Genomic DNA, 53,375 nt, shown 5'->3' with positions numbered 1-53,375 from the left:
GATCGTTGGCTGCAATATTGTCGCCAAACCTATAATTCTGCTCTTTTAGATAAACAACGTAAATATAATAGGTCAAATGAATCTTATACTCGTTACGATATGCAAACACAACTTAAATTGGATAAAAAGAAATATTCGTTCCTAAAAGAAGTACCATCTCAACCATTGCAGGAAGTCTTTCTGCGTCTAACAAAGGCTTTTGATAACTTCTTTCGAAAGGATGCAAAATATCGCAAACTGAAAAAATACAAGGATTATAATAGTATGACTTTTCCTCAGTTTGGCTTCAATAATAAAGGAAACCGGTATGCTATGTCTTTTTCCCAAAACAGAAAATTATTCAATAAGAACTTAGGAGAAATCGATATTAAGCTGCATCGTCCATTAGAAGGAACCATGAAACAACTGATCATCAAGCGTCAAGGTGAAAGGTGGTATGCTATTTTTTGTGTCGAAAGACAGGCGGTTCCACGAACGATTGATAGCCATAATGTGGTTGGTATAGATGTAGGACTGAATAAGTATGCCGTTCTTTCGAATGGAATGGAATATGAAAATCCAACATTTCTACGTGAAAAAGAAAAGCAATTAAAAAAGGCACAACGTAAACTATCTAAGAGGAAAAAAGGTTCTGCCAACTACATAAAACAAGTACATCGCGTTCGTCAACTTCATGAGAAAGTGGCAAACCAACGCCGTGATTTTCTCCATAAACTAAGTTATCGTTTATCAAAAGATTATGGCGTTATCGTTGTAGAAAAATTAAACATTCGTAACATGGTGAAAAACAGAAAGTTATCTAAATCGATCTCAGATGCTGGATGGGGAATGTTTCGAAATATGCTAGATTATAAGTGCGAGAAAAATGGTGACGCACTTATAAAGGTAGAACCACACTTTACCTCGCAAGATTGTTCTTCTTGCGGAGAACGTGTAAAAAAATCACTTTCGATTCGTACTCATCTCTGCACAAAGGATTAGAACAACTACTTGTGATGAACTAAATCACTCAAACTGTAGGGCAAGGTTATGTCCGAACAGTATAATCTTCGCCTGTGGAGACTGTGTAAGACGTAATGGGATCTCCTAGTATGCCGTAGTCGTGGAAGCAGGAAGCCCCTTCTTCAATCTAACCGCAAGGTTGATAAGGAGGGGTTATTCACGGAAAGCAAAGAAAATAGAGGAGAGAACTGCCCGTTAAGATTCATGTTAGTGCTAGTTGTCTCCTTACTATTTGTGTTTAGACGCTCATTTGTCGTAGGCTGTAACAAGTGCTTGCCCATTTCATATTGAAGTATGAGTGGTTGTTTCTTCCTCTTCATCAGGTCGCTTAGTTACGATTATGTATGAGATGACAAAGCAACAAAAACCGAGAATCCACCCTACTACAGAACTAAAATAAAAAGTATCGATTAATGACATTCCGACAAATGGGGCAAATACTCCAAGAACACAAAGAATTGATACCAAATGACGTTTTACCCATTGAAGCACGAATAACAACTCCTTAGATGGAAGAGTATTGAGTTTGTAAATACTTAGGTAAACACTTTTACGTGTTAATGCCTTTGGATGAAAGACATGCTTATTATTGAACGTAACTACATACTAAATATTATACAAGAAAAGAATCGTATCAAGTACTAATTAATATTAAATCAATGTTACAAATGCTTCGATTGAAATCTTATTCACTTTCTATAGAAAAAGGTACTTACTTATACGACCCCTTTATTTTGTTTAAGATCTTCCTCTAAGATTAGATTAGCGGTTATTTGTCCTGACAGGGTAACCAATGGGATACCACTGCCTGGGTGAGTAGAGCTACCAACGAAATATAAATTTTGTAATATGGTACTTTTACTAGGGATCTTATAGCCTCCATTTTTTTTTCGATCAGAGACAACTCCGTAAATGGAACCACTGTTCGCACCGTACTGCCATTGGATATCATTAGGGGTAATGATATGTTCATATTCAATCTGTTCGATTAATTGATCTAAGCCCATTCTTTCTAGCTTACTTAGAATGATTTTTCGATAGTCATTCTTCTTATCAATCCAAGATTCGCCTTTCTTTAATGGAGGTACATGAGTTAAAACAAAAAGATTTTCTTTTCCTTTAGGAGCTTGTGATGAATCGGATTTAGCAGATATCCCAACATAAATCGTTGGATCATCTGCTGGAACTCCATCATGAAAGATTTGTTGAAATTCCTTCTCAGGTGAATCGGAAAAGAAAAGATTGTGATGTGCTAAATTGGCAAATGATTTGTTAACACCTAATAATAAGATAAGTCCTGAAACAGTTGCTGGATATTTTTCAAGTTCTTTGTTAACTTGTGAAGTTAATGTAGAGTCATCGATAAATTTGTTATATGCAGGGGTCGGTGCCAAATTTGAAATGACAATATCTGCTTCAAAAACTTGTCCGTTTTCAAGTTTCACTCCTATAGCCCGATGCCCATCTCTGACAATCTGTTTTACTTCAGTATTTAATTGGATATTCACTTGTTGCTCGTGAAGTAAGTTTGACATAGCCTCAACTAATTTATACATTCCTCCCTCTACATAATAAATGCTTAGGCAAAGTTGTACATAGGGAAGTTGTGATAAATAAGCGGGTGCATGATATGGAGAGGAACCGGTAAACATACTATAGTAATTAAATAATTGTTGAATTTTTTTATGTTTAAAAAATTTTTTAGTGCCTTGATTCATTGTTCTCAAAAGATCCATTGAAAGCATTTCTTTTACACTAAGCATTGAACGAAGGTCTTGAATACTTGTAATTCCTTTTTTGTAAATACTTTTTGAACTATATTCATACATTTTACTACAATAATGTAAGTAATGAAAAAGTTCACTAGCATCTTCCTTTGAAACGGCCTCTAAATTACGAATTAAGTCTGGTAAATTTCCAGTTAATTGAATTGTTGATCCGTCTGCAAAAAATGTTTTCAACTGAGGCTCAATTCGTTTAATTGATATGTAATCAGATAGATTTCGATTCGCGTTTTGAAAAAGTTGTTCTAAAATCCATGGCATTGTTAGAATAGATGGACCTGTATCAAAGATAAAACCTTTTCCCTTTTTCGTATTAATTTTACCTCCAAGTCGATCCCCTTTTTCAATAATCGTGACAACATAGTTATCGGCAGCAAGACGAATGGCAGCTGACATTCCACCTAAACCACCTCCAATTATAACTACTTTCTTTTGCAAATTGAATTCCTCCCATTATATGAAATGAATGTATGATTAAATGATTAGATGAGGAAAGTTGTAAAAAGAATAATAGTAGAGTGTTTCTTTTTTCATCGATTCCGTTTTTCATTTTGCCCATGATTTCGTTATTCATAACCTTCATTAAGAAAATCTTTGAAATCGAATCAATGTAAGGAGATAATAAAGCAAGACTTATCGGATTTTACGAGCGTTTCTCTTTGTCTGAACTTGAAACTATTAAGAATGGAGAAACGTACACAACGATTATCTTTTACATAAATAGGTATGTTACATTATTGTAAAATAACTTGAAAGGTAGAGGGAAAATGGAAAAACGACTTCAGAAACTGATTAATTGGCAAAGAGAACATGAGATCGATCTGTGTTTTATTCAATCAAAGGAAAATATTTTTTATTTGACGAATTTTTATTCAGATCCACATGAAAGATTAATGGGACTCTTTTTGTTTAAAAATAGTGAGCCGTTGTTCGTCTGTCCAAAAATGGAAGCAGGACAAGCGAAGGAAGCGGGTTGGAACTTCGATATAATCTGTTATGGTGATCATGAAAATCCTTGGGATTTAATAAAGGAAGATTTGAACAAACGCAAGCTGCATTCTATTCAAAAAGTCGCAATCGAAAAAGAAATCACATCTTTTAGTAGAGTTGAAAGCCTTCAACAAGTCGTTAATCATGCCGAAATTGTATCCGTTGAAACTATTTTAAATGAACATCGACTGATCAAGGATGAAAATGAATTGACTAGTTTAAAACAAGCAGCTGAATTAGCAGACTTCGGGGTTCAAGTGGGGATGGAGGCTCTAAAGAATGGCGTAACTGAAATGGAAGTACTTGCGATGATTGAGTTTGAATTAAAGAAAAAGGGTATCCGTGAAATGTCCTTTTCGACGATGGTGTTGTTCGGTGAAAAATCAGGACAGCCCCATGGAAATCCTGGTCTGAAAAGGCTAAGTGAGGGTGACATCGTCTTATTTGATCTTGGGGTTGTCTTAGATGGTTATTGCTCTGATATTACACGAACATTTGTTTATAAAACATATAATGAAGAGCAAAAGAAAATCTATGACACTGTCTTACAGGCGAACTTGGCTGCATTAGCGGCAAGTAAAGCAGGAACTAGAATTGGAGATCTTGATCAGATAGCGAGAACAATCATTGCAGATGCTGGTTACGGAGACTATTTCCCCCATCGAATCGGACATGGCTTGGGGATCAGTGTTCATGAATACCCTTCAATGAGTCATAATAATGACGGACGATTAAAAGAAGGTATGGTTTATACAATTGAGCCAGGGATATATATTCCTAGCATCGGTGGTGTTAGAATTGAAGATGAAGTGCTAATCACTAGTACTGGATTTGAAACGTTAACAAAATTTTCCAAAGAGTTTACAGTTGTTAAATAAGCTTATTAGAAGAGGATTCGATAAAAATATTGCCCAAATAATTAATTAGAAAATGAAAGCAAAAATCGAAGTAGATATTGAAAGTCGAAGGGGAAATGAAAAGTTGAAAAAATGGATTATAGCAGTCATTATCCTGCTATTTACTGTTGGATGTGCACTAAATGAAGGAGATTCTAATCTCATTCCAGTAGAAGTAATAAGAGTTGTAGATGGCGATACGGTAAAAATAAAGGTTGATGGGAAAGAGGAAACAGTAAGGCTATTATTGATTGATACGCCGGAGACTGTCCATCCATCGAAATCAGTACAACCATTCGGTCCGGAGGCTAGTAGTTTTACAAAGGAATTGTTAACTGGAAAAGAAATTCAGTTAGAGATGGATATCGGAGAACGAGACAAATATGGTAGATTGTTAGCCTATATATATGTGGATGGACAAATGGTCAACGAACTGTTACTTAAAAAGGGCTTAGCAAGAGTAGCCTATGTGTATGAACCAAATACAAAATATGTCGACGATTTTTATGCGATTCAAAAGCAGGCACAACAAGAGGAAGTCGGCATTTGGAGCATTGAAAACTATGCAACAGATCAAGGCTATAAGGATGAGAAGGCGGTGATTCAGGAAAATCCCAAAAAGGATAATGAAGGAACTAGTAATGGTTGTACGATTAAAGGGAATATTAATTCAAAGGGAGAAAAAATCTTCCATACCGAAGCGTCACCATCTTATAAAGTAACAAAACCTGAGGCAATGTTTTGTACAGAATCGGAAGCAATTGAAGCAGGGTATCGAGCTGTGAATCGGTAGAATGAATCAGAATTTATACGACGAATGAAAGATCTATTTCTTGATTAAATCAATGGATTATCGATATACAAGGCTATATAATAGTATGATCTATTTTTCTATTAAAAGGGAAAATGGCGGTAATAGGTTTTGGTAATTGATAGAATAATACTAAACAGCCTTTTAACATGTCACTGGTTTTCTTAACGAACTACATAGGAAAAGAGATTGTTTAAAGTTAAACTTTTGTTCACTTAGGAGTTTCTTCAGATATGGTGACTTTACTGGCTAATTACGAGGAGGCTTTTCGATGAAAAAAATTGCAGTATTAACGAGTGGTGGAGATTCACCTGGTATGAACGCTGCGATACGTGCAGTTGTACGAAAAGGAATTTATTCTGGACTAGAGGTTTACGGTGTTTACCAAGGATATGCCGGCCTCATGGAAGGAAATTTAAAAAAGCTTGATTTAGGATCTGTCGGTGATATCATTCATCGTGGCGGAACAATCCTTTATTCAGCAAGATCAGAAGAATTTAAAAAAGACGAATCACAGGCTAAAGCGATTGAGCACCTTAGACATCTTGGAATTGAAGGACTTGTGGTGATCGGTGGAGATGGTTCTTATCGCGGGGCCGCAAAATTAACAGAAAAGGGTTTTCCATGCGTTTGTCTACCAGGAACAATCGACAATGATATCGCAGGAACAGATTACACGATTGGATTTGATACGGCTTTAAATACAGTGATTAGCAGTATAGATAAAATTCGTGATACTGCTACATCTCATGATCGAGCGTTCATTATTGAAGTAATGGGAAGACATGCTGGTGATATAGCACTTTTCTCAGGTCTGGCTGTTGGGGCTGAATCGATCATCATTCCTGAACGACCATTTGAAATTGAAGACATTGTCCAAAAGTTACATAAAGGTATCGAACGTGGTAAGAAGCATTCAATTATCGTCCTAGCGGAAGGTGTATGTACTGGAAATGAACTCTCAAAATTATTAGTGGACCAATATCAAATCGAAACACATGTTTCTGTGTTAGGTCATATGCAACGAGGCGGTTCACCAACAGGTTTGGATCGTATTCTGGCCTCCCGTTTAGGTGCTCGAGCAGTTGAATTATTAGTTGAGGGAAAAAGTGGTCGTGCGATTGGCATGCAAAAGCAAGAGATTGTTGACCATAGCATTAACAGAATATTAAATCAGAAAGACCCTCTTTCAGAAGGTGTTTATACACTATCACAACAACTATCTATTTGAAAATTGACAAAGGCTGACAAAGAATGTGATACATTCCATTATCTGTCAGCCTTTTTTATTTTTAAGAAGAACTGTGTGCAAATGAATAATTGGTTGGATGTCATTAGGGAGGTTGGTCTCCAATTGTTGTGATTTTACACTTCAGTGGATGGACTTGTTAAAAGTGGAAAGAGTAAATGCGATACGTAATTTTTGAGTTAAGAAAAGCTTCACTGAAGGAAACTGTTTTATTGATTGTTGTTATGAGATGTTTGATTCTTTACTCCAGCCTGCTGACAAAATTAGGTTTAAAGAAAAGGTGCGAATTTGGTTTCGTAAATAACAATATGCCGCAATATTTTCAGGATTTATCTTTTTTACCAGGATTTTTCGTTGTGTGATCTTACCATATCTTGAAAGGTAAATAATTTCGATAGGAACTTGATTTTCTAAGCTCAACTTAAGGTATAGGCTCAAAAGCGAGCTCACCTCTTTCCTTAGTCGTTTAGAAAATTATAAAATTCTTGTACGTGGATAAGTGCACGACATCCAGCTCCTAGCCCTCTTAGGTCTAAGCCAATCAGGAATTGAAGGTAAAAAAAACACCTTCAATTCCTGATTGGCTTATTTGCCCGAGGCTGATTAAGGCGCTTACGCTTTTGTTCATCCTTCATTATATGCAAACGTAGCTTCTTACATTTATCCCATTCATTACGGAAAATAAAGCGCTATCCCGAGATTTTAAGAGCAAAAAAGATGATATGTGTGGGGGGGGGGATGTCCGAAAAGATTATGATAAGTCTTACTTTTTCGAATTTGAACTTACTTTCATGTTATAAAATAAAAATAAGAAGCATATGTTAATTATTTCTTTCTTAATTTTTGCCATATTTTCTTATCTGAAAACGTATGATGGTAGTGAGAAATGATTTTTGCAGAGATAGGAATCAGGATTCCTTTAGTTTAAACTTTGAAAGGGGAGAATGAAGATGAATGAGCAAGAAAAAGTCAAGTTAATTCAAGAGATTTCAGAGGATATTATTCGAGTTTCAGTCAAAGATCATAAAGGTAAAACTATGAGCGAACAAGATAAAGCAGTCGAATTACTTGCTAGAGCATTGTATGATTTCTCAGTTATGTATTTATCACAACATTCTCATCATGAAGAAGCTTTAAAAGGAACTCTTGCCAAAGTAAAGATTGCTTATAATACATTGGATAGAATGAAAAAAACAAATATTGTGTTAACGAGAAAGCAGTAAATTCGAAAATTTCCCATTTGCTGTGCATTGGTAGACCATTAAACAAAAGTTTAGGATGAAATAATGCAATGTGAGCAAATGTCCCTGTATTGGTTTGTTTGATGATGCAAATAAGCAAGAATAATGAAAAGGCGGTTTTAAGCCGCCTCTGATTAGGAATTATTTTTTTGTTTTTTCTCTTTCTTCGGTGTCACTTCACTTGAAAATTCGGTTTCGAGACCTTGGTTTTGTTGTTGTTGAAGCTGTTGTGCTTTGCTATTATTGTTTTTCTTTGCCATAATTTTCACCTCCAATAGTAACCCGCTAACTAATGTTTACAAAAATTTTAAAGTATATACATAATTTATTTTTTAATATCGTATTAACGGGTAGTAATACCTTATCTCTAAGGTTTTAGTGATGGGGATAAAGAAAACCCCGTTCTATTCTTGTAAATTTATTTTTTTTAAAAGCGGAGAGAAATCATAGTCGATATCAAAAAATAATGGGGTATTCTCATCATTGTATAAAATGATCTTTCCTTGTCTTTTTGTTGATGGGTTGTATAAAAGTAAAACTTCGCTCACGATATCATCAAACCATTTATTCTTCACTTTTAGTGATTTAGTTAAAGGGATTTTTATTAAGTAACCTTTTTTAGGCACTGGTTTTGCTTGTACAGTCACTTGTGTAATTGATTTGATTGCTTCTTTCACATCCCCATCTATATCTGAAGATGTTGGAACCTCCTTTATAACTGTACTAGTTTCAATATCTAATACTTTAATCGTGTCATTTGCTGCCTCTATGTTTTGACTAATGAAAAATAAATTTATGCAGAAAAAAAGAAGAATACAGGTAAATGTTTTTCTCACACTTAATCACCTCTACCATACTTTTCCCTATACATATAACATTATTTGTGGAATTATTAACTAGTCGTGATGTCTTTGGATGATGTTCCAAAACCGGCATGATGATGAATGTCATTTTTATTCCTTTGTTTCCGTGTCTAAAATGACGTCTTCTTAAGGTTGGTTAAAGAAAAGTAGATTTCTTTATAAAGCTGTTCATAATTGTGTCTGAAAACGACAATAAGTTGGATAGTTATTTATGTAGCACTTGTCTTTTACTTTGTGCGACTGATAAAATAGTGTATTGTAGAAGTATGATATATATTAAAGGAGATTGATGAAAAATGGCAGAAAAAACATTTACAGTAATCGCAGAAACAGGAATTCATGCACGTCCAGCAACAGTATTAGTGCAATCAGCTAGCAAATATGACGCCGATATAAATTTAGAATACAACGGTAAAACGGTAAATCTTAAATCTATTATGGGTGTAATGTCTTTAGGTATACCACAAGGATCTCAAATAAAAATTATTGCTGCTGGCTCTGATGCAGATGAGGCACTTGCAGGTATTGAAGCAACATTGAAGAAGGAAGAGCTAGGCGAATAAAGAGCAATCAATTCATAGTAGCAATTTTAGCGACAGGTTCATACCTGTCGTTTTTTATCGTTTAGGAATTATAAAATTCATGCGTGGCTTATACCTGCCTTAGGTTGATCAAGGCGCTTGCGCTTTTGTTCTTGCTAAGAAAATTATAAAATTCTAGCTGCTAGTAGAGAACTGTTCTTGGATATGAATGAGAATGAAGGATTGCTATCAATGGAATCTTTTCTAATATCGTCATCGCAAGTTGTTTTCATAAATGATGATCCTTTTTTAGATTAATTATAATGGGATTTGTAAATATTAAGCGAGAACTAAACTGGAAAATCTAAGGGGGATTGTTTATCCTCAATCCAACTATTATGGAGGTAGGTCGAACAATGGAAACAGCTTATAAAGGGACAAATAAAATGATAACAGGTATCGTGTTCGGTGTTATTACGTTTTGGCTTTTTGCCCAGTCAATGGTCAATGTGATACCAGCCGTACAAGATGATTTAGGAATTTCGTTAGGTATGCTAAATGTAGCGATTAGTTTAACAGCATTGTTCTCTGGAATATTTATAGTTGCAGCTGGAGGGTTAGCTGATAAACTTGGACGTAAGAAATTCACAAATATAGGATTAGTTTTAAGTGTAATCGGTTCTTTGTGCCTCATATTTGCGCAGGGTTCATTGTTGCTAATTATCGGCCGGATTATTCAAGGGCTTTCTGCCGCATGTATCATGCCTGCTACGATTGCATTAATGAAGGAATATTTTGAAGGAGCAGATCGTCAACGTGCACTTAGTTTCTGGTCAATTGGATCATGGGGTGGTTCAGGTGTATGTTCATTTGCTGGGGGAGCGATTGCAACATATATGGGATGGAGATGGATTTTCATCTTTTCGATTGTATTTGCTATCCTTGCGATGCTTTTAATCAAAGATACACCTGAAAGTAGAGGGGAAACCGTTTCTGCCAAATTCGACATTAGTGGTTTTATTCTATTTATTATCACAATGGTTGCTTTAAACTTAGTGATTACACAAGGTGGGGATTTTGGCTGGACAAGCCCACTTTCATTGATCCTTATGGCAGTGACAATCATTGGAGCAGTAGTATTCATTATTATTGAAAAAAATAAAGCAGCAAGTTTTATTGATTTCTCGCTGTTTAAAAATAAACCATATACGGGAGCGACGATTTCAAACTTTTTATTAAATGCTGTAGCTGGGACACTTGTTATTGCGAATACGTATGTACAAGTGGGTAGGGGGTTTTCGGCTTTTCAATCCGGTATGTTATCTCTTGGGTATTTAGTTGCGGTTTTATCAATGATCCGCGTAGGTGAAAAAATATTGCAAAAAACTGGTGCGAAAAAGCCAATGATTTGGGGAACAATTATCACTGGTATAGGTGTAGGCGTCATGGGCTTAACGTTCTTACCAGGCTTCGTTTACACCGTTGTTGTGTTTATCGGGTTTGCATTATTCGGGTTAGGACTTGGAATTTATGCAACACCATCAACCGATACTGCTGTATCTAACGCACCTTCTAACAAGGTAGGGGAAGCTTCAGGGATTTACAAAATGGCAAGCTCACTTGGTGGATCATTCGGAGTTGCGATTTCTGCGGCGATCTATGCTACGATTGCTGAAGCTAGTAGTCTGGAAATGGCTGCGACAGCAGGAATTATTACAAACGTTGTGTTTGCAGTCCTTGCATTAATTTCAATTATCGTCATGCTACCAAGAACTGAAGGAAGAACATCAGATTCAGGAAAACCTGTACGATTAAAAGAAGTAACTGAGTAAAAATTTCAGAAGATGAACAATCATAAGTTCATATGAAGGAATTATGAATGAACTGGCTACGAAAACTCCTAATTCCTTCATAATAAAAGAGGGGGATATATTTGAAAGCTCAATTGATGAAAATGTTAGAAGAACGAAAAGAAGAAATGATTAAAATTCGTCGTTTTTTACACGAAAACCCCGAGTTGTCTTTTAAGGAAGAAAAAACGGCTCAATACATTATTGATTTTTATAAAGGGAAAGATGTAGAAGTCAAAACAGAGGTAGGCAATGGACAGGGGATCATCGTCACTATAAAAGGCGGAAAACCAGGGAAAACAATTGGTTTACGTGCGGATTTTGACGCGCTCCCAATTGTTGAGGAAACGGATCTCCCTTTTAAATCAAAAAACGAAGGTGTCATGCATGCTTGCGGTCATGATGCTCATACTGCATATTTACTAGTGCTAGCAGATTGTCTCATTCAATTAAAAGAGTCCCTATCAGGTACGATTAAAATTATTCACCAGCATGCCGAGGAGGTACCACCAGGTGGAGCAAAAAGTATTGTTGAGTCAGGTGAGCTTAATGATTTAGATAATATTTTTGGTATCCATGTACTGCCAATGGGGCCAGCAGGTCAAGTTGGCTATCGTGGTGGATATGTGATGGCTGGAAGATCCTTTTTTAAATTAGGGATTCAAGGAACAGGCGGACATGGTTCTTCTCCACATCTGGCAAACGATGCGGTTGTCGCCGGGGCGCATTTCGTCACAGCGGTCCAAACAGTCATTAGTCGTCGCTTAAATCCATTCGATATGGGGGTTATTACAATCGGCTCATTCGATGGGAAGGGTACGTTTAATGTGATTAGAGATCGTGTCGAGCTTGAAGGTGATATACGCTACATGACTGTTGAAACACAAAAGTTAATTGATGAGGAAGTACATCGGGTAGCTAGTGGAATTGAAGTTGAATTTGGTGTGAAGTGTGAATTAACATATACAGCAGATTATCCGCCATTGTACAATGATCCAGAAGTGACCGAAATGGTTAAAGCAAGTCTTGAAAGTATGAATGAACCTGAAATTAAGGAAGTCAAAGAATACCCAATGATGTCAAGCTCAGAAGACTTTAGTTACTATGCAGAAAAAATTCCTGGTTTTTTCTTTTATATTGGTTGTACTCCAAAAGGGGTTGAAAAACCTTACTTTAATCATCATCCGAAGTTTGATATTGATGAAGATGCACTGCTTGTTGCAGCGAAATCAGTTGCGCAAGTGGTTTGCAGTTATTATGAAATAGACTAAATTAAGCATTTCTCTAAAATGGGCACGCGAGCAAAGATAAGCTCTCAGCCCTATTTTTATTCAAAAAGGAGAGATTAAAGTCGATGAGAGAGCGTTTGATGGAACTGTTAGAAGAACGTAAAGAAGAAATAGTTCAAATTCGTCGTTATTTACATGAAAATCCTGAACTGTCTTTTAAAGAAGAAAAAACAGCACAATATATTATCGATTTTTACAAAGGAAAAGACGTAGAAATTCAAACAGATGTCGGAAATGGACATGGAATCATCGTAACAATCAAAGGAGGGAAACACGGAAAAACAATTGGTTTACGGGCAGATTTTGATGCCTTGCCAATCGTCGAAGAAACAGATGTTCCGTTTAAATCGAAAAATGAGGGCGTTATGCATGCGTGCGGACATGATGGTCACACCGCATACTTATTAGTTCTTGCTGATTGCTTCATACAATTAAAGGAATCTCTTGCTGGTACGATTAAAATCATTCATCAACATGCCGAAGAGGTGCCTCCAGGTGGAGCAAAAAGCATTGTTGAATCTGGTGTTCTTGATGATGTAGACAATGTCTTTGGCATTCATTTGTTCCCAACACATCCTGCAGGTTATGTCGGTTATCGTAGCGGTTATTCATTGGCTGGAAGAACGTTTTTTAAATTGGCAATCCAAGGTATTGGAGGACATGGTTCTTCCCCACATCTAGCAAATGATGCGATTGTTGCCGGTGCTCATTTTGTTACTGCAGTTCAAACTGTCATTAGCCGTCGTTTAAATCCATTTGATATGGGTGTCATTACAATTGGCTCATTCGATGGAAAAGGTACATTCAACGTAATTAAAGACCGTGTAGAACTTGATGGTGATGTTCGCTATATGACAGTCGAGAATCAAGCATTAATCGACAATGAGATTCATCGCATTGTTCACGGAATTGAAGTTGAATTTGGTGTGGAATGTGAACTTACGTATACAGCAGATTATCCACCACTATATAATGATCCCGAAATAACTAAGAATGTTGTGGCAAGTCTTGAAGCGATAAATGATTCAGATATTAAGGAAGTCTTTGAATATCCAATGCTTTCTGGCTCAGAAGACTTTGCTTATTACCTAGAAAAAATCCCTGGTTGTTTCTTCTATATTGGTTGTAAACCAAAAGGAGTAGATAAAGCTTTTTTCAATCATCATCCGAAATTCGATATCGATGAAGATGCTTTACTCGTTGCAGCAAAATCAGTTGCTCAAGTTGTTTGTAGCTATTATGAAAAAGCATAATTTAAAATTTTTCGAAAAAACAGGATAATTTAATAAGATTAGCTTATTTTGTAGTTTTTTGTATTATAATATGAGCGAAGCGATGAAAAATGTACTAAATAAACGAGGAGTTTTGAACATGAAACTTACATACACTGGAAAAACAAAAGATGTTTATGCTTTAGAAGATGGGAATTACCTACTTAAATTTAAAGATGATGTAACAGGAGAAAATGGCGTTTTTGACCCAGGAGCGAACACTGTTGGCCTGACATTAGAAGGCGCAGGACGCGCGGGTTTAAAATTAACGAAGTTCTTTTTTGAAAGACTAAAGGAAAAGGGAATCCCGACACATTATGTCGACGCAAATATCGAGGAAGCAACGATGACCGTTAAGCCTGCAGAAGTATTTGGTCAAGGACTTGAAGTTATTTGTAGATATCGGGCGGTAGGAAGTTTTCTACGTAGGTATGGCATGTATGCAGAAGAAGGACAAGCATTGGACGCATTCGTGGAAGTGACATTGAAAGATGACGAACGTCAGGATCCACCAATTAGTGAAGATGGTCTCGATATGCTTGGCATCCTCTCGAAAGATGAATACAAAGTGCTAAAAGAACTTACTCAGCAAATTGGCCATGTTGTAAAAGAAGAGCTTGCCAAAAAAGGAATCGATTTGTACGATATCAAATTTGAATTTGGTCGTGTCGGAGAAGATAAGCAAATCGTTCTAATCGATGAAATTTCAGGTGGAAATATGCGTGCATACAAAGACGGCGAATACATCGAACCACTAGAATTAGAAAAAATGTTTCTGTCATAAAATTGTGAAAAAAGCACAGGAGGCGCCTGATACCGGTCAGCATCTGTGCTTTTTTGTGTTATAGGAAACTATAAAATACTTGTACTGTGGATAAGCGCACGACATCCAGGCCCCTCTTGGGTTATTTGCCCGAGGCTGATCAAGGAGCTTGCGCTTTCGTTCTGAGTGAAAAGCTAAAATTTAGTCAAATTTACTAGCGAAAAGATATAAAATATTAGCCAATTCCATAAAAATCCCCTCAATAAAGGTAAGCAGGTTTAACCACATTTCAGGATGCTTTGCTTTAGTATCAAAAAAGGTCGTGTTAAAATAAGTATATCAAATACAATTGGGGTGTAGGAAAATGAAAGATGGATTCCAAGGGAAAAATGCACTTATTATCGCATCAAGCCAAGGCTTAGGAAAAGCAATTGCCAATAAGCTTGCTGAACAAGGCGTAAATGTGATGATATCAAGTCGTGAACAAGAAAAGTTACATAACGTAAAAAAAGAACTAGAGCTTACGAGTATAGGCAGAATTGAATATAAAGCTTGTAATATTAAGGATAAGAACGAGATTCAAGACCTTGTGGCAGCTACAATAAGTGAATTTGGTTCAATAGATTTACTTGTTAACAATGCTGGAGGGCCACCTGCAGGCACATTTGAAGAGATGACAGATGAGGATTGGCAGCATGCATTTGAGTTGAATCTTTTGAGTTATATTAGAATAACGAGAGAAGTTTTACCTTATATGAAGAAAAATGGTGGGAAGATCGTGAATATTGCCTCATCGTCAGTAAAAGAGCCGATTCCAGGTCTTATTTTATCAAATACGTTTCGAACAGGAATTGTTGGATTAACCAAAACACTAGCGCGCGAATTTGCCCCATATAATATTTTGATCAACACAGTTGCACCAGGTAGATTTGCAACCGAACGATTAGCATTTTTAGAGGAAATTGCAGCAAAAAAACAAGGTATGACAAAAATAGAAGTCGAAGAAACGATGAAGCAAACAATTCCGTTAGGTCGATATGGCGAGCCTGAGGAATTTGCTAACTATGTAAGCTTTCTACTTTCAGATACCAATAGCTATATGACGGGACAAACTCTTTTAATTGATGGGGGCATGTTGAAATCGATTTAATCTACAGGGGATTGAAATCGTTTTGTTTAGCGGGTTTCGGAAGTTACTGGATGAGGAGGAAATCGAAAATGAAACAAACGGTTGGATTTATTGGACTTGGAGTTATGGGAAATAGTATGGCAAAGCATATAATACAAGCAGGTTATCCTTTAAATGTTTATACAAGAACGAAGGAAAAGGCGGATGAACTAATTCAATTAGGAGCGGAATGGAAGGAAACGGTTAGTGAACTGACAAAAGATAGTGAAATCATCATTACAATGATTGGATTTCCAAAGGATGTAGAGGAGGTTTATTTGGGCAAGGATGGAATTTTGCAAAGTGCAAAACCAGGTACATATGTGATTGATATGACCACCTCACAGCCAACTTTAGCCAAAAAAATCTTTGAACAAGCTCGCGTTAAAGGTATTTACGCGCTTGATGCACCAGTTTCAGGTGGAGATGTTGGTGCAAAAGAAGCAAGACTTGCGATCATGGTTGGCGGAGCAAAAGAAGCGTTTGAGCAATGCAAGCCATTATTTGAAGTTATGGGACAAAATATTGTGTATCAAGGTGAAGCGGGTGCAGGCCAGCACACGAAAATGTGTAATCAAATTGCCATCGCATCTGGAATGATCGGTGTTTGTGAAGCGATCGCCTATGCTGAAAAATCAGGTTTAGATGCGACCAATGTATTAAAAAGTATCTCGACTGGAGCTGCAGGTAGTTGGTCTCTTAGTAATCTGGCGCCACGGATGCTAGCAGATGATTTTGAACCAGGATTTTTTGTCAAACATTTTATAAAAGATATGGGAATAGCTCTTGAGGAATCGACTAATATGAGCGTAAAAACACCTGGGTTAAAGCTTGCCCATCAGCTTTATGAACAACTGGCAGAATCAGGTGAAGAAAACAGCGGCACCCAAGCATTACTAAAGCTATGGCAATCATCATAAGAGGACTTTTTCAACAAGAGCCGGTACCATATGGGCTATTGTTAGAAGCTGATCCTTCTCGTGAAAAGATAGATGGATATATTGATAAAGGTATATGCTTTGTAGCTGAGAAGAATCATGAGGTTGTTGGGATTATTATCATTGTTTCTTTAGAAGAGACTGTAGATGAAATTTTGAATCTTGCTGTTAGAAAAGAGTACCGAGGAAAAGGGATTGCAAAGAAGTTGATAGAATTCGCTGTCAATAGTAGTGTAAGTCGAGGAAAATTAGAACTGTTAGTAGGTACTGGAAATTCCAGCTTAGATCAACTAGCCTTTTATCAAAAATGTGGATTCCGCATCGATACAATAAAAAAGAACTACTTTATTGAAAACTATCGTGAAGTGATTATCGAAAATGGGATTCGTTGCATGGATATGATAATGTTAAAAAGAAGAATATCACCAAAAAAATATTGATTTTTGAAACATTTTAGCCTAAGATACGTCTAATATAGATTGAAAAGGACAATATGAGTTTCCATATTGTCCTTTTCAATGCTTGCTTTTTTATATCAGAATTTATAAGTATTGGCTTCGAAAATTGTCCAGCGGAAGCGCCTAGCCCCTCTTGGGTCTACAGCCACTCAGGAATAGAAGGCAGAGAACACCTTCTATTCCTGAGCGTCTTATTTGCCCGAGGCTGAACAAGGCGCTTCCGCTTTTTTATATTCACATTAATTTCAAATCTACTGCTATTACTTCACAATTGTAAGTGATAAAATAAAAGGTGGACTAAAAAATGATAAATAGACTCTTTTTACGATAGAGATTTAGTACCACCATAGCAAAGGAGGAAACCAACTTTGGCAGAACAAAGCGCAAATGCCTCTGAGCAGCGTAAACTAAGAAAATCAAGGTATATCCGCATAAATGTATTCTTTTTTCTTGTCTTTATTCTGTTTGTTGCCCTAGTCGTTCGCTTGGGAATTGTTCAGATTGTACAAGGCGAAGAGTTTACAAAAGAAGTATCGCGAACAGAATCAGATTATGCAAGGCTCCCTGCTCCACGAGGGAAAATGTATGATCGCTACAACAGAGTGGTTGTTGATAACGAAAGTGTACCAGCAATTACATACACTGTTGACAAAACAACAAAAACATCGGATAAAATCAAGACTGCAAAAAAACTTTCAGAGTATATTAATTTTAAGTCCGATTTTTTAAAGGAAGAGTTAAAAGAACGGGATCTCCGTGACTATTGGCTAGCTGCACATCCAGATGAAGCAGAGGAACTGCTGACCGAAAAAGAATTGACGTTAAAACCATCCGAAACATATAAATTACAAGTTGAGCGTGTTCCTGAAAAAGAAGTCTTAGCGATTCAAAACAATCTAAAGGAGCAAAAACTTGCCTATATTTATAAACGGTTCTCCTCTGGCTATCAATATGAGCCACAGGTCGTAAAATCAACGGATTTGTCGGAAAATGAAGTTTCAATTGTTGCTGAAAATTTAGAAAGCCTCCCAGGTGTAGACGTTATTACAGATTGGGGGAGAGATTATCCGTATGATGATTCCCTAAGACCAATTTTTGGCGGAATTACGACACCGGAACAAGGGATTCCTTCAGATCGACAAGACTACTTCACAGTGAGGGGTTATCCACGTAACGAACGTGTTGGGAAAAGTTTCTTAGAACAGCAATATGAAGATTACTTAAATCCGCGAAAAGCAAAGGTTGAGTATATCTCTGATAATAGTGGAAGAATTGTTTCTGAGAAAGTTGTTGATGAAGGGCAAAGAGGGTATGACCTCAAGCTTTCATTTGATATCGAATTACAAATGAAGGTCGATAAAATTGTTGAAGAAGAATTACAAGCAGCTAGAAGAGCGTCAGGGAACTTTTTAATGGACCGTGCTTTTGTTGTGATGATGGATCCATTTCAAGGTGATGTGCTAGCAATGACAGGTAAGCAAATCGTCGATGGCAAAATGCAAGACTATGCAATTGGCGCATTTTCTTCACAATATGAGGCCGGTTCGATTGTAAAAGGAGCGACTGTTCTTGCGGGCTACCAAGATGGTATGCCAATGGGTGAGCGTTATTATGATACAAGGATGTACTTTGCAGGTATGCCGAAAGGAAAAGGATCGTATAGAGATCTTGGCATGGTGAGTGATTTAACTGCTTTACAAAAATCATCAAACGTGTATATGTTTTATATAGCATTAAGAATTGCTGACGAAACGTATGTGAGAAATGGATCGTTAAATATAACATCAAAGGATTATCAAACGCTTCGAAATTATTTTGCGCAATTTGGTTTAGGAGTACAAACTGGTATTGATTTACCTCAAGAATCAGCTGGTTTAATTAGTAAGCCCGCAGCGGGTGAAGCTGGTAAAATTTTAGATATTGCAATCGGGCAATTTGACACCTATACACCTCTTCAAATGGCACAATATGTATCAGTGATTGCAAATGGTGGATTACGTGTTCAACCACGACTTGTCACTAGTATCCATGCCCCGATTGAAGAGCCTGGCCTAGGTCCGGTCGCTGTTGATAAAGAGCCTAAGGTGTTAAATAGAATTAACAACAGTGCGGCAGAAATTGAACGTGTGCAACAAGGATTTAAACTTGTAACGTCGGCGGGGACTGCCAAGGGGAGCGTTCCAACGAGTGTTGCAGGTAAAACAGGTACGTCGGAAACTCTATATTATGGCCCTAATCGTAATTATTGGGGGAAAAAGACAAATAACCATAATTTTGTCGGATATTATCCTGCTGATAATCCAGAAGTAGCCTTCAGTATTGTTGTGCCATGGACTGTAACTGACACGGGTACAAATAAAACAATCGCTAAACGAATAGTCGAAGCATATGCCGAATTACAAGAGAAATATGTAACAACCACAGAAATAGAGCCGAACAATAAAGCTAAAGAAGGGGAGTAATTCCTCTTCTTTTTTCTTGATCTTTTTATAGACATTATCTGTGTTTTTTATAACCTAACCCAATTCACATAATTCCTTTTTATTTTCACATACTAAGCTTGTGAAAATAAAAGGAGTGAAAAAATGGCGAAGCGCACAAAGAAAAATGATCCACAGCAAAAGAATAAAAAAGGATTTGACTCAAGTGTGATTGACTCAGAATTTAGTCATGAGCTTGGTAGTGCAGCAACAAATAAAATCCATAAAGACAAAGCGAAAAAAGAAAAAGCATCGAAAAATAATGGAAAGTTTAAAGGGTAAATAAAAAGAGGCATTTTGTCTCTTTTTATTTACGTTATTTTTGCAACGAAAGTCTTGGTTGATAAGTAAGAGTATAATAGATTACAAGTAGTACGATTAGATGAAATAATCCGTTATATATTGACAAAATATAATAACACCGTAGACTTAGTTATAATATAGGGTTTTATGCAAATTTCCAAACAATATTCTCCCGTTGACGGAAGTCTTGCCTTATGATTCAAATGAAAAATTTATAATTCCCTAAAAAAGGATTTCTATTAGTAGAAATAGAATAACATAGTAACATAACTCTATTATTTATTCTTCCAACGGGCAAAATAGTAGTGGTGACTGAATCATTGCCATTGATAAATAGCTACACATTCACACCTTTAAAAAATTCGTTGCATACTACGGTAATCACTAGTAAAAATATAACGAAATGGAGGTTAAGCCATGGATCGTACGACAACAAACGGCAATCAAATTGTACAAAATGTACAGATATATGCTGTAGTTTCTTCAAACGGACGCTTTCAATACGTTTCTTCAAATTCAATTGAACTGATGGGGTACGCTAACAGCGAATTGATTGGGAAGTATATAAAGGAATTTATACATAGTGAAGACTTATTTTTAATTGAAAGTTATTTTTATAATGAGCATCATTTGCACCCTAGTACATTCCGGTTTTTAAACGGGATGGGACGGTATATATGGTTTGAGGCTACTGTAGAATTTATTCAAAGTACAGTTATGAAAAAAGACAAAGAGATTGTTCTAAAAATGAGCACATTAAATACAAATTCTGCTCTTAATGAACAATCTAGCGAGCGTCATGATGAGGGCGTAGAAAATTATGAAATTGGTTATATAGATGGTGATCTCATGTTAGAGGATGTTCCTAGTCCGTTATATATTTCTGTTTGTGGTAAGATTCGACATGTGAATAAGATGTTTCAAGATTTACTTGGAGCAAGTTCTAAGGATCAATTAATTGGAAGACAGATTGTTGATTTTATTGATGAAAGCTTTCATGGTGTTGTTAAAAATAGAATTCATAGAATGCAAAATGGTGAAAGAGTAGGTATCATTGAACAAACATGGAAAAGAATTGATGGGACGTCAATTCATGTTGAAGTTACATCTAATCCTACCATTTTAAAAGGGCAAAAAGCTGAAGTAATCGCATTGACGGATATTTCCTCTAGAAGAAACTTCCAGAAAATTCTTCAAGCAAGTAGAGAACGATATCAACGATTGATCGACAATTCCATTGATACGATTGCGGTTATCCACCAAGATAAATGGGTATTTGTTAATGATTCAGGTGTAAAACTTTTCGATGCCTTGGATTATGCAGAAATGCTAGGAAAAAACATATTTGACAATCTACATCCTAATGATCATCAACAGGTGAGGGAATCATTTGAAAGCATTTTATATGGTGCAACAGATGTTCAGATTACGCATCAATCTTGGAATGTGTCAAAAAATAAAACGATTTACACAGAAATGGTTTGTATTCCAACAACATATTTTGGCGAGCGGGCCGTTCAAGTGATTTTACGAGATATTTCAGATCGTAAAAAAACAGAAGAATTGATGCTTCGTTCGGAAAAGCTCTCCGTTGCTGGTCAACTTGCAGCAGGAATTGCTCATGAAATACGTAATCCATTAACAGCAATAAAAGGTTTCTTGCAAATTATGTCTCCAGATTTGGAAAACTTCCATCAATATTTTCAAATCATTTTTTCCGAATTAAATCGCATTGAATTGATTTTAAGCGAACTACTAATGCTAGCAAAGCCGCAGGAGGCAAATATAAAAAAAATAAACTTAGTATCATTGCTACAAGATGTTTCCTTGCTTCTCGAAACACAGGCTAATTTGAATGGTGTCTTTTTCGAGCAAAAACATGAGGATCTAAATTTATTTATTCATTGTGACCAGAATCAATTAAAACAAGTGTTTATTAATTTATTAAAAAATGCAATTGATGCGATGCCTAAGGGTGGGAAAGTATTAGTCCATACAAAAAGAGAGGATAATAGTGCAAGAATAATTGTTAAGGATGAAGGAGTGGGAATCCCCATTGAATTATTAGATCGCATTGGCGAGCCATTTTTTACGACAAAGGAAACAGGAAATGGTTTAGGTTTAATGATTACGTATAAAATTATCGAAGAGCACAATGGAACGATTTTTGTTGAAAGCAAACAAGGGGAAGGCAGTATGTTCACAGTTGAAATACCATGCAGCTGATTTGAAATGACGGTAAGCCGGTTGAAACTAAAACAACGGCTTAATCCCCGCTGTTTTAGTTAGAACATTATTTTGTGTTTAAAAAATTTTCAATCCGATCCATTGCCTCAATTAATTGATTCATGGAGTATGCATATGAAAGTCGCACATATCCTTCTCCGAATTCTGAAAAAGCACTACCAGGAACTAAAGCAACTCCCGCATCCCGTACAAGTGATAAGGCAAAATCAAAAGAAGTTTGATTGAATTTCTTGATCGATGGAAATAAATAAAAAGCCCCATTGGGTTTAACGACATCAAATCCCATCTTAACTAGACGATTGTATACATATTCTAACCGTTCTTCATAGGCATGTTTCATAGGAATAGCGTCATCTATACCTGAAGTTAGTGCCTCAATTGCCGCTTTTTGCGAAATAGACGAAGCACATGACACGTTGTATTGATGTACTTTTAATAAATGTTGTGAAACCGCTTGTGGAGCAAATAATAAACCAACTCTCCACCCAGTCATACTATGTGATTTTGAAAGGCCGTTTATCACAATCGTTTGATCACGTAAATAAGTTGCAATTGATTGATGATGTTTTCCATAAACGAGCTCACTATAAATTTCATCAGATAAGATAAAAATGTTTTTATCTCTTACTAATTCAGCAATCTCCTTTAATTCATCTTCCTCAAGAGTAACCCCAGTAGGATTTGATGGGTATGGAAGAACGATGCATCTTGTCTTTTCATTTAAGTAAGGAGCAAGTAAATCTGCAGTTAATTTAAACTGATTATGAGTCGTGTCCACATAGATAGGTTTCCCGCCAGCAAGTTTTATTAGTGGTTCATAACCAGGATAAACTGGACTTGGTAAAATAACTTCACAACCCTCTTCCAATAAAGTGCGAAATGTACAATCAATTGCTTGACTAGCTCCCACTGTCACAATAACTTCATTTTCAGGCGAGTATGTAAGACCATATTTCCTTTTTAAAAATTGGCACGCTGCTTCGCGGAGTTCAAGAAAACCAGCATTATGAGTATATGTCGTATAATTTTGCTGAATCGCTTCTATTCCAGAAACTTTCACATGTTGTGGAGTTTCAAAATCAGGTTGTCCGATTGTAAGGGAAATGACATTATCATAATCGGCAACCATATTAAAAAACTTTCTAATCCCTGAAAGCTCAATTTGTTTTACTCTTGAATTTACTAAATGTTCCATCGCTAACCTCCGATATGAAATCCATGATTTTCAACTTTTAATTGAAACGATTGCTTGTCTTCAACTGTGAAAGAATGTAGGTATGGTGTTATTTTACCATCTTTTATGTCGATGTCATCTTTTTTTGTAAAAAGCGTGGGGAAATGACCTGTTGAAATTTTCGTTTAGTCCGTAAGTATTGAGGGCATAGTGATAAAGAAACAGATACAAAGGGTAGTGAGGCGTTTGATTCGTACTTTAGCAATTACGGTAGAGAAAGAGGTTATTTATGATCTTCCACTTAATTCATTAAAAAACTACGATATAGGGTGGTATTGGGTAGATTTTCAGGAACCTACAGAAGATGAAATAATGCTCCTCTCCAGCTTTTTTCATTTCCATCCTTTAGCAATTGAAGATTGTCTTGAGTTTGTGCAGCGACCAAAAATGGATTTTTATCATCATTATTTTTTTGTTGTTGTTCACTCAATTAATCAACAAACAAATGAGGCTGATGAGGTAGATTTATTCGTTTCAGATCACTTTGTCGTAACGTTTCATAAAAAACCTGTCCGTGATGTAAATAATATTTGGCATCGTGTTAAAAAAGAGCCAGGTCTCCAAAATCATCCAATGCAAATTATGTATCATCTAATAGATCATCTTGTAGATGAATATTTTCCACCAGTGTATAAATTAGAGGATCTAATTAATCAGGTTGAGGACAATACAAGTGATCGGACAATTAGTGAATTAATGGAGCAGGTGTTCGATGTTCGTTCCGAGTTAAATAAGCTCCGGAGAACGATTATTCCAATGCGAGATTTGTTGTATCGGATTATTTCATCATCTAGACTCAATTCGTTGATGGAGAAACATATTTATTTTCAAGACATTTATGATCATTTGTTAAAACTAGTAGAAATGATTGATGCAAATCGTGAATTGTCTGCAGATATAAGGGATAGTTACTTATCAATTAGTTCTGATCGAATGAACCGAGTCATGATGACGTTAACAGTCATGTCATCAATTTTTCTACCGTTAACATTTATTGCTGGACTTTATGGAATGAATTTTGAATACATGCCTGAGTTAGCGGGGAAGTACAGTTATTTTATTGTCCTGGCAATTATGCTACTTATTAGTGTAGTTATGATTTTGTTTTTTCACAAAATGGGTTGGTTTCGTTTCCATAAGGGGACAAAGTTATAGCATGCAACATACAGGATTGGAAGCTACTAGTTGAGAGTGGGCATCCAATAATTACCGAAAGCATTTATTATAGAATACATTATATTGTGAAAAAAGGGGCAGATTCCTACTGCCCCTATTAATACTTGCTAACATATAATAAAATCGATGAAGATAATAAGGCTCGAGCCATTGGCATAACAATTATAAGGGGGCTCAAAGCGCTTTATTATTGTTCTTAACTACAACTGAATGAACGAATTTGATTTAAATCTATTCCGAAGTATTGCCAACGAAATTGATTTCTTCTCCAACGGTAACCAGCTACTGAGTTTCTTCCTACAAACGTTGGGTAGTACCAAAATGAACGGCCATTATTCAAACGAATAAACGTAAAACGGTATAGACATCCTCGAATACCGCCTGGATCGACAGCAAAAACCCCAAATTGACCTTGACCTTGCTCAGGAGGAATTGTACTTGGTGGTGGGCCTAATGGTGGACCTGCTTGGCCGGGGCCACCACCAAAGCCACCTCCTTGCCCGGAACCGGGAGGACCAAATGGCGGTTGCTGTTGCTGTTGACCAGGACCAAATGGTGGAAAACCAGGCATAGGTATCATAAATTGACGATAGTATGGATACATATTCATTTCTCTCCTTTCTCACATGAACCTTCAAGGTTACGATATGCAAAAGGAGATTAATAGGTGATAGTCCTTTATGAACGAATGCAATCGTTATAGGTGGTCTCAGGTGTACATAAAAATAGTGAAATTAAAGAAGTAAAGCTGATTTACAACCAGCTTTACTTTTTTAATGTTATAGAAAAATATAACATTCTTGTATTGTGGATAAGCGCAAGACATCCAGCGCAAGCGTTCGGCCACTCTAAGGTCTAGCCACGTATGAATATTGAAGGCAAAGTACGCCCTCTATTCATGCGCGTCTTATGCCTGCTTTAGGCTGATCAAGGCGCTTGCGCTTTTGTTCTTTACTTAAATGAATGAAAAATAAAATTAAGTAAAAATAACATTGCAATAAAATAAAGAGGTGGCTTAATTTCATCACGTCTTTTTAATACGATCTTTAGAAATGGATACATAATAAAGCCAAATGCCATTCCGTCTACAATACTATACGTAAATGGAATTAACGCGATAATCAAAAAAGAGGGAAAACTCTCACTAAAATCATCCAAATCAATATTTTTTATGTTTTGTATCATTAAGCCACCAATTAAAATTAAAATGGGAGCAATGGCACTATCAGGAATCATTTTAATGAAAGGTAAAAAGAGTAAAGAACTCAAGAATAAAATCCCTGTTGTGACAGATGTTAATCCAGTCCGTCCACCTGCCGTAATTCCAGCAGCTGTCTCGACCGTACTTACAGTAGGGCTTGAACCGAATAAAGCAGATGTAAGTGTTGATAATGCATTTGCTTGAAATGATCGTTTAAAGGTCTGTGGTCGATCAATCATATGGACCTGTCCAAACACCAGTCCAATATTTTCAAAAACAATGACCATTGTTAAGGAAAAAGTTGCTGTCCAAAATGTAAGATCAGCAATTCGGGCAAAGGACATAGCGGCAAAAACATCTTGATAAGCAAAGATTGCACTTTTAGATGGTAATGTAAAATCAAAAGTTAGTTGACCAAAAACTCCTGCAATAAGTGTTCCAAACAGGATACTAATTAGGAAATTACCTGGAATCTGCCTGGCAAACAATGCAATAGTTATTAGCAATGAGATAAAAGTTAGCACAACGGTAGGATGACTAATGTCTCCTAAAGTTACATACGTTTCTTCATTTAAAACAACAATACCACCCTTTTGTAATCCAATAAATGTTAAAAAGAAACCAATTCCAACTGTAATTGCTTCTTTTAAAGAGTGTGGTATGGATTCCGAAATGATCCTTGCTAACTTTGTAAATGCAATAACTGTAAATAATAGGCCGGAAACAAAGACAACGGCTAGCCCTTCCTGCCAGGATAATCCCATACCTAAAACAATTGTATAGGTGAATAACGCATTGACACCCATTCCTGGTACAAGAATGATTGGGGTATTTCCATACAGTCCCATAATGAAACAGCCTGCAATTGAAGTCAATACAGTCGCAATAATGCCAGCTTCTAATGGAATCCCAGCGTCAGATAAGATTGATGCATTAACGACGACGATGTAAACGATTGTAAAAAATGAAACTGTACCTGCAAGTAATTCTTTTTTTATTGTTGTCTTGTTATCTTTTATTTGAAAAAATTTATTCAATGATATCCTTCCTTAAAAGTAACCCTCAGCCCATCCCGTTGAATCGTTTATCCCATTCTTAACGGCAGAAAAACCTTATCTCAAATTGAAGCGAAACAATAATATTAGGTGAGAGATAACTGACCGTAAAGATTAAGGGAAGTACCGCATTATACGATTTACAAATGGATTATATCAAGAGAGCAACCAAAATGCATTTCTTTTCGTGAATTTAGAGATTTACCGTAGATTAATGGTGATTAATCCCATTTGCTGAGTTCTTGCATATGTCGTTATTATCTTGGCATACCCAGCTTTTATTCATACAAGATAAAGATGAGATATTCTGATCATCATGAAACGTATAGTTTCTACTAGTCAAACGTCATGAAAAGTTCAAACTTATTCAGGTTGTATGCTTGAGACAACCTTATAGCTCATATATATAGGTAGAGGATAGAGAGAAAGGGTGTGAGGTCTCTGGCACGCAAAGTTTGGGGTGTAGATTCAGCTAATCCGGTTGATCAAGAGTTATATGACTGTGTAAAAAATACATTTGGTATACCTAAATATTGGGGAAGATACTTAACTGAAAGACCAAATGTTTCAAGTGGGCTTACGAAAGAGGAAATTGACTTTCTTAGGAGTCGTGGAATAAAAATATTACCGATTTACAATGTGATAACAGAGGCAGTTGGCTATGAAGAAGCGAGAATTGCTGCGAGAAATGCAGTTTTCCATGCTAGAAGATTAGGTCTTCCGAAAAGCATAGTATTATTTGCAAACATTGAGCATTTTTTTCAGGTGGATGCTGCTTGGGTTAGGGGCTGGGTTGAAACTCTTATTCCATCGGGCTATCGCTCAGGATTTTATCATGATCCTGTAAAAGGAGCCTTTTCACAAGCATACTGCCAAGCCGTTCAACAAAATAATGAAGTTGCTGTTCAAGCAATTCTCTGGAGTGCTGAACCTGAAACAGGAGTAACATCTGAACGAAAGGCACCGCGATATAATCCAGCAACACCGAATTGTAAAGCAAATGTCTGGCTGTGGCAATATGGAAGGGATTCACAAAAATGTCCAATTGGCACAAATCTTGCAGATGATCGAGTATTGAATTATTCGCACTAGTAAAGCTTGGATTAAACTCCAAGCTTTGTTTTATGTAGAATTTTTACAAAATAACGGATAATTGATTAAAAAGTAAGATTTCATATGAAAGGGGGATACAGAAAATAATTCAATATAAGATTTCTACTTGAATTTCCAAAATATTCACCGATATAAATAGTATATAAGCTTGTTTAGATGGAAGGAAGAAAATAATGGATCAACAAAAAGGAATCTTACTTGAAAGTGGAACAAATGAACTTGAAATCGTTGAATTTGGAGTTGGAAATAATAAGTTTGGTATAAATGTTATAAAAGTAAAAGAAATTATTCAACCTGTTAAAGTAACTAAAATTCCCCATTCTCATCCGAATGTAGAGGGAATAGTTGAGATTCGTGACGAAATTTTACCTGTTGTAAATATTGCAAAAGTGCTTGGATTTGAACCTAGTGAGGATCTTAAAAGTGAGAAATTTATCATAACGGAGTTTAATAAAACAAAGGTTGTTTTTCACGTCCATTCTGTTACACAAATTCATCGCATATCTTGGGAAGATATCGAAAAACCATCTGGTATGTATCAGGGCTTAGAAAGCCAAATTACAGGTGTAGTAAAAATAAATGAAGAAATGGTATTGTTATTAGATTTTGAGAAAATTGTCGTTGATATCAATCCAGAATCAGGTATTAATAGGAATCAACTGAAAAAATTAGGGACAAGAGAGCGGTCAATGAAAAAGCTTGTCGTAGCAGAGGATTCTCCATTATTGCGTAAATTATTACAAGAAACGTTAAATGAAGCAGGCTTCCAACAGATTGAGTTCTTTGAGAATGGAAAAGATGCGTTGGCGTTCTTACATTCGATCGTTGAAGCAAAAAAGGCAATTGAAGACGAGGTCCAGCTTGTTATTACTGATGTTGAAATGCCGCAAATGGATGGGCATCATCTCACAAAACGAATAAAAGAGGATCAAGCTTTATCAATCCTCCCTGTCGTTATTTTTTCATCGCTTATCACAGCAGATTTGCAGCATAAAGGTCAAATGGTAGAGGCAAGTGCACAAATAAGTAAACCAGAAATAAGCGAACTGGTCCAGAAAATAGATGAATTAATCTTATAGAGAAAATACATAGAGATCTTACGGAAGTATCATCCATGTGATCTTTTTTGGAGTGATGAACAGCAATGATCGATTTAGCAAAAAGTTTTGCTGAGAACGCACATCAGGGGCAACTTAGAAAAATTAGTGGTGCCTCTTATTTTACACATTTGGAGAACGTTGCTTTCATACTAGGGAATGCAGGCTTTTCAAATGAGGTAATAGCTGCTGGTTATTTGCACGATATTATTGAGGATACGAATGTAACGGAAACACAGCTCTTAGGGTTATTTGGTCATGAAATTGTGCAGCTTGTCATAGCCAATTCAGAAGATAAATCATTGGAATGGGAAGTACGAAAAGGTAAAACGATTGTAAAGACTAAGACAGCATCAATACAGATAAAAGCATTAATTGCTGCGGATAAACTAGATAATAGTCATGATTTACTGCAACAATATCAAAAACATGGAGACAAGGTATGGAGTTATTTTAACCGTGGCTATGAAAAACAAGCATGGTACTATCATCATCTTGTTGATGCCCTGTATGATGGATTAACTGATACAGAAATTCCAAGCTTTTTTCATGACTTAAGGTGGAATGTTGAAGAGCTGTTTGGTGGTTAAAAAAAACATTTACTAAAAGGTAATAATGGGATTTCCTCGTTTTTAAATGATAGATATGAAGTAATAAAGTCTTTAGACAAGGTGTTGGTGTCCAGCTGCAGCGCCTAGGTCCTCGAGTCATAAGACGTTCCTGAATTGAAGGTAAAGAACACCTTCTATTCAGGAACGTCTTATGCTGTCGGACCTGGTCAAGGCGCTTCCGCATTTCGTTTTACCTATAACTTTCTCCAAGTTTTTTAAACACTGGCTTTTCGTATGTATGTGTTCTTTTAGATTGATTTGTTTTAGGTGGGTGTTTGTCTTCTTTCATCCCTACGTAACTTTGTAAAAGGATTTTTGCCTTTGATAAGGGCATATGAGCTTTAGGATTACGATATGTTTGATTCAATGATCCTAAATGTGGAAGTTGATTGAAGTCATCTTTCGTAGGAGGCATATGAAAGTAATAGTCTCCAGCTGATACAAGCACATCTGATTGCTGCTTGCTAAATTTTGGATTGTTTGAAAAATGTAAACCTTCTTTTTTTGCCTTACCTTCAAATACAAGCTTTATTAAGGCTTTCTTTTTTAAGGTATATAAAAATTTTGGATTTGGTGCAGTTTTTGCATGGCGGTTAATGGTATAAATAGCCTGTGCGAGGTTTTCGGTTGATTGTTTAGTTGCTGGATCGAGTCGATTATGATCGTCCATTGTTTCGCTCCTTTTCTAAAGCACTTTCATTTTGAACATTTCCTAATTAAATTATACTTAGGGACCAGTAAATTGCAACTAGTATTTGGATATTTCATCGCAAAGATTCATGAAAATCCCCTTTTTCTTATTTAGCAATCTCAAATTGTACCTAATTCTGTTCATCGGTGAAAAAGTAACATTCGTATATCCCCTTCTTAGCGGACAGAAAAACCCCCATCTCATGATTTAAGAGAAGTCTAGAAGATAGCTTGAAATATCTGCCTGTCAAAATTAAGGTAGGTTTCTTTAGTTAACTGTTGGAGATAAAAAAGTAAAAAGTGTTCTTCCTCCAAATTAACTTTCGAGGAAGGACACTTAGGCCATGCTTTCTAGATAGAATTAATTTTTGGGCTAGCTTTTGTAGTCCTTTGCTTTCGTTGCCTTCTTTTTTCCTTTTCTTCAAATGCGTTGCTTAATTTGGGTAGTGTAAAAGCATAAAAAAGAGATACGAGCAGAATGATTATGGCCATTCCATAATATAAGTAGTCTACGGTTTCAATTATTTTTGGAAATAAAAAAGCAATAATCCCTAATGTAATCGACTGTGCGAACATCATAAGAGGGTCGATCCATCCGCTTACCCGTCCCATTAATTTGGGATGAACTATTTTTGGAATCCACCCTCCGATAGCTACATTGATTGGACCTAGGCATGTACCAATGAAGAATACAATGATTAAAAATAGTGAGACTTTATTTGTGAAGCCTAAAAAGAATATCAGTAAACTTGTCATAAAAATGGGATAGACCATTAATTGATGTGGTTTGAATTTTGAAGCGATAACCGTACTAATACCACTTCCAACCAATAGACCTAATCCTAGTGAAATAGCAAAAAATGATGCATACCATTCATAATTATCTGGCGTTAATTCATATTTCATTTTAAACATCGGCAAGATAGCAAAGGCACCATTTACAATGCCGAAGATGAAAAATCCGAAAACTAATACAGTTAACAGACGATTTTTTATTATATAAGTAATACCACCTTTAAAGTCTGATAGTGTTGAGTTTATATTAATATTCTTCCATTCAAGCTTCCCATTTGGGAGTCGTGCTGAAATCGGGATGTTACAGAAACGAATTAATAATCCAGAAATCACAAAACTTATTAAATCTACGAATACCGCTCCATAAATACCAATTGTATTATAGATCGCCGCACCAATACCAACGCCAAAAACTAAAAAAATACTAAAGAGCATTTGGTTTAATCCTGCTGCTTGTGCATATTGTTCCCGATTCAAAATTCCTTGGACAAGACTGTTTTCAGCAGGAAAAAAGAATTTCGTCACAGCACTTCGTATAAATAATACAAGGAAAACGAGTGGAATTGAGTTTAGGAAGAGTGCAACGAATAAAAAACAGGTTAATCCAGCTCGAATCCAATCACAGTTCTCGGCTACCTTTTTACGATCAAAACGATCTGCAACAACACCAACAAGAAAAAACACCAAAATAGTTGGTAAGGAATACATTAGCTCAGCTAAAGTTGCATAGTAAGGCTGGTGGCTAAAATGATCCAAAAGATAGAATGCAAAAGCCATATTGCCGATTGTTGTCCCCATTTGTGAAAATAGTGCCGCATAAAATAATTTTACGAAGTTCCGATTGCGAAAAATTTCCATACGTTTGCTCCTTAAATTTCTAGATCTACAAGTTCCAATGTTTAGCATAAGAAGCATTGGAACTTGTAAGTGCGGTTTTAAGAAAAATAATTGGATTGATAGTAATTCTTTTTACCCCGTAATGAATAGCAGTGATATCCCATCTCTCCCAGTTAGTGAATCAAGGTCGGGATGGAAGGAAAGCTGCTTGTAAATGCGAAGATAAGTCTGGTTTTATGGGAATTTCCTGATTATTAGAACATACAAATGTAATTATAAGGGATTTTCTATTGTTTGAATACTACTCTCAAACATTCTTAATAAAATCTTAAGGTCTAATTGATACTCTAGTCCCATTTGGAACAAGTGATGCTAATTCTAGAACATCATGATTGTACATCCTTATACAGCCAAGTGAGACTGATTTTCCAATTGAGGAGGGATTATTTGTACCATGAATCCCGTAATGAATCTTAGATAAACTTAACCACATTGCTCCGAATGGCCCACCTGGGTTCGGTTCTCGATTGACAATTACAAAATCACCAACAGGTGTTGCGGTAACTATTTTTCCAACAGCAATAGGATACGCCTTAACAACTTGTCCGTTTCTATTTAGAATTAAACGTTTAGTAGAAATGGAAATATGAATAGAATAGGGGATGGAATTAGGATCTGGTAGGTTTGGAATGGTAATTTTCTGCCCTATATAGATGTGAGCTGGATCGCTAATGTTATTAACAGCAAGTATTTGCTTTAACGATATCCGATAATTTAAGGCGATCAATCCAAGTGTTTCACCTTGCTTAACAATGTGTTGCATTCAAACCCTCCTCTTCTCATTTAAATCAAACAATAAATACTTAGACAGTATTACCATATGTTCAAATATGTTATAATGTACCTTATTTTAAACGAGATAGGGTGTTGATAGTGAATCAAGAAAAGTATGCTATTGTTGATATCGGTTCAAATACAATGAGACTTGTTATTTATTTTCGTGAGAAAAGTGGTAGATTAAAAGAAATTGAAAATGTTAAATCGGTTGCACGCCTTCGAAATTATTTATCAGATGATGGAATTTTGGTGGAAGAAGGTATTTGTAAATTAATAAATACACTTCGAAGTTTTCAAGAAATTACAAGGCATCACAAACTAGAAGAAGTTAGGTGTGTAGCTACTGCAACAATTCGCCATGCCAAAAATCAACAAGAAGTTCTTCAAAGAGTTAGTGAAGAAACCGATTACTCAATGCGGATTTTATCTGATTATGAAGAGGCATACTTCGGCTACTTAGCAGTCGTCAATACAACCCCGTTTGAAAGCGGAATCACGATAGATATCGGTGGTGGAAGTACCGAACTTACATATTTTGTGAATCGGAAGTTAATTAATTATCATAGCTTTCCTTTCGGTGCATTATCACTAAAAAAGCAATTTGTGAAAGGGAACGTACCTACTGTAGATGAATTGAATGAACTTCGGTCTTATTTAGTTGATCAACTTTCATCCCTTGAATGGCTTTCTGATAGGAAGTTACCGATTATCGGAATAGGTGGTAGTGCACGAAATATGGTCCAAGTTCATCAAGAACGAATTGGCTACCCACTTGCAGGAGTCCATCAATATTTAATGAGTTATCAAGAAATTGATGAGGTAAATACCTTTTTGCAATCTCTTCCATTTTCTGAATTGCAACGAGTTGATGGTTTGGCAAAGGATCGTGCAGACATCATCATACCAGCAATCGAAACGTTTAAAGGATTAATGGATATTGTAAAGACTGATCGTTTTACTTTAAGTAGAAAAGGGTTACGTGATGGGGTTTTCTTTGAAGAAATTACAAAGGATTTTGGGCTGTCTGTCTTTCCAAATGTTATCGAAGAAAGTTTTTTTGAATTAGCAACAGATTATAATATCGATACTGATCATGTGTTTTACGTGACGAATAGCACGATGGAGATCGCTCACTTATTAAACAAAGTTGGACTTACTACCATAGACAAAAATGAATCACTTCTATTAAAACGTGGTGCATTTGTTTACAATATCGGAACATATATTGATTCCGAATCTAGTAGTCAGCATACCTTTTATTTATTAGCTAACCGAACAATTGATGGGCTGTTACATAAAGAGCGGTTGGTTTTAGCTTTAATTGCTTCATTTACGAGTAAGGCAGAATTCAATCGAAATGTAGGACAATTTAGTGAATGGTTTTCAAAAGAGGAGTTATATAAATACAGGTTACTAGGAGCAATCATAAAGTTTGCCTATAGCTTAAATGCAACAAAACGAAATATTGTTGAACACATCGATTTAAAAGAAAAGGGTAATGGACTTCTATTCATTATTAAATGTAACAAGGATTGGGGACCAGAACAGTATCAAGTAGAAAAACAGAAGAAACATTTGGAGAAGGTGTTAAAGAAATCAATTGATGTACAATTTTCAGTTTAATAACTGGGTATATTCCCTACGTAATGCTTTAATGAAATCGATAGATGGAGCGCTACAAGGACTTTCGTGTTTATCCCTAATGAATGTGCAGTAAGATACTTACACTATATAGAAGGCACGTATCATATTTAACGGACGACCAATCGAGGTACAAAGATTTGATAGAATTGCTATTAAACCTTGAATAAGAATGAAAGGTTGGGTGAATATATTCGTGGTGCGGATATATTATATGATGAAGTAATTGGTTAATATTGTGGATGTTACATTCATTCATCTTTTATGTTTGATTTTATTTTTACAAAAAAATAACATAAAATTTACGTTAAATTTACAATTGAATTAAATGTTAATGATATTATAAAAAACGTAAGATATTGTCGAATAAAAGGGTGACCTAGAGAATGAATACATTAAATAAAAATACTATTGAACTTCAAAGTCCCAAGTATTATAACAACAGAGAACTAAGTTGGCTTGCTTTTAATAAACGTGTAGTTGAAGAAGCATTCGATGTACGTAATCCTTTATTAGAGAGGTTGAAATTTTTAGCAATATTTAGTTCAAATCTTGATGAGTTTTTTATGGTCCGTGTTGCAGGACTGAAGGATCAAGTTAAAGCAGATTTTAATAAACCTGAAAACAAAGCTGGGATGACTCCTAAACAGCAATTAAATCATATTGGTCTAAAAACGCATGAGTTAGTTAAACTACAATATGAAGTATATAATGAAGTTCTTTTACCGAAGCTTAATGAAGAAAATATTGAGTTTCTTAAAATGGAAGATTTAACGAAGGATCAATTAATTAAAATAGAAGATTATTTTGACGAACATATTTTTCCTGTCTTAACACCGATGGCTGTTGATGCATATCGTCCTTTTCCGATGCTATTAAATAAAAGTTTAAACTTAGCGATTGTTATTGAAGATGAGGATGAGATTGAAGAAAACCGAATGAAGACAGCTATTGTCCAAGTCCCATCTGTAATTAAGCGCTTTGTTCGTCTTGATTCTATCGATGAGAGAGTACAATTTATCCTATTGGAGGATATTATTAGCTATTTTATAAATAAATTATTCAAAGGATACAAAGTTGTTTCAGTTTCTGTTTTTCGAATTACGAGAAATGCCGACATGACAATTCATGAAGAAGGGGCAAGGGATTTACTCAAAGAGATTGAAAAGGAATTGAAGAAACGTAAATGGGGTGCGGCGGTTCGCCTCGAAATTCAACATAAAGGTTTTGATCAAAATATATTGCGGTATCTAACTGAAGAACTTGAAATTCATGGAAAAGATGTTTATGAAATTGACGGTCCTTTAGATTTAACATTATTATTCGGATTTTATAAGGAATTAGCTGGAATTAGAGAGAATCTAGTCTATGAAACCTTAATACCCCAACCTCCGCGCGACCTTGCTTCAGATGAGGATATTTTCGAAAAGGTTTCTGAGCGGGATGTGTTTTTACATCATCCATATGAATCGTTTGAACCTGTTGTAGAATTTATTTCAGATGCAGCTAATGATCCGGACGTACTAGCAATCAAACAAACTCTCTATCGAGTAAGTGGTGATTCGCCGATTATTGATGCGTTAAAACGAGCAGCCGAAAATGGTAAACAAGTAACTGTTTTAGTAGAGCTTAAAGCTCGATTTGATGAAGAAAATAACGTTCAATGGGCCAAAGAGCTTGAAAAAGCAGGATGCCACGTAATCTATGGTATGACTCATTTAAAAACTCATAGCAAAATTACACTCGTTGTTAGAAGAAAGAATAATCGCATTGAGCGCTTTGTTCATTTAGGTACTGGGAATTACAATGATCAAACTGCGAAAATTTATACGGATATGGGATTACTTACTTCAAAAAGAAAATTCGGCATCGATGCTACAAACTTTTTTAATTATTTAAGCGGATATACAGAAAAACCGGAATTTCATCACTTATCCGTTGCACCTTTTGATATCAGAATAGACTTTATCCGATTGATTGATGAAGAAATTAATTTTCATAAAAGATTTGGTAATGGCCGCATCATTGCAAAAATGAATTCGTTAACAGATAAAGTAATTATTACCAAGTTTTATGAAGCATCAAATGTAGGTGTTAAAATCGATTTAATTGTTCGTGGAACATGTTGCTTACGACCAGGTATTAAGGGTGTGAGTGAAAACATAAAAGTGCGAAGTATCGTTGGAAGATTTTTGGAACATAGTAGAATCTACTTTTTCCACCATAATGGTGAGGAAAAAACCTATCTTTCATCAGCTGATATGATGACTCGGAATATGGAAAAACGAGTAGAAATTTTATTTCCAATTTATGATGGAGAAATTAAGAAACGAGTGAATCAAATCTTGGCATCTGAATTAGCTGATAATTGTAAAACACGTGAGCAGGATGCGAATGGTGATTATCATTATGTAGTAAGAGGTACCGATGATCCTATTATCGATAGCCAATTATTATTATTTGAAAAGGCGTATCGCGTCATGGAAGATGAAGAATAAGATTATTTGAAATGAAGCAGACTCCATTTACAGGATGTCTGCTTTTTTTGTTGGATAGAAATAGAATTGTTTCGTTAGGTATTTATCTTGAATATAAAGTAAATATCGTAATTTCAGGGGGGGATAAAAATCTAAACGGGAGTCTCGTTGTTCCTAGACCACGATTCACATATAGCTTCATTTTTCCGACATCGTACATCCCTTCAGAATAGACGGTGGAATATGGAGGTGTAATGAGAGGACCGTAGAATGGAACCTGTATTTGACCACCATGACTATGTCCTGATACTTGGAAATTAACGTTGTATGCTTTTGCCTTAAGGGCTGCGTCAGGCTCATGGGCTAATAGGATATTAAAACGATCTTCCTTTAAATTACCAAGAGTACTCTCAAAGTTTGGTTTCCCTAACATTAAATCATCTAGGCCTGCAATTCCTATTTTGTTACCATCAAGCATAGAGACATTTGTGACTTCGTTTTGTAAAAGTGTAAAACCAGACATTGTTATAACGTTTCGATAAATGTCTGTTCCATAACCGCCATGATCATGATTTCCATAAACTGCATATTTGCCAAATGGAGCTTTTAATTTTTGAAGAATAGGCGCAATATTATTAATTTGCTTATATTGATTTGGTTCATCCATTAAATCCCCTGTAAAAATGATGAGATCAGGAGTAAGTTGGTTTATCTTTGTAACAATTTTATTTAATTTATTTAAAGTGAAGAATTCACTTAAATGTGTGTCGCTAAATTGTACAATTTTAAAGCCATCAAATGCTAAAGGGATTTTTGGATGTGTTATTGATTTTTTCGTAATATCTAATAATGCTGGTTCAATATGCCGTGCATATGTATAGCCCCCGGCAACTGTTAACATGCTAGTAAGGGAAAAGGTAAAAAGACCTTTTAAAAACGATCTTCTTGAATATAGTTTTGTCATGTTTTCCAACCATTCTCCATTAATTTATTCCAGAAATCCCTTTATTCCATTCATAACAGGCAATAAATCTCCCATCTCATGATTCAGAAGGAACATAGAAGATAGATGGGATAACTACACGTAAAGTTAAAGGTAAGTCTCGTATTATCATAATTACGTGTAGAATAACCCAAACATAGGATGTCAATGATATAATCCGTTTTTTGATAAACTGCCTCTACTGGCTAAGGGAAGTCTTACTTTAGTTTTGAATTGATGATTCGATACCGTACGAATTTGGATATGAGATTAATAGAAAATCAGAATATTACCTTATATAGTAGTATATCATGGTTTAAATTATGACTTCTATTGAAAATCAAAGATGTCATCTAATTGACTTTTTATAATAATGTCTCAATAATAGCCCTCGGTAAGTTTGCTATGTAATCGTTCAAATTCAATTTCTAATCGCTTTGTTCACCTGACTTTCATTCGAATATGGTATAATCATACAAATGGCGTTTTATTGTCTTATTGTACTTTGAAGGGGAAATTGTATTGCATAAATACAATTTCAATCCTGTGATATGACAGCAGCAAAATAATAAAGGTTGCTGATATTATTGGATTTTTTATCTAAATTGATTTAGATTAATCGAAGTTAAGACGTTTCGTCCATATTTCCTTTCATGCAAGCAATAGAAAGATAATAAGAAGGAGATTGCAATGGATCCACTTGATATAATGACAAACTTGGATAAGGTATTTCCATATTACCAAGCAATTTTTAGCGCGGATGAGCAATTGGTAATCGGCTATGAGGTTTTAGGTAGAATTCAACTAAATGATGTTATTCAAAGTTTAGGGCCATTTTTTCAAGATGAAAATGTTCCAGACGAGTATCGGATTGAAGTGGATGATTATCTTTTACATTATGCCATCGAAGAATTTTTGCAGTTGCAGGATTCTGAACTTTATCTTTTTATCAATCGAAATGCGAATTTATTAATGATTGATCATGGGGAGAGCTTTCTTCAATTGTTAATAGAAAAGCAGAAAACTGGGTTAAAACTCGAGCAAGTTGTGTTGGAGATTACTGAGCATGATTTTAAGGGAGATGTAGATCAACTCTATCATCTTTTAACATATTATCGAACATATGGCATAAAAATTGCGATTGATAATATTGGTAAGGCTAGTAGTAATTTAGATCGAATTGGAATACTATCACCTGATATTTTAAAAATTGATTTACATCCATTACGCCTATCATCACCGCTTCAATCTTATTATGATGTATTATATTCAATTTCATTGTTAGCGAGGAAAATAGGTGCCACTCTTTTATATGAAGATATTGAAGTCGATTTTCAGCTTCAATACGCATGGAAAAACGGTGGTAGATACTATCAGGGCTATTTATTAGCTAAGCCAAAGCGACAATTTGTTAGCCGGGATGATCGTAAAGACATGTTAAAGGAAGAGTTTCAGCATTATATTTCAACAGAAAAAAGGAAACTTGAAAGACTCTATCGTTTTACAGAAAATTTTCATCAACGAATTCATTATCTTATAACGAAAATTGGTAAGCAATATGTTGATTACAATCAATTATTAGAGGAGCTTTCTATTCAATTAGATGACTGTTGCTTTAGAATTTATATTTGTGATGAAGATGGTTTTCAACAATCGGTGAACATCTTTAAGCGTGAAAAGTGGGAAATACAGCCACAATACTTTTTGAGGAATTGGAGTTGGCGTCCGTATTTCTTGGCAAATATCTTCAAAATGCGTACCGATAAAAAAGGATTTCTAAGTGATGTTTATAGTGATATTGAAAAAGGTGATTTGATCAGAACATTTTCATATCCTTTAAACCAGAATCACTATCTATTTATAGATTTATCGTATGAGTTTTTATATGAACAAGAAGGATTATTATAAAGTGACCCTTTATGTAAGGGGGAAAAGAAAATCCCTACTGGTGGTAGTCTCATTTTACTTAATCGCTTCGAAATCTACGTAGCAGCGGTATTTGATCCGCTGCTTTTTGTCGTAAATAAATGTAGATTGAATAAACATACTGTCGCTTTATTAGATAATTTTACGAACTATTGTTGAATATTTGTAATGAAAAAATTGGTAAAATAAAATAGAATACTTGTCCATAATATCGGAAAGAGAAGAAAGGATGAGTTATATGGTACGAAAAAGTTTGCTTATTAGTCTATTCCTGTGTATTACGTCCTTATTATTTTCTATGCAAGCATTTGCGGATGAACTTGAGGGATCTTCCCGAGAAACAGTTTTGAGGCATATACAGAATGCATTTGATTCACAAGTTTCATTGACGGAGACAGCAAGATCAAAGGAGGAGATTAAGCGAATTTTATCAACTTATTTCGAGAATGATTTTATTGAAAAGTATATGAAAGAAAATGTTCATGCTCTTGATGATCAATTCATTGTGTATGGTACGGACTTTCCGATGTATACGATTCCATTTTTTACGTACGATGAAAATACGAAAGTGTTTGAACATGGAAGCGAACGCATAGTCTCTGAATTCTTTCCTGCTTCTTCAGAAGGGCCCGTAACTTATAGTGATCATTATGAAGTGGTGAAAATGCATAATACATCAAAAGGCTGGAAGATTTACTCGATTGAAAATGAAGTAAAACATCAAGATTTCGTTAGAGAAAAAACAATATTACTAGAAGAATTTAAGTTACAAATAGGGGGGAATGAGTTTTATCAAACGGGACTTTTAAATACAGAAAATACCTCAAAAGATTATGCGCCATTTAAGCAAGTGCTAGGTCTTAATCATGCCTCATTAGAAGGTAATCAGTCCTTTAAAGATTTATATAAAGTGTTTTTTGTTCGTACATATGGAATGCAATCAAAAAGCATTTTTAATGATTACTATCTAGCAAAAAGAGTAGCCATTCATTGAATGATTTCGAAAGTGAGAGAAACGTTACTCGATTTTATCACAAAAAGTAAGAAAAGTATTGACAACGAAATTGATAATCATTATCATTATAAATGAGAAAGATAATCAATTGATTTCTTGTCCCATACTATTCATATGTATGTAGACACGTAACGTTAGGAATTTGATTGGTCTTAAACTCATGTTTTCCCAAACCCCCTTTTAATAGAAACAAAAAAAGCTTGGCTGGTCACTAAGCTTTTTTTGTTTTTAGTCGATAACTAGGCAGGCTGTAAATCTTTTCGACTTTTTTCAAAAAGTAATTTTACACTACATGCATGAAACAAATGAATATGTGTTACAATAGTAAGGGCTATTTTCACAATTGAATGGTTGGTTCTTTTATTTTCGAGGGTCAAGGTGACATCGGAATTTTATTTGGTAATCTTTTTATACATAGTGTAAAATTGAAAAAGCACAAAGTAAAGATACTGATTATTGAATCGTTGTTTAGTGGATAGAATGTATGGTAGAGTAAAATATATTAATTCTAAGGAATCAGTTATTACGTTAACTCTTCCGGTAGGGGGAAATAAAAATGTCACAGCTTTTAGGTATCATTACAAGATTACAAAATTTGCAAGAAAATGCAGAATCAGGTGAGCCTTTTCAACGTTTTTTTGAGGTAGAAGGAGAAAAGCGTTGTAGTGTAAAATACTTTGATAAGAGTAACACATATGAGTTAGAGGTTTATCAAAAGGGAGAAAAACCACAGTCATATCAATTTGATAATATTGATATGATAGCAATGGAAATCTTTGATCTTCTCCAATAATGTTCAACTAATCATCAGTGGATTTTCATTGATGATTAGTTGAACTTATCGGAGACACCCTAGTCGCACAAGACTTCTTTCTATACACTTAGAATTGAAGTAAGAGAATTACTTACAGATAATTCAAGACAATTAGGGAGGCAAAATGAGAAAAGACCTAAAGGTAATTTGTCCGTTTTGTCAAGTACAGCAACCACTGACTAAATCATTAACAGCACAATCTAATCAAAATGTTATCTTTACCTGTGCTCATTGCCATGAATCCATTCGAAATATTGAGACGAGTAAAGGAGAATAGTCATGCCTATTAGGCATGGCTATTTTTTTAGTCGTTTAGGAAATTATAAAATTCTTGTACTGTGGATAAGTGCACGACATCCAGCGCAAGCGTCCGGCCCCTCTAGGTTCTATAGCTAATCAGGAATTGAAGGTGAAAAACATCTTCTATTCCTGATTGTCTTATTTGCCCGAGGTTGATCAAGGCGCTTGCGCTTTTGTTCCTTACATAATAAGAATTTTAAGTGAGTATCGCTTTTGCTCAAGAAAATGTTTAATTCGAACGAATGTGTGTCAATAATAGGTAACATTGATCTTGAATAGGTGCTTTACTGAGATAGTAGCGAAACAAATAAGACTAATCGGTGCGTACCAAATTTGAACGAAATAAATTGTTCATAATTTGGCTTGCATAAGACATATATTTAATAAGGGGGATTTTACTATGTTAAATGAAAGTGAATAGAAATTACTGAGAAGGAGTTGTGATATGACCGAATCTTTTACCTTTTATAATCTCTCTGAAAAACAAATTTCTTTTCAAGCAGTCATTGAGCATATAAAAGGCTTTATTCAAAAAGATCCACGATCAGAGTATGTATTATCAATTGGATCGGATTCTCATGTTCATCAAAATGAGACGAAATTTATAACTGCCATTCATCTTCATCGGAAGGGGAAAGGCGCATGGGGATGCTTAAAGTGCCATAGTGTGAAACGACCTATCTTTAGTGTGCGAGAAAAGATTTCAATGGAAACGGCGCTTAGTCAAGAAGTGGCTTATTATTTTATTACAAAATATTTAGTTGAAATTTCTGATTTATTAATACCATTTGCAGATGAAGGAGCAGATCTACTTTTTGAAATCCATCTGGATATTGGCAGAAAGGGCATGACAAAGGAATTAATTCAGGAAATGACGGGTAGGATTGAAGCTATGGGAATCGAGGCTAAAATTAAACCAGAGTCTTATACTGCTTTCAGCTATGCCAATCGATATACAAAGTAATATTTTCTTGAATTAGGTACATGAGGTTAAGCAGGAGGGTTCGTATGGAAAATGAAATTGAGAAATTAACATCTGATGATCAAAAAATACTACTTGAAGTTTTGTTTAATCAACATTATGAAATCGAAATTATTAGTAGTGAATTAAATGATATTGAATCAGGTGAAAAAAGTGTGGATAAAGATACTTATCGTCAGTTGGTTTCGTTATATGATCGATTCAGGCAAAAATAAAAGATTACATATTAGAAGATAGATGTAAAATATAGTTAATTAAAATTGGTCATAATGATTGTTAAATGAGATACTCAACAGGGTATCATTTTTTTATTTCAAAATTGTAATTTATAGGAATAGCAGCTAAAAAAAATGGAGAATTTGGCATTTTAATAAAAAATTAAGCGTTTTCATATAATAACTGATTGGCTTTATGTTATGATAGAATAGGATAATTTACCACTGATTCTAAGAAAGTTGGGGAGTATTGATCCGATAAGTCTTGCTAAATAACCTCTTTATCAGCTTAAGTGGTTTAGACAATGTTTTTTTAGAGAGGAAGAACAACTATGCATAGTTTCGAAGACGGTGATTTAATGAATATTCCGATACAAGAATTAATGATACCAGGGGATAAGGTTGCACACGTGCAAGTTGGTAACAATTTAGAGCATGCTTTGCTTGTACTAACAAAAACAGGGTATACTGCTATCCCTGTATTAGATCCAACATTCAAGCTCCATGGATTAATAAGTATGACGGTAATCATGGAAAATATTTTTGGACTAGAACGGATTGAATTTGAAAAATTGGAAAATATTAAAGTAGAAGAAGTGATGAATACAAGTATTCCTAGATTGAATTTACATGATAAGTTGGAAAAAGGACTTGATCTTGTTGTGAATCATTCTTTTGTATGTGTTCAAAATGCCGAGAATGTTTTTGAAGGAATATTTACAAGAAGAGCAATATTAAAACAATTAAAAAAACGGATGGAACAATAATCAATTGTGGTGGCGGATAAATTGTACTGAAACGATGTTAATGAGGTGGAATCTTCATTAATATCGTTTTTTTATGTTATAGCGTACTGTAAAATTATTGTACTGTGGATAAGTGCACGACATCTAGCTCCAGCGCTTTTGTTCCTTAGTTTTGTTGACTAGTGAAAGTGTCTTTGCCTTCCGCAAACTATCCTGGAATGGATTATCTCGTTTACAAAACGCTAATACATCCTTATCATATCATTTAAAAGGGAAAATCAAATGATCGAATTGTATAAGGATAAACTTATTAAGAAGCAGGTGTTTTGTCATGCAAACGTCAGAACTACGTATCCTAGTCGTTTTATCAGAGGAGAAGAATATGAGGAAAGCATCGGAACGATTGTTTGTTTCACAACCGGCGCTCTCGCAAAGACTGCAATCAATAGAAAAATCATGGGGATTTCAGATTTTTATTCGATCACAAAAGGGCCTATCTTTAACTCCCGCTGGAGAAAAGGTAATTTCCTTTGCTCGAGAAGTTGTTTTAAAAGAAGAAAAGGTCAGAGAACAAATTTTAGAATTAGAAGGAGAGGTACATGGAACGTTAAAGCTTGCAGTAGCGTCAATCGTAGGTCAGAATTGGCTTCCAGAGGTTTTAAAAATATATGTTAGAAAGTACCCACATGCGAAAATCTCGCTTATTACTGGCTGGAGTAGTGAAATTCTAAAAAGTATGTATGAAGATCATGTCCATATTGGAATTATTCGAGGAGATCCCGAGTGGAAAGGGATTAAAGAGCACCTCCTTACGGATACTCTTTATCTAGTGGACACAGAAATAAGAAAAATAGAAGATGTTTTACATACAGAAAGACCATTTATACAATTTAAGAGCGACTCAACATATTATCAAGAAATTCAAGAGTGGTGGCACCGTAAATTCCACACAACTCCTAAACGAACAATTATTGTAGATCAGATCGAAACATGTAAACAGATGGTATACAATGGTATTGGTTATGCAATATTACCATCTGTTACTTTAAAGGAAGAGGAGCGAGATATTTACAAAATTCCACTGCTCGATGAAAATGGCAAACCGCTTGAAAGGGACACTTGGCTATTGGGGTTTGAATCCTCGTTTAAATTAAAACAGGTGAAAGCCTTTTTAGATATTGCAAAGGAATTTAGTCAAAGTATGAATACTCCCGCCACTTAATTTTCTAACGTATCGAACATTTTTGAACGCTTAACGCTAGTGGAGTTGACACAATGGTGTGCGATAAACACCCCCCTCTATCCCATTGGTCTTGCCGTTGGGACTTCTTTTACAGCTTATTGGGGTTCACACAATTGTGTGCCTCGGCTGTTGTAGTTGGCTTGAACATTTTACATGGAAGAGCTTCTTTTCTTTCCGCAACCTTCTATGTTCAGTTGTCAATGAACAATATGTTCAGGAATATTGCGCTGTAGAAACAAGTGTTTTGCTGTGCGAAAAGGCAATTCCCCCCCTCCCTACTCATTGGGCTGCGCCCTTTACAGTACTTAAGGAAAGGTTACTCTTGCCTGAGATGATAGATTTTAAAAAAAAATAAAAACATTTCTTGTCAAGTGTTTGCTCGTTTGATACATTAATGAATGAAAAAAAACTCGTCTAAGGAGGAAAAATATATATGAAAATGATGGATGCAAATGAGATTATTTCATTTATACAAAATAGTACAAAATCTACACCTGTAAAGGTTTATGTAAAAGGAAATCTCGAAGGTGTTAATTTTGGAGAGTCGGCACAAACTTTCTTAACTGGTAATACTGGTGTAGTGTTTGGTGAATGGGCTGAAATTCAAGAAACAATTGAGAACAATAAAGATAAAATTGAAGATTATGTAATTGAAAATGATCGTCGTAATTCTGCAATTCCTTTACTTGATCTTAAAGGTGTGAAAGCACGTATTGAGCCAGGGGCAATCATTCGTGATCAAGTTGAAATTGGAGATAACGCAGTGATTATGATGGGGGCTTCAATCAACATTGGTAGTGTCATCGGTGAAGGCTCTATGATCGATATGAACGTTGTTATGGGCGGGCGCGCAACTGTAGGTAAAAACTGTCATATTGGTGCTGGTTCAGTCTTAGCAGGTGTTATCGAACCGCCTTCTGCACAACCAGTTATCATTGAAGACGACGTTGTGATCGGGGCAAACGCAGTAGTTTTAGAAGGTGTGAGAGTTGGTAAAGGTGCAGTTGTAGCAGCAGGAGCCATTGTTATCGATGACGTAGCACCATATACCGTTGTAGCTGGTACTCCAGCTCGCAAAATTAAAGATATCGATGAAAAAACAAAATCTAAAACAGAAATTAAGCAAGAATTAAGACAATTATAAGTAAAAAAGTGGTTTCGAAATCAATCAGTAGTAAACGAAGAGATGTTTAGTACCATTGACCTTGAGATTTGATTTCGGAACAAATTATTAAAGAAGGCGTGGATGTAAATCCACGCCTTAAGTATAGGTAGGTGTTGTAAGTTGGATAGAGAAAAACTAGTGGAAATTCGTCGGGATCTTCATCGAATTCCAGAGATTGGATTCCAAGAATTTAAAACTCAAGCGTATTTATTGACCGTAATTAGTCAGTACCCGAAAGATCGAATCGAAGTGAAAATGTGGGAAACAGGGATTTTTGTTTTAGTGAAAGGGACAAATCCTACAAAAACGATTGGCTATCGTGCGGATATTGATGGATTACCAATTCTTGAAGAAACGGATTATGATTTCGAATCAGAACATATTGGCTATATGCATGCGTGTGGCCATGATTTTCATATGACAATTGCGCTAGGGATTCTTTCGCATTTTGTGGAAAATCCAATTGCGGATCATGTTTTGTTTTTATTTCAGCCAGCTGAAGAAGGACCGGGTGGTGCTGAACCGATGTTAAATAGTAACATTGCAAAAGAATGGCGACCGGATATTATTACAGCGTTACATATTGCACCAGAGCTTCCAGTTGGAACAATTTCCACTAAGTCAGGGCTCCTTTTTGCGAATACATCTGAATTGTTTATAGATTTGAAAGGTAAGGGTGGACATGCTGCCTATCCCCACACTACAAATGATATGGTTGTTGCCGCATGTTCGCTTGTAACGCAGCTTCAAACGGTTGTTGCGAGAAATGTAGATCCGCTTGATAGTGCTGTTATTACAATCGGGAAAATCACAAGCGGTACTGTTCAGAATATTATCGCTGAAAATGCTAGACTTGAAGGCACAATTCGCACGCTTTCTGTTGAATCGATGGATAAGGTGAAAGAGCGAATTGAAGCTCTTGTAAAAGGTGTGGAAATAGGATACACATGTAAAGCAACTATTGATTATGGTTCAATGTATCATCAAGTTTATAATGATGAAAAGTTAACAACTGAATTTATGGAGTTTATTTCAGCTAACTCAGATTTCACTGTCCAAGAAGCAACGGAAGCAATGACGGGAGAAGACTTTGGTTATATGATTGATCAAATTCCAGGCTTTATGTTTTGGCTTGGAGTTGATTCTCCATACGGGTTGCATCATGCAAAGCTTACACCTAATGAAGAGGCGATTAGCGTAGCAGTTGAGCTGATGAGTAAGTATATTACGTTTAAGGCAAATCAGGAATAACAAAAGCGGAAGCGCCTTGATCAGCCTCAGGCATAGCGTAAGACGATCAGGAATAGAAGGTGTTTTACCTTCAATTCCTGATCGTCTGTAGACCATAGAGGGGCCGGACGCTTGCGCTGGATGTCGTGCGCTTAGCCATAGTACAAGAATTTTATAGTTTCGCTATAACATAAAAATGTATATTTTACCCATCTCTGTACACAATACTTGTAGGAGGTGGATAAACAATGCCAAAAATTGGTGTGGAAGATTCATTATCAGATGTAACTGCTGCTTTACAACAAAAAGGCTATGATGTTGTCCAATTAAAAAACGAAAGTGATGCACAAGGCTGTGATTGTTGTGTGATTACAGGTCAGGATGCAAATGTAATGGGGATAAGCAATGCGGTGACAGCTGGGTCTGTTGTTCAAGCAAGTGGTTTAACAGCTGATGAAATTTGCCAGCAAGTTGAAAGCAAAATAAATCGATAAGATAAAAAAGGAAAGAGCACCTAAAATTGTGTTCTTTCCTTTTTTAGCAGATAGAAAGCATTAGATTAGGCATCGGTGAAATATGAACTAACCACTCAAGGGTTTTGCTCCATGTAAAATGATTCTAGTTACTCTTTTTTTCAATTGATACTTGATGAGGGAACGGTACTTCAATCCGATTAGCCTCTAACTGTTCCTTTATTGTTTTACGAAGCTTTCGTTCAACTGCCGATTGCTGACCGTTCTCTGTTTTTGCGATTATACGAATGATGATATCTGATGCACCGAGTGCTTGTACACCAAGTACATTTGGACCATCAACGATGCTAACATCTTCAGCAGCAATCCGTTCACAAACCTCTTGTAAAATTGCAATTGTCTGATCAATATCGTCATCATATGAAATCCCGATATCAACAAGGGCCCGCATATTTCCTCGGGAATGATTACTCACATTGATAATTTGTCTATTGGGTAAATAATGGAGAGTGCCATCGAATCCTCTAATCTGTGTCGTACGAAGACCGACTTGTTCAACGATTCCTTCAAATCCTGCAATTGTAACATAATCCTCTACATCGATTTGTTTTTCTAAGAGAAGGAAAAAACCAGTTACAACATCACTCACTAATCCTTGTGCGCCAAAACCAATTGCAAGCCCAACAACTCCTGCACCTGCTAATAAAGCCGTAGCATTATAACCAAATACTTCAAATACCATCACAATGAATATGAAAATGAGCGTATAGGATAAAACGTTTAATGATAGGCTTTGTAGTGTTAATGCTCGACCAGTTGATATACTATGACGTGCTTGTAAACGTTGAAACATCTTCTTTATGACTCTACGACCGATTGCTTTGACAATCAAGAAAGCAGCGATAATTCCGATGAGCTTCAAAAGAATAATTCCCGTATCTTTTAGAATTGATGACCAATCTACGTTTTGAAAAAAATCCATTCAAACAACATCCTTTCATAGTAAAGTTCTTTCATCCTTTTTAGAATTAACACATCGTTTTGGAAAGAAAGAATAGTTCATTCCCTATTATGTTAAACAGAAATTGTTGAAAAATGAAGAAGTTTAGCTAAAGTCGTCAAAAAAGTACGAAAACAAAGCGATAAATAAAGAGAAAGTTGGATAAAGTAAGTAGTATTTCCGTGCGTAAATGACGATCGTATACGGTTTTTTATAGATAAGTGTAAGGATAAAAAGTGGAGTTTCTAAAAGGGGTACAAAGGCAAAAAAGTTGAATTTTACTTTGCGATTAGGGGATAATGAAATTGTTAAGTAGATAGTAAATATATCTATCTTAAAATTATTATTATCTAATATTGACTAAAAAGGAAGCTTGTCCTATAATAAACACTGTATAGAGGACAAGTTATTAATTGAGAAGATTGTTTTTTTATTCTCAATTAAAAAAGCCAAATAAATTGGCAAACTATTTTTGGAGGGATTACATAATGGCAGAACGTATGGTAGGAAAACAAGCTCCACGATTTGAAATGGAGGCAGTATTAGCAAACAAAGAATTTGGTAAAGTAAGCTTAGAAGAGAATATGAAAAACGACAAATGGACAGTTCTTTTCTTCTATCCAATGGATTTCACATTTGTTTGTCCAACAGAAATCACTGCAATGAGCGATCGTTTCGACGAATTTGAAGATTTAGATGCAGAAGTAATCGGTGTTTCTACTGATACAATCCACACTCATTTAGCATGGATTAATACTGATCGTAAAAACAATGGCTTAGGGGATTTAAAATATACTCTAGCTGCTGATACTAACCATGTTGTTTCACGTGAATATGGTGTGTTAATCGAAGAAGAAGGTATTGCTCTTCGTGGATTATTCATCATTAACCCAGAAGGTGAACTACAATACTCTGTAGTTAACCACAACAACATCGGACGTGACGTAGACGAAACACTACGTGTGCTTCAAGCGCTTCAAACTGGTGGACTTTGCCCAGCAAACTGGAAGCCAGGTCAAGCTACTCTATAAGCTGTAAATAGGCAAGGTTGAAAAAGAGGCTGACGATGGAATAATGTCAGCCCTTTTTTAACAAGAAAGTGATAGTCTTATAAGCTGTGATAAGCGTCTAATTTTGATCTGCGGGATAAAATTAAGCCTTCGCTTTTCATACCTTAAAGAATAACTTGTTGTGTCGATCTCTGGTGCCTAAACCTACTGGGGTCTAGACATTCATGAAATGAAGATAAAAACATTTTTATTTCATGAGTGTCTTAATTGTTTGAGTTGAATAAGGCGCTGGTACATTTTTATTTACGGAGGGGAAAATAATGAAATTACGTGAGCCAATGCCAGAATTAACTGGTGCAACGGAATGGTTAAATGGCGAAGTTACAAAAGATCAATTAATTGGCGAGAAGCCAACACTAATTCATTTCTGGTCTATAAGCTGTCATTTATGTAAAGAAGCAATGCCACAAGTAAATGAATTTCGTGATCAATATAAAGATAAATTAAATGTTGTTGCTGTTCATATGCCTCGTTCAGAAGACGATTTGAACATTGAAGAAATTAAAAAAGTTGCAGCAGAACACGATATTAACCAACCAATCTTTGTTGATAGTGAACATAAATTCACTGAGAAATTAGAAAACCAATATGTTCCTGCATACTATGTTTTTGATAAAGAAGGCAAGCTTCGTCACTTCCAAGCAGGTGGAAGCGGAATGAAAATGCTAGAGAAGCGTGTGAATCGTGTTCTAGCAGAAAATGAAAATGCAGAATAAGTAATGTTCGAAAAGAAGTCGGTTACCCATCTTGTGGTAACTGACTTTTTTTGCACGTGAAGATTAAGGGAAATCTCGCTTTATGGTTGTTAAATTGAAAATTAATAGGTGAGGGAGTGTACAGAATTTTGCATGAAACAGTCGGTGTGTTATTAGCGGGTGGTGAATCTAGACGGTTCGGTGGAAAGAAAGCATTCGCAAAATTTAAAGGTCGATTCTTTTGGGAACATTCCTATTTTGCTCTAAAAGAAGTATCCAACCAGCAAGTGATTATCAGTCATCAGGACTTGATAGATCAATTTAAAGAAATGGCGTCGTGTCAGGTGCTAGTTGATGATGAAAAAGTAAAAGGGAAAGGGCCGTTAGCTGGAATTTATACGGCGATGAAAAATATCGAGGCAGAATGGTATGTCGTCGTTTCATGTGACATCCCGTTCATCTCTAAACGCACCTTGCATAGTTTGCTAGATATGAGAAGCTCTAGTGTAACGGCGATTATCCCGAGGGTTAATGGAAAGCACCATCCGTTGATTGGGGTATATCACCAATCTATTTTTGCAAAGCTTGAAAAGCAACTGTTGAAACATGAGTATAAAATGATGTCATTCCTTAAAAAAATAGACGTCATCTATGCTTCTGAACAAGAGCTGGCTGTAGATGCGAAGGTTTTTAGTAACATAAATTCACAAGAAGATTACACAAAGCTACTTTCTAATGGTAAAATATCAGAATCTTATAACAGACCGGAGTGAATTTGATGGTAGAGAGAAGAAGGCCATTAGCCGTAAAGGAAGCAATTGAAAGAGTGATGAGATATTCGGTACTAGGTGAAAAGGAACAAGTTTCTTTGCGAGAAAGTTATGGAAGGTTTTTAGCAGAAGATTTAATCGCAGACCACCCTGTACCTCCATTTGATCGCTCGCCATATGATGGGTTTGCAATCCGTTCAATCGATTCGAAGCTTGCGAGTACTGATCAACCAGTCGAATTTGAAGTCATTGATGAAATCGGTGCAGGTAGTGTCAGTGAGTTTGTACTAGGAGAAATGCAAGCAATTAGAATTATGACTGGTGCACAACTACCTAACGGCTGCGATGCAGTTGTGATGCTAGAATTAACGAAAGTGTTTGAGAAGGAAGAAAAAGTGTTTATGTCAATAAAAAGGCCCTTCAATAGCGGAGATAATATTTCATTTGAAGGGGAAGACACCCCGCAAGGAAGTACGCTCGTTAAAAAGGGTGCCTATATCACTCCAGGTACGATCGCGCTTCTTGCTACATTTGGATATGCAACCGTGACAGTTATAAAAAAGCCTACTATAGGAATCATTGCGACTGGTAGTGAGCTTCTTGATGTAGGTGAACAGCTTGTACCTGGAAAAATAAGAAATAGTAATTCATTTATGATTGAAGCGCAAACGAGACGAAGTGGAGCAGAACCAATTTATTTAGGTAAGCTAATGGACGATATTGATGAATGCTATGAAGCGATTAAAAATGCGCTATCTAACGTTGATTTTCTGATTACGACTGGGGGTGTTTCCGTTGGCGACTATGATTATTTACCAGAGATTTATAAGCGTTTAGGTGCAAATGTTTTATTTAATAAAGTGGCGATGAGACCTGGGAGTGTGACAACAGTTGCTGAATATAATGGGAAATTATTATTCGGTCTTTCTGGTAATCCGTCTGCCTGCTATGTTGGATTTGAATTATTTGTAAGGCCGATCGTTCGATCCTATTTATCTTCTGAAAAGCCTCATCTTCGGAAAGTAACAGCTAATTTAGGGAAGGATTTCTTAAAAGCGAATCCTTTTACGCGATTTGTCAGAGGGAAGCTCTCGTTTGCGAAAGGAGAGTTAATAGCGTCGCCCGTTGGCTTAGATAAATCAAATGTCGTTACATCACTAGCAGAGTCAAATGCATTTATTGTTTTGCCGGGGGGGACGAGAGGATTTCAAACAGGTGATCAAGTAGATGTATTGTTAGTTGAGGAACAAATTGGAAGTGAAATATCTTGGGCAGAATCCTTCAAGTAGTAGGGTATCAAAATAGTGGGAAAACCACTTTTGTTGTTGAGTATATTGAAGCAGCTGTAAGACAAAAACTAAAGGTAGGTACGATTAAACATCACGGGCATCTAGAGGCAATCAAAATGGATGATCAACGTAAGGATACGGGGAAGCATCGCCAGGCGGGAGCGCAAGTAACTCTTGTAGAGGGAAATGGTTCACTTGTGCTTACTTCAGAAAAATTGTCCCTATCACTTTCACAAATGGTAACATTGTATAGTCAATTCCAATTAGACGTTATTGTCGTCGAAGGCTTTAAATTGGCAGCATATCCAAAAGTAGTACTAGTAACATCACAAGCGGATTTACTGTTGCTGAATGATCTCTTGAATATTAGCTGTGTTATTGCAAGATTCCAACTTCCAAAAGAGATCACAGAACGCTTTCAAACTTTTTATCATACAAAAGAATGTATCGAATGGTTATTAACGAATAAAGTAGGTGAAATGATTGAATAAACCTTTGTTTGAGGTAGTAAAAGATCCTATTTCAATAGAAGAGATAACGAATAAAGTGATACGCAATGAAGCGGGTGCAGT

General features: G+C 35.7%; 51 protein-coding genes (1 of these 51 cut by a window edge). 39 read left to right on the top strand and 12 right to left on the bottom strand.

All coding sequences use genetic code 11. From position 1 onward, the window contains the following. Window positions 1–981 (top strand): RNA-guided endonuclease InsQ/TnpB family protein (locus K9V48_RS01050; RefSeq protein WP_224136080.1); only part of this gene is annotated, 981 nt, incomplete at its 5' end. Between the two features lie 303 nt (window positions 982–1,284). Here K9V48_RS01050 and K9V48_RS01045 read toward each other — a convergent pair. Next, window positions 1,285–1,494 (bottom strand): hypothetical protein, encoded by a 210-nt coding sequence (locus K9V48_RS01045; protein ID WP_224136078.1) that lies wholly within the window; start codon window positions 1,492–1,494, stop codon window positions 1,285–1,287. A gap of 224 nt (window positions 1,495–1,718) precedes the next feature. Continuing rightward, window positions 1,719–3,224 (bottom strand): phytoene desaturase family protein, encoded by a 1,506-nt coding sequence (locus K9V48_RS01040; RefSeq protein ID WP_224136076.1) that lies wholly within the window; start codon window positions 3,222–3,224, stop codon window positions 1,719–1,721. Window positions 3,225–3,553: 329 nt separating this feature from the next. Here K9V48_RS01040 and K9V48_RS01035 point away from each other — a divergent pair, with 329 nt between their 5' ends. The 4 genes from K9V48_RS01035 to K9V48_RS01020 all read left to right on the top strand — a co-directional run bounded on the left by K9V48_RS01035 (window position 3,554) and on the right by K9V48_RS01020 (window position 7,955). Next, a complete protein-coding gene (locus tag K9V48_RS01035; RefSeq protein WP_224136073.1) occupies window positions 3,554–4,654 on the top strand; it encodes a M24 family metallopeptidase in 1,101 nt (366 codons plus the stop codon). A 103-nt stretch (window positions 4,655–4,757) separates the two neighbouring features. Further along, a complete protein-coding gene (locus tag K9V48_RS01030; protein ID WP_224136071.1) occupies window positions 4,758–5,465 on the top strand; it encodes a thermonuclease family protein in 708 nt (235 codons plus the stop codon). A gap of 289 nt (window positions 5,466–5,754) precedes the next feature. Continuing rightward, on the top strand, window positions 5,755–6,714 hold the full coding sequence (gene pfkA, locus K9V48_RS01025; RefSeq protein ID WP_224136069.1) for a 6-phosphofructokinase: 960 nt from the start codon (window positions 5,755–5,757) through the stop codon (window positions 6,712–6,714). Window positions 6,715–7,682: 968 nt separating this feature from the next. Beyond that, window positions 7,683–7,955 (top strand): hypothetical protein, encoded by a 273-nt coding sequence (locus K9V48_RS01020; RefSeq protein WP_224136067.1) that lies wholly within the window; start codon window positions 7,683–7,685, stop codon window positions 7,953–7,955. 152 nt (window positions 7,956–8,107) lie between these two features. Here K9V48_RS01020 and K9V48_RS28940 read toward each other — a convergent pair whose 3' ends face one another. Both K9V48_RS28940 and K9V48_RS01015 read right to left on the bottom strand, forming a co-directional pair. Continuing rightward, on the bottom strand, window positions 8,108–8,233 hold the full coding sequence (locus tag K9V48_RS28940; RefSeq protein WP_263432682.1) for a hypothetical protein: 126 nt from the start codon (window positions 8,231–8,233) through the stop codon (window positions 8,108–8,110). A 144-nt stretch (window positions 8,234–8,377) separates the two neighbouring features. Continuing rightward, the gene (locus tag K9V48_RS01015; RefSeq protein WP_224136065.1) at window positions 8,378–8,809 is read right to left on the bottom strand and encodes a hypothetical protein; all 432 of its coding nucleotides are present in this window, start codon (window positions 8,807–8,809) and stop codon (window positions 8,378–8,380) included. Between the two features lie 323 nt (window positions 8,810–9,132). Between K9V48_RS01015 and K9V48_RS01010 the strand changes: the two genes are divergently transcribed. The 11 genes from K9V48_RS01010 (at window position 9,133) to K9V48_RS00960 (ending at window position 22,103) form a co-directional block, all read left to right on the top strand. After that, the gene (locus K9V48_RS01010; protein WP_111615208.1) at window positions 9,133–9,399 is read left to right on the top strand and encodes a phosphocarrier protein HPr; all 267 of its coding nucleotides are present in this window, start codon (window positions 9,133–9,135) and stop codon (window positions 9,397–9,399) included. 374 nt (window positions 9,400–9,773) lie between these two features. Then, complete coding sequence (locus K9V48_RS01005) at window positions 9,774–11,189, top strand: MFS transporter (RefSeq protein WP_224136063.1); 1,416 nt, start codon at window positions 9,774–9,776, stop codon at window positions 11,187–11,189. A 116-nt stretch (window positions 11,190–11,305) separates the two neighbouring features. Then, complete coding sequence (locus K9V48_RS01000; RefSeq protein ID WP_438803854.1) at window positions 11,306–12,478, top strand: amidohydrolase; 1,173 nt, start codon at window positions 11,306–11,308, stop codon at window positions 12,476–12,478. A gap of 83 nt (window positions 12,479–12,561) precedes the next feature. Further along, a complete protein-coding gene (locus K9V48_RS00995) occupies window positions 12,562–13,749 on the top strand; it encodes an amidohydrolase (protein ID WP_224136059.1) in 1,188 nt (395 codons plus the stop codon). A 118-nt stretch (window positions 13,750–13,867) separates the two neighbouring features. Beyond that, on the top strand, window positions 13,868–14,551 hold the full coding sequence (locus K9V48_RS00990; protein ID WP_224136057.1) for a phosphoribosylaminoimidazolesuccinocarboxamide synthase: 684 nt from the start codon (window positions 13,868–13,870) through the stop codon (window positions 14,549–14,551). 343 nt (window positions 14,552–14,894) lie between these two features. Beyond that, window positions 14,895–15,680, top strand: coding sequence for an SDR family oxidoreductase (locus K9V48_RS00985; protein ID WP_224136055.1), 786 nt, complete (start codon window positions 14,895–14,897; stop codon window positions 15,678–15,680). Between the two features lie 68 nt (window positions 15,681–15,748). Continuing rightward, on the top strand, window positions 15,749–16,618 hold the full coding sequence (locus K9V48_RS00980) for an NAD(P)-dependent oxidoreductase (RefSeq protein WP_224136053.1): 870 nt from the start codon (window positions 15,749–15,751) through the stop codon (window positions 16,616–16,618). Beyond that, the gene (locus tag K9V48_RS00975) at window positions 16,603–17,076 is read left to right on the top strand and encodes a GNAT family N-acetyltransferase (protein ID WP_224136051.1); all 474 of its coding nucleotides are present in this window, start codon (window positions 16,603–16,605) and stop codon (window positions 17,074–17,076) included. Before K9V48_RS00980 ends, K9V48_RS00975 begins: the two co-directional genes overlap by 16 nt. 386 nt (window positions 17,077–17,462) lie before the next feature. Continuing rightward, window positions 17,463–19,556, top strand: a complete 2,094-nt coding sequence (locus tag K9V48_RS00970) for a peptidoglycan D,D-transpeptidase FtsI family protein (protein WP_224136050.1) — start codon at window positions 17,463–17,465, stop codon at window positions 19,554–19,556. A gap of 123 nt (window positions 19,557–19,679) precedes the next feature. Beyond that, window positions 19,680–19,856: a hypothetical protein gene (locus tag K9V48_RS00965; RefSeq protein WP_224136048.1), complete on the top strand. Its 177-nt coding sequence runs from the start codon at window positions 19,680–19,682 to the stop codon at window positions 19,854–19,856. A gap of 438 nt (window positions 19,857–20,294) precedes the next feature. Beyond that, window positions 20,295–22,103: a PAS domain S-box protein gene (locus tag K9V48_RS00960; RefSeq protein WP_224136046.1), complete on the top strand. Its 1,809-nt coding sequence runs from the start codon at window positions 20,295–20,297 to the stop codon at window positions 22,101–22,103. Between the two features lie 67 nt (window positions 22,104–22,170). Here the strand turns inward: K9V48_RS00960 and K9V48_RS00955 are convergent, their stop codons facing one another. After that, a complete protein-coding gene (locus tag K9V48_RS00955) occupies window positions 22,171–23,319 on the bottom strand; it encodes an aminotransferase A (protein WP_224136044.1) in 1,149 nt (382 codons plus the stop codon). Between the two features lie 216 nt (window positions 23,320–23,535). On the opposite strand from K9V48_RS00955, the gene corA reads away from it, so the two are divergent. Continuing rightward, window positions 23,536–24,513, top strand: a complete 978-nt coding sequence (corA, locus tag K9V48_RS00950) for a magnesium/cobalt transporter CorA (RefSeq protein WP_224136113.1) — start codon at window positions 23,536–23,538, stop codon at window positions 24,511–24,513. A 217-nt stretch (window positions 24,514–24,730) separates the two neighbouring features. Here the strand turns inward: corA and K9V48_RS00945 are convergent, their stop codons facing one another. Together K9V48_RS00945 and K9V48_RS00940 are read right to left on the bottom strand one after the other, a co-directional pair. Continuing rightward, a complete protein-coding gene (locus K9V48_RS00945; RefSeq protein ID WP_438803853.1) occupies window positions 24,731–25,138 on the bottom strand; it encodes a transporter in 408 nt (135 codons plus the stop codon). A 347-nt stretch (window positions 25,139–25,485) separates the two neighbouring features. Continuing rightward, window positions 25,486–26,772 carry an NCS2 family permease gene (locus K9V48_RS00940; protein WP_224136042.1) on the bottom strand — a complete coding sequence of 429 codons (1,287 nt, stop codon included), beginning with the start codon at window positions 26,770–26,772 and terminating at the stop codon, window positions 25,486–25,488. 459 nt (window positions 26,773–27,231) lie between these two features. On the opposite strand from K9V48_RS00940, the gene K9V48_RS00935 reads away from it, so the two are divergent. From K9V48_RS00935 to K9V48_RS00925, 3 genes are all read left to right on the top strand, one after another. Further along, window positions 27,232–27,882 carry a glycoside hydrolase domain-containing protein gene (locus tag K9V48_RS00935; protein ID WP_224136109.1) on the top strand — a complete coding sequence of 217 codons (651 nt, stop codon included), beginning with the start codon at window positions 27,232–27,234 and terminating at the stop codon, window positions 27,880–27,882. A 194-nt stretch (window positions 27,883–28,076) separates the two neighbouring features. Continuing rightward, window positions 28,077–28,982 (top strand): chemotaxis protein, encoded by a 906-nt coding sequence (locus tag K9V48_RS00930; protein WP_224136040.1) that lies wholly within the window; start codon window positions 28,077–28,079, stop codon window positions 28,980–28,982. Window positions 28,983–29,047: 65 nt separating this feature from the next. Continuing rightward, complete coding sequence (locus K9V48_RS00925) at window positions 29,048–29,590, top strand: HD domain-containing protein (RefSeq protein WP_224136038.1); 543 nt, start codon at window positions 29,048–29,050, stop codon at window positions 29,588–29,590. Window positions 29,591–29,801: 211 nt separating this feature from the next. On the opposite strand, the gene K9V48_RS00920 is transcribed toward K9V48_RS00925, so the two are convergent. From K9V48_RS00920 to K9V48_RS00910, 3 genes are all read right to left on the bottom strand, one after another. Further along, window positions 29,802–30,281: a YkyB family protein gene (locus K9V48_RS00920; RefSeq protein WP_224136036.1), complete on the bottom strand. Its 480-nt coding sequence runs from the start codon at window positions 30,279–30,281 to the stop codon at window positions 29,802–29,804. A 371-nt stretch (window positions 30,282–30,652) separates the two neighbouring features. Next, on the bottom strand, window positions 30,653–31,954 hold the full coding sequence (locus tag K9V48_RS00915) for an MFS transporter (RefSeq protein WP_224136034.1): 1,302 nt from the start codon (window positions 31,952–31,954) through the stop codon (window positions 30,653–30,655). Between the two features lie 307 nt (window positions 31,955–32,261). After that, complete coding sequence (locus K9V48_RS00910; RefSeq protein ID WP_224136032.1) at window positions 32,262–32,756, bottom strand: L,D-transpeptidase family protein; 495 nt, start codon at window positions 32,754–32,756, stop codon at window positions 32,262–32,264. A gap of 110 nt (window positions 32,757–32,866) precedes the next feature. Here K9V48_RS00910 and K9V48_RS00905 point away from each other — a divergent pair, with 110 nt between their 5' ends. Further along, on the top strand, window positions 32,867–34,393 hold the full coding sequence (locus tag K9V48_RS00905; RefSeq protein ID WP_224136023.1) for a Ppx/GppA family phosphatase: 1,527 nt from the start codon (window positions 32,867–32,869) through the stop codon (window positions 34,391–34,393). Between the two features lie 404 nt (window positions 34,394–34,797). Continuing rightward, window positions 34,798–36,909: an RNA degradosome polyphosphate kinase gene (locus K9V48_RS00900; RefSeq protein WP_224136021.1), complete on the top strand. Its 2,112-nt coding sequence runs from the start codon at window positions 34,798–34,800 to the stop codon at window positions 36,907–36,909. An 82-nt stretch (window positions 36,910–36,991) separates the two neighbouring features. Here the strand turns inward: K9V48_RS00900 and K9V48_RS00895 are convergent, their stop codons facing one another. Continuing rightward, on the bottom strand, window positions 36,992–37,852 hold the full coding sequence (locus K9V48_RS00895) for a metallophosphoesterase (RefSeq protein ID WP_224136019.1): 861 nt from the start codon (window positions 37,850–37,852) through the stop codon (window positions 36,992–36,994). Window positions 37,853–38,560: 708 nt separating this feature from the next. Between K9V48_RS00895 and K9V48_RS00890 the strand changes: the two genes are divergently transcribed. The 11 genes from K9V48_RS00890 to K9V48_RS00840 all read left to right on the top strand — a co-directional run bounded on the left by K9V48_RS00890 (window position 38,561) and on the right by K9V48_RS00840 (window position 48,000). Then, a complete protein-coding gene (locus K9V48_RS00890) occupies window positions 38,561–39,778 on the top strand; it encodes an EAL-associated domain-containing protein (RefSeq protein WP_224136017.1) in 1,218 nt (405 codons plus the stop codon). Window positions 39,779–40,025: 247 nt separating this feature from the next. Then, a complete protein-coding gene (locus tag K9V48_RS00885; RefSeq protein WP_224136014.1) occupies window positions 40,026–40,790 on the top strand; it encodes a DUF3993 domain-containing protein in 765 nt (254 codons plus the stop codon). 577 nt (window positions 40,791–41,367) lie between these two features. Next, window positions 41,368–41,604, top strand: a complete 237-nt coding sequence (locus K9V48_RS00880) for a YkuJ family protein (RefSeq protein ID WP_111615187.1) — start codon at window positions 41,368–41,370, stop codon at window positions 41,602–41,604. A gap of 145 nt (window positions 41,605–41,749) precedes the next feature. After that, complete coding sequence (locus tag K9V48_RS00875) at window positions 41,750–41,902, top strand: hypothetical protein (RefSeq protein WP_224136012.1); 153 nt, start codon at window positions 41,750–41,752, stop codon at window positions 41,900–41,902. 468 nt (window positions 41,903–42,370) lie between these two features. Continuing rightward, window positions 42,371–42,889: a ribonuclease H-like YkuK family protein gene (locus K9V48_RS00870; RefSeq protein WP_111615186.1), complete on the top strand. Its 519-nt coding sequence runs from the start codon at window positions 42,371–42,373 to the stop codon at window positions 42,887–42,889. A 44-nt stretch (window positions 42,890–42,933) separates the two neighbouring features. Further along, window positions 42,934–43,122 (top strand): antirepressor AbbA, encoded by a 189-nt coding sequence (gene abbA / locus K9V48_RS00865; protein ID WP_111615185.1) that lies wholly within the window; start codon window positions 42,934–42,936, stop codon window positions 43,120–43,122. A 332-nt stretch (window positions 43,123–43,454) separates the two neighbouring features. Then, window positions 43,455–43,889 carry a cyclic-di-AMP-binding protein CbpB gene (gene cbpB / locus K9V48_RS00860; RefSeq protein ID WP_410429622.1) on the top strand — a complete coding sequence of 145 codons (435 nt, stop codon included), beginning with the start codon at window positions 43,455–43,457 and terminating at the stop codon, window positions 43,887–43,889. A gap of 310 nt (window positions 43,890–44,199) precedes the next feature. After that, complete coding sequence (ccpC, locus tag K9V48_RS00855) at window positions 44,200–45,090, top strand: transcriptional regulator CcpC (RefSeq protein WP_224136010.1); 891 nt, start codon at window positions 44,200–44,202, stop codon at window positions 45,088–45,090. 454 nt (window positions 45,091–45,544) lie between these two features. After that, a complete protein-coding gene (gene dapD / locus K9V48_RS00850) occupies window positions 45,545–46,255 on the top strand; it encodes a 2,3,4,5-tetrahydropyridine-2,6-dicarboxylate N-acetyltransferase (protein ID WP_111615182.1) in 711 nt (236 codons plus the stop codon). A gap of 141 nt (window positions 46,256–46,396) precedes the next feature. Next, window positions 46,397–47,527, top strand: coding sequence for an N-acetyldiaminopimelate deacetylase (locus tag K9V48_RS00845; protein ID WP_224136009.1), 1,131 nt, complete (start codon window positions 46,397–46,399; stop codon window positions 47,525–47,527). Between the two features lie 227 nt (window positions 47,528–47,754). Next, entirely contained in the window at window positions 47,755–48,000 is a 246-nt protein-coding gene (locus tag K9V48_RS00840) for a YkuS family protein (protein ID WP_224136007.1), read from the top strand. A 124-nt stretch (window positions 48,001–48,124) separates the two neighbouring features. On the opposite strand, the gene K9V48_RS00835 is transcribed toward K9V48_RS00840, so the two are convergent. Continuing rightward, a complete protein-coding gene (locus K9V48_RS00835) occupies window positions 48,125–48,961 on the bottom strand; it encodes a mechanosensitive ion channel family protein (protein ID WP_224136005.1) in 837 nt (278 codons plus the stop codon). A gap of 506 nt (window positions 48,962–49,467) precedes the next feature. Here K9V48_RS00835 and K9V48_RS00830 point away from each other — a divergent pair. From K9V48_RS00830 to K9V48_RS00805, 6 genes are all read left to right on the top strand, one after another. Continuing rightward, window positions 49,468–50,010 (top strand): peroxiredoxin, encoded by a 543-nt coding sequence (locus K9V48_RS00830; RefSeq protein WP_224136003.1) that lies wholly within the window; start codon window positions 49,468–49,470, stop codon window positions 50,008–50,010. 299 nt (window positions 50,011–50,309) lie between these two features. Then, on the top strand, window positions 50,310–50,765 hold the full coding sequence (locus tag K9V48_RS00825) for a TlpA family protein disulfide reductase (protein WP_111615178.1): 456 nt from the start codon (window positions 50,310–50,312) through the stop codon (window positions 50,763–50,765). A 128-nt stretch (window positions 50,766–50,893) separates the two neighbouring features. Continuing rightward, window positions 50,894–51,517, top strand: a complete 624-nt coding sequence (locus K9V48_RS00820; RefSeq protein ID WP_224136001.1) for a molybdenum cofactor guanylyltransferase — start codon at window positions 50,894–50,896, stop codon at window positions 51,515–51,517. Between the two features lie 5 nt (window positions 51,518–51,522). Further along, window positions 51,523–52,803 carry a molybdopterin molybdotransferase MoeA gene (locus K9V48_RS00815; RefSeq protein WP_224135999.1) on the top strand — a complete coding sequence of 427 codons (1,281 nt, stop codon included), beginning with the start codon at window positions 51,523–51,525 and terminating at the stop codon, window positions 52,801–52,803. Continuing rightward, window positions 52,782–53,294, top strand: coding sequence for a molybdopterin-guanine dinucleotide biosynthesis protein B (gene mobB, locus K9V48_RS00810; protein ID WP_224135997.1), 513 nt, complete (start codon window positions 52,782–52,784; stop codon window positions 53,292–53,294). The genes K9V48_RS00815 and mobB overlap by 22 nt, the downstream gene beginning before the upstream one ends. Beyond that, window positions 53,287–53,375, top strand: the start of a protein-coding gene (locus K9V48_RS00805) for a molybdenum cofactor biosynthesis protein MoaE (RefSeq protein WP_224135995.1). It continues 385 nt past the right edge of the window; the window shows 89 of its 474 coding nt (coding positions 1–89); it begins with the start codon at window positions 53,287–53,289; its stop codon lies off the right edge, out of view. Before mobB ends, K9V48_RS00805 begins: the two co-directional genes overlap by 8 nt.

It is taken from the genome of Metabacillus rhizolycopersici (assembly GCF_020075705.1).
The sequence above is the reverse complement of the archived record's forward strand: the minus strand, read 5'-3'. Positions and strand labels throughout refer to the sequence as shown.

What these genes read in the sequence shown, in the direction of transcription:
- K9V48_RS01035 (WP_224136073.1), top strand. Translation starts at nt 3,554, where the DNA reads ATGGAAAAACGACTTCAGAAACTGATTAATTGGCAAAGAGAACATGAG.
- pfkA (WP_224136069.1), top strand. Translation starts at nt 5,755, where the DNA reads ATGAAAAAAATTGCAGTATTAACGAGTGGTGGAGATTCACCTGGTATG.
- K9V48_RS01020 (WP_224136067.1), top strand. Translation starts at nt 7,683, where the DNA reads ATGAATGAGCAAGAAAAAGTCAAGTTAATTCAAGAGATTTCAGAGGAT.
- K9V48_RS28940 (WP_263432682.1), bottom strand. Translation starts at nt 8,233, where the DNA reads ATGGCAAAGAAAAACAATAATAGCAAAGCACAACAGCTTCAACAACAA.
- K9V48_RS01010 (WP_111615208.1), top strand. Translation starts at nt 9,133, where the DNA reads ATGGCAGAAAAAACATTTACAGTAATCGCAGAAACAGGAATTCATGCA.
- K9V48_RS01005 (WP_224136063.1), top strand. Translation starts at nt 9,774, where the DNA reads ATGGAAACAGCTTATAAAGGGACAAATAAAATGATAACAGGTATCGTG.
- K9V48_RS01000 (WP_438803854.1), top strand. Translation starts at nt 11,306, where the DNA reads ATGAAAATGTTAGAAGAACGAAAAGAAGAAATGATTAAAATTCGTCGT.
- K9V48_RS00995 (WP_224136059.1), top strand. Translation starts at nt 12,562, where the DNA reads ATGAGAGAGCGTTTGATGGAACTGTTAGAAGAACGTAAAGAAGAAATA.
- K9V48_RS00990 (WP_224136057.1), top strand. Translation starts at nt 13,868, where the DNA reads ATGAAACTTACATACACTGGAAAAACAAAAGATGTTTATGCTTTAGAA.
- K9V48_RS00985 (WP_224136055.1), top strand. Translation starts at nt 14,895, where the DNA reads ATGAAAGATGGATTCCAAGGGAAAAATGCACTTATTATCGCATCAAGC.
- K9V48_RS00980 (WP_224136053.1), top strand. Translation starts at nt 15,749, where the DNA reads ATGAAACAAACGGTTGGATTTATTGGACTTGGAGTTATGGGAAATAGT.
- K9V48_RS00975 (WP_224136051.1), top strand. Translation starts at nt 16,603, where the DNA reads ATGGCAATCATCATAAGAGGACTTTTTCAACAAGAGCCGGTACCATAT.
- K9V48_RS00965 (WP_224136048.1), top strand. Translation starts at nt 19,680, where the DNA reads ATGGCGAAGCGCACAAAGAAAAATGATCCACAGCAAAAGAATAAAAAA.
- K9V48_RS00960 (WP_224136046.1), top strand. Translation starts at nt 20,295, where the DNA reads ATGGATCGTACGACAACAAACGGCAATCAAATTGTACAAAATGTACAG.
- K9V48_RS00955 (WP_224136044.1), bottom strand. Translation starts at nt 23,319, where the DNA reads ATGGAACATTTAGTAAATTCAAGAGTAAAACAAATTGAGCTTTCAGGG.
- K9V48_RS00945 (WP_438803853.1), bottom strand. Translation starts at nt 25,138, where the DNA reads ATGTATCCATACTATCGTCAATTTATGATACCTATGCCTGGTTTTCCA.
- K9V48_RS00930 (WP_224136040.1), top strand. Translation starts at nt 28,077, where the DNA reads ATGGATCAACAAAAAGGAATCTTACTTGAAAGTGGAACAAATGAACTT.
- K9V48_RS00925 (WP_224136038.1), top strand. Translation starts at nt 29,048, where the DNA reads ATGATCGATTTAGCAAAAAGTTTTGCTGAGAACGCACATCAGGGGCAA.
- K9V48_RS00920 (WP_224136036.1), bottom strand. Translation starts at nt 30,281, where the DNA reads ATGGACGATCATAATCGACTCGATCCAGCAACTAAACAATCAACCGAA.
- K9V48_RS00915 (WP_224136034.1), bottom strand. Translation starts at nt 31,954, where the DNA reads ATGGAAATTTTTCGCAATCGGAACTTCGTAAAATTATTTTATGCGGCA.
- K9V48_RS00910 (WP_224136032.1), bottom strand. Translation starts at nt 32,756, where the DNA reads ATGCAACACATTGTTAAGCAAGGTGAAACACTTGGATTGATCGCCTTA.
- K9V48_RS00900 (WP_224136021.1), top strand. Translation starts at nt 34,798, where the DNA reads ATGAATACATTAAATAAAAATACTATTGAACTTCAAAGTCCCAAGTAT.
- K9V48_RS00895 (WP_224136019.1), bottom strand. Translation starts at nt 37,852, where the DNA reads ATGACAAAACTATATTCAAGAAGATCGTTTTTAAAAGGTCTTTTTACC.
- K9V48_RS00890 (WP_224136017.1), top strand. Translation starts at nt 38,561, where the DNA reads ATGGATCCACTTGATATAATGACAAACTTGGATAAGGTATTTCCATAT.
- K9V48_RS00885 (WP_224136014.1), top strand. Translation starts at nt 40,026, where the DNA reads ATGAGTTATATGGTACGAAAAAGTTTGCTTATTAGTCTATTCCTGTGT.
- K9V48_RS00880 (WP_111615187.1), top strand. Translation starts at nt 41,368, where the DNA reads ATGTCACAGCTTTTAGGTATCATTACAAGATTACAAAATTTGCAAGAA.
- K9V48_RS00875 (WP_224136012.1), top strand. Translation starts at nt 41,750, where the DNA reads ATGAGAAAAGACCTAAAGGTAATTTGTCCGTTTTGTCAAGTACAGCAA.
- K9V48_RS00870 (WP_111615186.1), top strand. Translation starts at nt 42,371, where the DNA reads ATGACCGAATCTTTTACCTTTTATAATCTCTCTGAAAAACAAATTTCT.
- abbA (WP_111615185.1), top strand. Translation starts at nt 42,934, where the DNA reads ATGGAAAATGAAATTGAGAAATTAACATCTGATGATCAAAAAATACTA.
- cbpB (WP_410429622.1), top strand. Translation starts at nt 43,455, where the DNA reads ATGCATAGTTTCGAAGACGGTGATTTAATGAATATTCCGATACAAGAA.
- ccpC (WP_224136010.1), top strand. Translation starts at nt 44,200, where the DNA reads ATGCAAACGTCAGAACTACGTATCCTAGTCGTTTTATCAGAGGAGAAG.
- dapD (WP_111615182.1), top strand. Translation starts at nt 45,545, where the DNA reads ATGAAAATGATGGATGCAAATGAGATTATTTCATTTATACAAAATAGT.
- K9V48_RS00840 (WP_224136007.1), top strand. Translation starts at nt 47,755, where the DNA reads ATGCCAAAAATTGGTGTGGAAGATTCATTATCAGATGTAACTGCTGCT.
- K9V48_RS00835 (WP_224136005.1), bottom strand. Translation starts at nt 48,961, where the DNA reads ATGGATTTTTTTCAAAACGTAGATTGGTCATCAATTCTAAAAGATACG.
- K9V48_RS00830 (WP_224136003.1), top strand. Translation starts at nt 49,468, where the DNA reads ATGGCAGAACGTATGGTAGGAAAACAAGCTCCACGATTTGAAATGGAG.
- K9V48_RS00825 (WP_111615178.1), top strand. Translation starts at nt 50,310, where the DNA reads ATGAAATTACGTGAGCCAATGCCAGAATTAACTGGTGCAACGGAATGG.
- K9V48_RS00815 (WP_224135999.1), top strand. Translation starts at nt 51,523, where the DNA reads ATGGTAGAGAGAAGAAGGCCATTAGCCGTAAAGGAAGCAATTGAAAGA.